Source organism: Reyranella sp., assembly GCF_017305915.1.
Taxonomy (GTDB): domain Bacteria; phylum Pseudomonadota; class Alphaproteobacteria; order Reyranellales; family Reyranellaceae; genus Reyranella.
The window spans coordinates 54195-108134 of record NZ_JAFKJN010000018.1 but is presented as its reverse complement, the minus strand read 5'-3'; the positions used below and the strand labels follow the sequence as shown (position 1 = coordinate 108134).

Here is a 53940-nt window from a genome sequence, read left to right as displayed (position 1 = left end):
TCGCCAGCATCTCGTCCTGGAAGGCGCGCGAATCGGGATAGCCGAGGAAGGTGGCGATCGCGGCCAGCCCGGCCTCGTCCTCGGGCAGGCTGTGGGTCTGCTGGTCGGCGACCATCTGCAGACGGTGCTCGACCCGGCGCAGGAAGCCGTAGTCGGCGATCAGCTCGGCGGTGGCGCGCGGCTCGACATGGCCGGCGGCGGCGAGCGCGCGCAGGGTCTCGCAGGTGCCGCGCAGCCGCAGCGCCGGCTCGCGGCCGCCGAAGATCAGTTGCTGGGTCTGGGCGAAGAACTCGATCTCGCGGATGCCGCCGCGGCCGAGCTTCACATTGTGGCCGGCGACCTTGACCGTGCCGCCGCCGCGATGGGCGTCGATCTGGCGCTTGATCGAATGGATGTCGTGGATCGCCGCGAAGTCGAGATGGCGCCGCCAGATATAGGGTCGAAGGGCGGCGAGGAACTCCGCCCCGACGGCCGTGTTGCCGGCCACCGGATGCGCCTTGATCATCGCCGCGCGTTCCCAGTTCTGACCGACGCTCTCGTAGTAGAGCTCGGCCGCCTGTACCGACATGGCGAGCGGCGTCGAGCCGGGGTCGGGGCGCAGGCGCAGGTCGGTGCGGAAGATGTAGCCGTCGCCCGACACCTCCGACATCTGTTGCACCAGCATGCGCGAGACGCGCACGAAATGGCGCGATAGTTGCTCATTGTCCGCCAGTGCCGGCGCCTCGCGGTCGTACAGCAGGATCAGATCGATGTCGCTCGAGTAGTTGAGCTCGCCGGCACCGAGCTTGCCCATGCCGAGCACGGTGAAGGCCGCCGCCTGCGGCTCGCCGCCCAGCGCCAGATGCCCCTCGCGCTCGAGCTGCAGCAGGATCGCCGCGGTCAGTGCGTCGATCGAGGCCGAGGCGAAGCGGCTCAGCGTGCCGGTGATGCGCTCGAGCGGCCAGGCGCCGGCGATGTCGGCGACGGCGACGCCGAGCGCCACGCTGCGCTTCAGCCGGCGCAGGCGTGCGGCGATGGTCTCCGGCACGGCACCGCCGCGCGCTTCGGCCAGCACCGTCGCGACGTCGGCCTCGAGCCGCTCGATCGCAGCATCGGGACCGTCGCGCCACAGATCGGCCATGAAACTCGGGTTCTGTAGTGCCGTCTCGGTGAGATACGGACTATTGCCGAACAGCGCGTCGAGCAATGCCTCGGCGGCGGTGCTGTCCGGCATCGCTGCGGCTTCGCGCCAGCGCGTCCAGGCGACAGCCAGCCGCTCGGCATCATGGGGGCGGGGCAGGCGGTCGGTCGAAAACCAAGACATGGGAAGGGGCGGCCGGTACATTGGTCAGCGCAGGCGCCCTCGGTCAACGCGGAAGTAAAGAACTTTGGTCATCAAGACGTTCCGGTTTTGCGCACGCGCCGTGACGGCAGCTATCGGGGTCGCGGCGGTGCTGATGACCGCCGTCGTGCTGCGCCTGCTGTCCGGCCCGGTCGACCTCGAGCTGCTGCGGCCGAACTTCCCCAACGAATTCGACACGCCCGACGGGCGGGTGCGGGTCAGTGCCCTGCACATCTACGCCGACTGGGGTGGGCTCAAGGAGCCGATGCGCCTGATCTTCACCGGCCTGCATGTGACCGATGCCCGCGACAGGGAGATCGCCTCGGCACCCCGTGTCGCCCTGTCGTTCGATCCGCGCAGCGCGGTGCGCGGCCGGCTGCTGCCGACCTCGGTCGTGGTCGACCAGCCGACCCTCGAGGCCGACATGACGCGCGAGGGCGGCATGCTGCAGCGCGTGCTGGCCCGGAGCGACTCGGGCTCGTCGGGCGAGTTCGTCGACCTGCTGATCGAGCAGCTGCTGTCGGAGCCCAACTACCATTCGGTGATCGGCCAGCTCGACACGGTCGAGGTGACCAACGCCCGCATCTCGCTGCGCGACGTGCCGTCGGGCGTAACCTGGGTCGCGCCCGACGTCCAGGCGCGGCTGAAGCGCGACGCCGCGGGCGTCGCCATCTCGGCCAATGCCCACTTCAGAGTCGGCACGCATGAGCCCTTCCGGGTTTCGCTGTCGGGCACCTACGCGCGCGACCGCAGTCGCATCTCGTTCGAGGCCGGTCTCGACGGCATGAAGCCGTCGATGCTGGCCGACCTGTCGCCCGACACCGCCATCCTGCGCGGGCTCGACATCGCGCTGTCGGGCCGGCTGCAGGTCGAGGCCACTGGTCAGGGCGAGGTCAAGACGGTCACCATGGAAGTCACCGCAGGCGCCGGCACCATCACCCTGCCGGGCATCCTGACGGCCAGCCACAAGGTGCGCTCGGTCAATGCGCTCGCCCATGTCGACGCGGCGTCCCACACCGCCCGCATCGACCATATCGACGTCGATCTGGGCGTCGCCAAGACCACCGTCACCGGCACTGGCTTGCGCACCGAGCAGGGCCAGACCTTCATTGGCCGCGCCGAGGTCAAGCAGATCCCGGTCGACCGGCTGGGCGACTACTGGCCGGCCGACCTCGCGCCGGGCGGCCGGGCGTGGGCGATGGCCAACCTGAGCGGCGGCTCGCTCGACGTCGCGACCGAGTTCGCGCTGAGCACGCCGGGCAACGACCTCGAGCAGCTGAGCGTCGATCGCAACGTCGCCTTCCTCGAGTATCGCGGCATGACGGTGCACTACATGCCGCACATGCCCGAGCTTCAAAACGTTTCGGGCAAGGCGCGCTTCGAGGCCGGCACGTTGCATTTCGACGTCGCCGGCGGCACTGCCGTCGGGCTTGCAGTGACCGGGGCCATCATCGACATGACCGGCCTCGACGGCCCGGGGCCGCACTACGCGTCGCTGCGCCTGCCGATCAAGGGGACGGCGCCGTCGGTCGTGGCGCTGCTGGCGCGGCCCAAGCTCGGCCTGCCGCGCGACATGCTCTACGACCCCAAGCGGGTGGCCGGCGATGTCGCGGTCGACCTCAGCCTCAGGTTCCCGCTGATCAATGCGCTGACCGTGGCCGAGATCGACATCAAGGCCGAAGCCGCGGTGTCGGGCTTCGCCCTCAAGAACGCGATCGGCGACGTCGACCTCGGCGAGGCGGTGGGCCGCGTCGTCTACGCCAACTCGCAGCTCAACGTGACCGGTATCGGCAAGCTCGACGGCAACGCCGTCGACATCGTGTGGCGCGAGCAGTTCAGCCCGCGCGCGCCGTACCGGCAGCGCTACGAGCTCAAGGGCACGGTCCCGGCGGCGCTGATCGCCAAGGCGGGCTTCCCGTCGCCCGAGCCCTACATCGCCGGGCCGGTCGGCGTCACCAGCCTGACCTACCAGGTCGCCGACAACGGCACGAGCGAGCTGCTCGGCAAGTTCGATCTCAAGGGCGCCACGATGACGACGCCGTTCGGCTGGACCAAGACGGCGGGCAGCGACGGGCAGCTCACCTTCGCCATGAAGATGGCAGCCGGCGGCAAGCTTGCGACGGCCGATTTCGAGGGGCGTGCGCCCAGCCTCACCGCCAAAGGCCAGGTGCGGTTCGGCGACAACAACAGCGTCCAGCAGGTCGCCGTCAGTCAGCTTCAGGTCGGGGCGACCGACATCGCGGGCGAATGGCGGCGCACCGCGAACGGCGTCGACGTCGCCTTGCACGGCCAGTCGCTGGAATATTCCCGCCTGCGCGCGATCCTGAAGACGCGCGAGGAGCTGGCCAAGGCGACGCCCGGCGGTGCAGCGGCGACGGCGCGCGAGAGCACCCGCCTCGCCATCCAGCTCGGCCGCTTCGGGCTGGAGCAGGGCAGCCTGGGATCGGTCGGCGGCCGGGTCGAGCTGTCGGGCGACCGGATCGCGTCGGCCGATATCGGCTTCGGCGCCGGCAAGGGGGGCACGTTCCGCGTCGCGCGCGAGGGGCAGGGACGCAGCCTCAGCTTCTATGTCGCCGACTTCGGCCAGCTCCTGAAGGAGACCGGCTGGCTCGACGGCTTCGTCGGCGGCGACCTCGACCTGCGCGGCCGCTTCGACGACGCCCATCCGCAGATGCCGCTCGCCGGCCGGCTGAAGCTCGGCCCCTACCGGCTGGAGAAGGTGACGCCGCGCACCGGCGTCGGCACGCTCAATTCCACCATCGACGCGCTGGGCCGCGCCGGCAATCCGCTGCAGCAGTTCGACGGCCTCGAGGCCTCGATCGGCAAGGTCGCCGACCGCATCGAGCTCAAGGACGGCCACACCTCGGGCAAGTCGATCGGGCTCACGACCGCGGGCATCATTGACCTGGCGAAGGACGAGGCCAGCCTGCGCGGCATCGTCGTGCCGGGCTTCGCCCTCAACAACGTGCTGTCGAACGTGCCGCTGCTCGGGCCGTTGCTGACCGGCGGCAAGGACGGCGGCGTGTTCGCGATCGCCTATCGTCTCGACGGGCCGCTCGACGACCTCAGGACCGACGTCAACATGATGTCGGCCATGACTCCGGGCGCGCTGCGCGAGCTCTTCAACGGCGCCGGCGGAACGCCGCCGATGCGCACCGAGACGCCGGCCGACCGCGCGCCCTAGGGACGACCGTTTCCGGACGGCGCGCGACGCGCTGATCCGCAGAAGATCAGGCGGCGCGCACCAGCACGTGGCGCTTGCGGCCGGCCGACAGCTTGAGCGTGCCGTCGGCGCCGAGGTCGCTGTGCTTGATCACGGCCGTGTCGGACGCGATCGGCTGGTCGTTCAGCCGCCCGCCGCCGCCCTTGATCAGCTTGCGCGCCTCGGTGCGGCTGGCGGCGAGGCCGGCCTGGTGGAACAGCTCGAAGGCGGCGATGCCTTCGGCGAGCTGCGCCTGCGGGATGCTGACCGTGGGCAGGCTGTCGGCCTTGCCGCCTTCCTCGAAGGTCCGCTTCGCCGTCTGCTCGGCTTCGGTCGCGGCCTTGTCGCCGTGGGCGAGCCGGGTGATCTCGGTGGCGAGGATCTTCTTGGCCTCGTTGATCTCCTGGCCCTCGAGCGCCTCGAGGCGGGCGATCTCGTCGAGCGGCAGCTCGGTGAACGTCCGCAGGAAGCGGCCGACATCCTCGTCCTCGACGTTGCGCCAGTACTGCCAGAAATCGTAGGGCGACACGCGTTCGGCGTTCAGCCACACCGCGCCGGCCGCGGTCTTGCCCATCTTGGCGCCGGACGAGGTCGCGATCAGCGGCGTGGTCAGCGCGAACAGCTCGGCACCCGCCATGCGGCGGCCGAGGTCGGCGCCCATCACGATGTTGCCCCACTGGTCCGAGCCGCCCATCTGCAGGATGCAGTCGTGGCGCTTCTTCAGCTCGACGTAGTCGTAGGACTGCAGGATCATGTAGTTGAACTCGAGGAAGGTCAGCGGCTGGTCGCGCTCCAGCCGCAGCCGCACCGAGTCCATGGTCAGCATGCGGTTGACCGAGAAGTGCCGGCCGACGTCGCGCAGCAGCGGGATGTAGAGCAGCTTGTCGAGCCACTCGGCATTGTTGGCCATCAGCGCGTCGGTCGGGCCGTCGCCGAACGTGACGTACCTGTCGAACACCCGACGGATGCCGGCCATGTTGGCGGCGATCACCGCGTCGGTCAGGAGCTGGCGGCTCTCGTCGCGGCCCGACGGGTCGCCGATCTTGGTGGTGCCGCCGCCCATCAGCACGACCGGCTTGTTGCCGGTCTTCTGCCACCAGCGCAGCATCATGATCTGCAGCAGCGAGCCGATATGCAGCGAATCGGCGGTGCAGTCGAAGCCGATATAGGCGGTGCGGATGCCGGTCGAGAGCAGCTCGTCGAGGCGCGCGGCATCGCTGCACTGATGCACCATGCCGCGCTCGTGCACGATCCGCATGAAGTCAGACTTGAACGCCGCCATCTCCCAAGACCCTTATCCGCGAAGGGTCGCGGGTGTAACACGGCGGCTGTTTGGCCTCAACGGAGCGGGCAGGTGGCGAATCTCATCGTCGAGCGGGTCGAAACGGCCCGCAGCGGGCAGAATCCCTATGTGATCAGCCGGCTGAAGTCGGGCTGGCTGGTGATCGGCGACGTCCAGCCGCTGCCCGGCTACTGCGTGCTCTTGGCCGACCCGGTGGTCGAGAGCCTGAACGCGCTCGACGAGGCTGGCCGCAGCCAATATTCGCTCGACATGATCGGCGCCGGCGACGCGCTGCTCGCCGTCACCGACGCCGAGCGCATCAACTACGAGACGCTGTGCAACGCCGAGCCCGCGCTGCACAGCCATCTGGTGCCGCGTTACGCCTGGGAGCCCGAGGACAAGCGCCGCCGCGTGCCGTGGATCGCCTACGACTGGAAGACGGCGCGCCGCTTCGATCCCGCGCAGGACGGATTGTTCATCGCGCGCATGCGCGACGCCCTGAAATAGGCCGCAGACTGTCCGAAAGCCGCCGCGGGTGTTACACACTCGCGTCATGGCTTCTTTCCTACGTACCCTCGGCCTGATGAGCGGCACTTCGGTCGATGGTGTGGACGTGGCCCTGGTGGAGACCGACGGTGAGCGCATCGCCTCGTTCGGTCCGACCCTGACCGTTTCCTATCCCGACGACGTCCGTCGCACGATCCGTGCGGCCTTCGGTGCCGAGCAGCCGGACGCGCGAACCGAAGCGGCCGAGCGCGCCGTGACCGAGGCGCATGTCGCGGCGGTCAAGCAGTGGTCGTCGGTCCACGGCGTCGCCCTGTCGACGATCGATGTCGTGGGCTTCCACGGCCAGACCATCACCCATCGGCCGGAGAAGCGCTTCACCTGGCAGATCGGCGACGGCGCCAGCCTCGCGCGGGCGCTCGGCGTGCGCGCGATCGGCGACATGCGCAGCGCCGATGTGCTGGCGGGCGGGCAGGGTGCGCCGCTGGTGCCGGTGTTCCATGCCGCACTGGTGCGCGAGCTTCTGCGGCCCATCGCGGTGGTGAACATTGGCGGCGTCGCCAATGTCACCTGGATCGGCGAAGACGGTTCGTTGCTCGCCTTCGACACCGGCCCGGGCAACGGGCCGATCGACGACTGGTGCGTGCGCCGCGCCGGCCAGCGCTTCGACAGCGAAGGGGCGCTGGCGGCTGCCGGCAAGGTCGACCGCACGCGGCTGGAGCGCTGGGGCGAGCACCTCTACTTCGCGCGCAAGCCGCCCAAGTCGCTCGATCGCGGCGACTTCAATGACGCCTGGGCCGACGGGCTGTCGGCGGCCGATGGTGCGGCGACCCTGACCCGCGCGACGGCGCGCGCGATCGCCCTGGCGGCACGCCACTTCCCGGCGCCGGCGCGGCGATGGATCGTGACCGGCGGCGGCGCCCGCAATCCGACCCTGCTGGCGGCGCTTGCCGAGGAGACGGGGACGCCGGTGGTGCCGGCCTCGGCCCTGGGCTGGGACGGCGACGCGCTGGAAGCGCAGGCCTTCGCGTTCCTGGCGGTACGCTCGCTGCGCCGCCTGCCGCTCACCTTCCCGACGACGACCGGCGCGCCCACGCCGCTCTGCGGCGGGCGCCTGCACCTGCCGGCGTAGCGCTTAAGGTTCCTTGTTCGAGGTCGCGCGGCCTGGCGGGTTGATCAGGCACTTGGCGACGTACTTGTCGACCTCGACCGCAAGCTTGTCGAGCGAGTCGTGGAAGAAGTGGTTGGCGCCCTTGATGGTGCGCGATTCCACCGTGATGCCCTTCTGCAGCGACAGCCGCGCCACCAGCTTCTGGATGTCGGCGAGCGGCACGACCTCGTCCTTCTCCGCGCCGACGATCAGGCCGGACGACGGGCAGGGCGCGAGGAAGCCGAAATCGTACGAATTGGCCGGCGGTGCCACCGAGATGAAGCAGTCGATCTCCGGCCGCCGCATCAGCAGCTGCATGCCGATCCAGGCGCCGAACGAGTAGCCGGCGATCCAGCACGACTTGGCATCGGCGTTCATCGCCTGCAGCCAGTCGAGCGCTGCGGCCGCGTCGCTGAGCTCGCCCATGCCGTTGTCGAAGCGGCCCTGGCTGCGCCCCACGCCACGGGTGTTGAAGCGCAGCACCGAGAAGCCGCGATTCACGAACACGTGGAACAGCGAGAAGACGACCTTGTGGTTCATCGTCCCGCCATATTGCGGATGGGGATGGAGGATCAGCGCAATTGGCGCGTGTTCTTCTTTGCTCTGGTGATAGCGGCCCTCGAGGCGACCCTCGGGACCGGTAAACATCACGTCAGGCATCTTCACTCCGGTTATTCGTCATTATTGGCCGCCGGCGCGGGTGAACGGCAGCAAAATGCGAAGAAATCTTGATACTTGACCTGCCAGCTCGGGTTTACTAAATCCGAGCTAATAGGTTGGTTTTTCCCAGAACCCTATCCGGGGGGCTGGAATATCGTAGCAACGCCTTGGTTTTCAAGACCTTTAGGCGGAGGAGGATGCTGTGAAGCTCAGCACCAAAGGCCGTTATGCCGTGATGGCAATGGTCGACCTGGCCCGTCATGCCCAGACCAAGCCGGTCTCCCTGTCCGACATCGCCGCCCGTCAGGAGATTTCCCTGTCCTATCTGGAGCAGCTATTCGCCCGTCTGCGCCGCGCCGAGCTGGTGAAAAGCGTGCGCGGGCCGGGCGGCGGCTACCGCCTGGCACGCGGCTCGGCGGAGACCCGGGTGTCGGAGATCATCCTGGCTGTCGACGAGCCGATCAAGGCGACGCGCTGCACCGAGATGGGCCAGGCCGGCTGCCGGGCCGATCGCAGCAAGTGCCTCACCCACGACCTGTGGGAGGAGCTCGGCAACCAGATCCATGTGTTCCTGAGCTCGGTCACCCTGTACGACGTGCTGGAGCGCAAGCTCGCGCCGCGCATCGTCGAAGCGCCACCGACACCGGCCAATTCCGACACGATGGCCGCGGCCAGCTGAGGCGGCTGCGTCATGGCCGCCGCGTACACGTACCTCGACCACAACGCCACCAGCCCGCTGCGGCCGGTGGCGCTCGATGCCGTGGTCGAGGCGCTGCAGGCGGGCGGCAATCCGTCTTCCGTCCATCGCCCCGGCCGGGCCGCCCGGGCGCGCCTCGACAAGGCACGCAAGCAGGTGGCGGGCCTCGTCGGCGCGCTGCCGAGCGAGGTCGTCTTCACCTCGGGCGGCACCGAAGCCAACAACATGGCGCTGCGTGGCCACGGGCGTGTGCTGGTGTCGGCGATCGAGCACGAGAGCGTGCTCAGGGCGGTGCCTGATGCGGAACGCCTTCCGGTCGACGGCAACGGCCTGCTCGATCTCGCGACGCTCGAGCGCCTGCTCGCGGCCAGGCCGGCACTGGTGTCGGTGATGCTTGCCAACAACGAGACCGGCGTGATCCAGCCGGTCGCCGAGGTCGTGCGACTCGCGCGCGCAGCCGGCGCGCTGGTGCACTGCGACGCCGTGCAGGCCGCCGGCAAGGTGCCGGTCGATCTGCGTGGCCTGGGCGTCGACTATCTCAGCCTGTCCGCGCACAAGCTTGGCGGCCCGACGGGTGTCGGTGCGCTGGTCGTGCGCGCGGGTGCGCCGCTGGCGACCGATCGGGTCGGCGGCGGGCAGGAGGCCTGGCGTCGCGCCGGCACGGAGAACGTCGCCGGCATCGCGGGCTTCGGCGCGGCCGCGGAGGCGTCGCGCGACGGGCTCACCCCGGCCTTGCGCGATCGCCTCGAGGCCAGCCTGCCGGGCAAGGTCCATGGCGCCGGCGCGCCGCGGCTGCCCAATACGAGCTGCCTCTCCATGCCGGGCGTGAAGGCCGAGACGCAGGTCATGGCCCTCGATCTCGCGGGCGTGGCGGTCAGCGCCGGCTCGGCCTGCTCCTCGGGCAAGGTGAGCCGGTCGGCGGTCCTGGCCGCGATGGGAGTGGATATTGCCGACGCCGAAACGGCCATCCGCATAAGTTGCGGCTGGAACACGGTTTTTGAGGATATCGAACGCTTGATCGCGGCCTGGCAGGCGCTATATACCCGAGTAACGTACTCGGATTTTTCCGGAGCCCGGGCAGCCTAGGAATTTCAAGGGGTTAGCATGAACGCGTTTTCCCAGATCCGGCGCAACGACCAGCCGATCTACCTGGACTACCAGGCGACCACGCCGATGGACCCGCGCGTGCTCGAAGTCATGCTGCCATACTTCACCTACAAATTCGGCAACCCGCACTCGCGCAGCCACTCCTATGGCTGGGAGGCCGAGGCGGGCGTGGAGAAGGCGCGCGGCCAGCTCGCCAAGCTGATCGGCGCCGACGAGAAGGAAGTGATCTTCACCTCAGGCGCCACCGAGTCGAACAATCTCGCCATCCGCGGCGTCGCCGAGTTCTACAAGGACCGCAAGAATCACATCGTCACCACCGTGACGGAGCACAAGTGCGTGCTCGACACCTGCCGCCATCTCGAGCAGAGCGGCTTCGAGGTCACCTACCTGCCGGTGCAGAAGAACGGCCTGATCGACCTCGAGGCACTGCGCAACGCGATCACCGACAAGACGGTGGTGGTGTCGATCATGGCGGTGAACAACGAGATCGGCGTCATCCAGCCGCTGGAGGAGATCGGCAGGATCTGCCGCGAGAAGAAGGTGTTCTTCCACACCGATGCGGCGCAGGCCGCCGGCAAGATCCCGCTCGACGTCGAGGCGATGAACATCGACCTGATGAGCATCTCCGGCCACAAGATCTACGGGCCCAAGGGCATCGGCGCGCTCTACGTGCGCCGCAAGCCGCGTGTCCGCCTGGTGCCGCTGATCGTCGGCGGCGGCCAGGAGCGCGGCTTCCGCTCCGGCACCCTGCCGACGCCGCTGTGCGTCGGCCTGGGCGAGGCCGCCGAGATCTGCCTGAAGGAGATGGACGGCGAGGCCAAGCGGCTGAAGAAGCTGCAGGAGCGCATGCTCAAGGGCCTCAACGCCAAGCTGACCGAGATCGTGGTCAACGGCGACCTCGAGCATCGCATCCCGGGCAACCTCAACATCAGCTTCGCCTACGTCGAGGGTGAGTCGCTGATGATGGGCATCAAGGGCCTGTCGGTGTCGTCCGGCTCGGCGTGCACCTCTGCGTCGCTCGAGCCCAGCTACGTGCTGCGCGCGCTCGGCGTCGAGGAGGAGATGGCCCACACCTCGCTGCGCATCGGCCTCGGCCGCTTCACCACCGAGCACGAGGTCGACACCGCGGTCGACGAGCTGGTGCGCCACGTCAACAAGCTGCGCGCAATGAGCCCGCTCTGGGAAATGGCCCAGGAAGGCATCGATATCAAGTCAATCGAATGGGCGGCCCACTAACGGCCGGTGTTGGGGAATTGAGGAGAGTGTCATGACCTACAGCGCAAAGCTGATCGACCACTACGAGAACCCGCGCAACATCGGGTCGCTCGACAAGAGCTCCGAGGATGTCGGCACCGGCCTGGTCGGTGCGCCGGCCTGCGGCGACGTCATGAAGCTGCAGATCAAGGTCGGCGCCGACGGCCTGATCGAGGACGCCAAGTTCAAGACCTTCGGCTGCGGCTCGGCGATCGCGTCGTCCTCGCTCGTCACCGAATGGGTGAAGGGCAAGACGATCGACGAGGCCGAGACGATCAAGAACACCGACATCGCCAAGCACCTGGCGCTGCCGCCGGTGAAGATCCATTGCTCGGTCCTGGCCGAGGACGCGATCAAGGCGGCGATCGCCGACTATCGCACCAAGATCGCCAAGAAGGACGAGACCAGGGACGCCGCGGAGTAACAGCGGAAATGAGCACGCCTATCACTACCGATGCCCCCAAGCCGACCGCGACGCGGCCCCGTCGGCCGCGTCCGCAGCTCATGACGGTGTCGCCGGCGGCGGCGGAGCGCGCCAAGGCGCTGATCGACGGCCGCGGCAAGCCGACCGCCGGCATCCGCATCGGCGTGCGCACCAAGGGCTGCTCGGGTCTCAGCTACACGCTCGAATTCGCCGACAGGCAGGAGCCGATGGACGAGGTGGTCGAGAGCCAGGGCCTCAAGCTCCTGATCGATCCCAAGGCGTCGCTGTTCCTGATCGGCACCGAGATGGACTACGAGGAAGAGAAGCTCAAGCAGGGCTTCGTCTTCAAGAATCCCAACGAGAAGGGCCGCTGCGGCTGCGGCGAATCCTTCCACGTCTGAAGTCGTTTCGTCATGGATCACTTCGCGCGGCTGGGACTGCCGGCGGCGCTCGACACGGATGCCGCGGCGCTCGACAAGGCGTACTTCGCCCGCCAGCGCCAATGGCATCCCGACCGCTTCGTCGGCAAGCCCGCGCCTGAGCGGGCGAAGGCCTCGGTCGAAGCCGCGGCGCTGAACGACGCCTACCGCACGCTGAAGGATCCGCTCGACCGCGCCGTCTATCTGGCCGAGCTGAATGGCGTCGAGCTGCCGGGCGACGGCAAGACGATCGACGATCCGGAGCTGCTCATGGAAGCCATGGAAGCCCGCGAGGAATTGCACGAAGCGAGCAGCATCGCCGAGGTCGACGCACTCGCCGCGAAGACGCGCGATGAGCTGCAGAAGTCGCTGGCGGCGCTCGGCAGTTTGTTCTTGGCAAACGACAAGCCCGCCATCAGAAAGACGCTCCTTCGCCTGCGCTACCTCGACAAGTTCGCCGAGGAAGCACGGGCGCGACGAACCAATTTGGGCAGCAACCTGGGTAAGTCATGACCCTGCTGGAGATCCACGAACCGGGCGAAACGCCCTTGCCGCACGCCGGCGAAGGATCGTTGGCCGTGGGCATCGATCTCGGCACCACCAACTCGGTGGTCGCGATCGCGCGCGAGGGCAAGCCGGCAGCGCTGCACGACGAGGCCGGCAAGGCGCTGGTGCCGTCGGTCGTGGCCTATCCGTCGGGCGGTGGCGTGATCGTCGGCGACGACGCACGCGCGCTGACGGCGCAGGAGCCGAAGAACGTCGTCGCGTCGGTGAAGCGCCTGATGGGCCGCGGCGCGGCCGATCTTCATGCGGTTGCGGGCGTGCTGCCCTACGAGATCGAGCCGGGCACCGGCGAGACCGACATGGTCAAGCTGCGCATCGGCGGCAAGGCGCGTTCTCCGGTCGAGATCTCCGCCGAAATCCTCAAGGCTCTCAAGCTGCGCGCCGAAGCCGCGCTGGAGAAGCCGGTCGAGCGCGCGGTCATCACCGTGCCGGCCTACTTCGACGATGCCGCGCGCACGGCGACCCGCGATGCCGCGCGCGTCGCCGGCCTCGAGGTGCTGCGGCTCGTCAACGAGCCGACGGCGGCGGCGCTGGCCTACGGTCTCGACAAGGGCTCGGAGGGCCTCTACGCGGTCTACGACCTGGGCGGCGGCACCTTCGACTTCTCGCTGCTGCGGCTGGAGAAGGGCGTGTTCCAGGTGCTCGCCACGGGCGGCGACACGGCGCTGGGCGGCGACGACTTCGACCGCGCCATCGCCGAGCGCATGCTCGAGGAGCGCAAGACGGACGGGCTCGCCGACACGATCGACGAGGGCGCGGTGAAGACTGCGCTGGCGCTGGCCCGCCACATGAAGGAGCAGCTCTCCGACCGCGACCAGGCCTCCGGCCGGCTGGAGCTCGCCGGCGTGCCGTCGTTCCATGCGCTGACCCGGGCCGGGTTCGACGCCATGGTCGCGGCCTACGTGAAGCGCACCATCGACATCGCGCGCCGCGTGCTCGACGACGCCGCGATGAAGGTCGGGGACATCCACGGCGTGGTGCTGGTCGGCGGCTCGACCCGCGTGCCGCTGGTGCGCTCGGCCGTCGCCGACATGATCGGCAGGGCGCCGCTCACCGACATCGATCCCGACGAGGTCGTGGCGCTGGGCGCCGCCCTGCAGGCCGAGGCACTGACCGGCGGTTCCGATACGCTGCTGCTCGACGTGACGCCGCTGTCGCTCGGCCTCGAGACGATGGGCGGCATCGTCGAGAAGATCGTGCCGCGCAACACGCCGATCCCCGTGCAGCTCGCGCAGGACTTCACGACCTACCAGGACGGCCAGAGCGCGATGGCGATCCATGTCGTGCAGGGCGAGCGTGAGATGGTCGACGATTGCCGGAGCCTCGCGCGCTTCGAATTGCTCGGCATCCCGCCGATGACCGCCGGTGCGGCGCGCATCCGCGTCACCTTCGCGGTCGATGCCGACGGCCTGCTGACCGTGTCGGCGGAAGAGAAGACGACCGGCGTCGCGCAGCGCGTCGAGGTGAAGCCGTCCTATGGCCTCAGCCACGATGACATGGCCGACATGCTCTACGACAGCCTCGATCATGCCGAGGAGGACATGACCAGGCGCCTGCTGACCGAGGCGCGGGTCGAGGCGAAGCGTAACCTGCTGGCGCTTGACGCGGCCCTCGCCAAGGACGGCGAGCTGCTGTCGGCTGAGGAGCGCGGCGGGCTGGACGCCGCGCGGGCGCGTCTCGAGACGGCCATCGCCGGCGAGGATCGAGACGAGATCAATGCCGCCGCCGAAGCGCTGGAGACACAATCGAAGCCGTTCGCCGAGATGCGCATGGATCGCGGTATCCGCGAGGCGCTGTCGGGCATGGCGGTGAGCGACCTGGAAGGCCGGGTCGGCGATTAGTAATTCCTCCCCTTGCCGGGGTCCGGCAAGGGGAGGTGCCCGCGTAAGACGAGGGCACCTCCCCTTCGCGGGCTCCGCGAAGGGGAGGAGGAATGAGATTGAGGTTTGGTAGATGCCGAAGATGACGTTCATCCTGAAGGACGGCTCGCGCAAGGAGGTGGAAGCTCCGCTCGGCCTCAGCGTGCTGGAGATCGCCCATCGCAACCACGTCGACATCGAGGGCGCCTGCGAAGGCTCGCTCGCCTGCTCGACCTGCCACGTCGTCGTCGAGAACGCCTGGTTCGAGAAGCTCGCGCCGGCCAGCGAGGATGAGGAGGACATGCTCGATCTGGCCTTCGGCCTGACCCACACCTCGCGGCTCGGCTGCCAGATCCGCATGTCCAACGAGCTCGACGGCCTGGTGGTGAAGCTGCCGGCCGCGACCCGCAACATGATGGTCGACAAGTAGGAGGGGGAGATGGCCCAAAAGCTGCGCTGGACGGACATCCACGACATCGCCATCGAGCTCGAGGAAGCCCATCCCGACTCAGACAACGTGAATCTGCGCTTCACCGACCTACACAAGTGGGTGATGGCCCTTCCCGGATTCGAGGACGATCCGAACAAATCCAACGAGAAGATCCTCGAAGCCATCCAGGCCGCCTGGATCGAAGAAAGAGGATGAGCGACCAAATGCCCCAATAAGGACAAAAACCGAATCGTATGGTCTTTGTCGCAAAGGGGTTTTCATGAGGGGCAAATCACTGAGATTGGTCCTGCTGCCGGTACTGTTGGCAGGGGGCGTCGGCGCTTGCGCCAACAACGGCGTTCAGCCCGGCTACGTCAGCACGGCTTCGGCCTATGGCGGCGGGACGCCGACCGGTGAGGCGGGCCGCGTGGTCGCCATCAACGACACCAGCATCCGCGGCGGTGGCGGCTCGGGCAACGGCCCGATGGTTGGCGGCCTGCTGGGCGGGCTGGGCGGCCTCGCCATCGGCGCCTCGGGCGGGCGCGGCATCGGCGGCGGCCTGATCGGCGGCGTGCTGGGCGCCGCTGCCGGCGCGATCGGCGGCGCCATCTTCGACCGCCAGACCCCCGGCCGCGGCATCGAGGTCACGGTCCAGAAGGACAACGGCCAGACCGTCACCATCGCCCAGAAGGACGACGGCGACGTCCAGCTCGGCGACCGCGTCCAGATCGTCCAGGACCGCAGCGGCGTCGCCAAGGCGGTGCGCGACAGCGGCCGCCAGCAGGACTACCGGCAGGCCAACTACGGCAACTACGGCGCGTCGCCGCAGTCGGGTGGCTATCAGTCGGGTGGCTCCCAATACGGTGGCTACCAGTCCGGCGGCTCCCAGGACTACGGCTCGGGCCCGCAGCCGGCCGACTACGGCCAGCCGCAGCGCTACTCCCGGCCGCAGTCGAGCTCCCGTTCCGGCTACCAGGGTGGCGGGTACGGCGGCTACGCGCAGTCGGGCGGCTCCCAGGACTATCGCCAAAGTGGTCCCCAGCCCCAGAACGATCCCCGCTACGGGACGCTGGAATAGCCTGCTAAAATCCTCCGGCTTTACTTGAGGCGGAGGACTTAAGATGTTCGGCAAGTGGCTTTTGGCGCTGTTGGCGCCCCTTGCGTTGGCGGTCACGTTGACGGCCTGCCAGCAGGGCGGCGTCCAGCCCGGCATCCAGCAGGCGTCCGCCGCCGGCGGCTTCCGCGGCGAGGCCGGCCGTGTGATGTCGATCCGCGACGTCGACCTCCAGCAGACCCGGCGCGGCGTCAGCGACGGCACCCTGATCGGTGGCGGCGTCGGCGGCGTGGGCGGCGCGATCGCGGGCGCCGCGATCGGCGGCACGGCCGGCAGCGCGGTGCTGGGCGGCGTGCTCGGTGCGGTCGGCGGCGCGATCGCCGGCACCGCGATCGACCGCAGCAGCCCGACCCGCGGCATCGCGGTCACCATCCGCAAGGACGACGGCTCCGAGGTCACCATCGCCCAGCGCGACGACGGCGACGTGCAGATGGGCGACCGGGTGATCATCGTCTACGACAACGAGGGCGTTGCCCGCGCCGTGCGAGATACCGGCCGGCGTCGCGACTACTAGAGCGATTTCCGGGCAGATGGAACCGCTCGCGGTTCTATCTGCCCGGAAATGCGCGCACGGGGGTTGTTGTTGCAGCAGGCATATTCCGTTCGGCTGATTCCAGCAGAACGGAATATGCTCTAGGGCCGCGGCGGCCCCACGCTGGCGGCGAAAGGCGGCGGGGCCTATATACCCGCCGCCATGGCCCGCAACTCCCTCGGTCTCGATAGGGCGCCCGGCGACACCCGCGTGGTGGTCGCGATGTCGGGCGGCGTCGATTCGTCGGTCACGGCGGCGCTCCTGAAGGAGCAGGGCTACGACGTCGTGGGCGTCACCCTGCAGCTCTACGATCATGGGGTCGCCGTCGGGAAGGCGGGGGCCTGCTGCGCCGGCCAGGACATCCAGGACGCGCGCCAGGTCGCCGACCGGCTCGGCATCCCGCACTACGTGCTGGACTACGAGAGCCGTTTCCGCGCCGAAGTGATGGACAGCTTCGCCGACTCCTACCTGCGCGGCGAGACGCCGGTGCCCTGCATCGCCTGCAACCGCACGGTCAAGTTCCGCGACCTGATGAAGACGGCGCGCGAGCTCGGCGCCGAGGCGCTGGCGACCGGCCATTACGTGCGCCGCGTGATGGGGGAGGCCGGCCCCGAGCTGCATCGCGGCACCGATCCCAATCGCGACCAGAGCTACTTCCTGTTCGGCACGACGGCCGAGCAGCTCGACTACCTGCGCTTCCCGCTGGGCGACCTGCCCAAGAGCGAGACGCGCGCCCTGGCCGAGCGCTTCGAGCTCGCGGTCGCCGACAAGCCCGACAGCCAGGACATCTGCTTCGTGCCGAACGGCGACTATGCCGGCGTCGTGCAGAAGCTGCGCCCCGAGGCCAACGACCCGGGTGAGATCGTCGACATGGCGGGCAAGGTCGTCGGCCGCCACGACGGCATCGTCCGCTTCACCGTCGGCCAGCGCCGCGGCCTGGCGCTGGGCGAGCGCAGCGGCACCGACAACGATCCGCTTTACGTCGTGAAACTCGAGCCCGAGACCCGCCGCGTCGTCGTCGGTCCGCGCCGCGCGCTCGGCCGCCGCGAGATCGCGCTCTACGACATCAACTGGCTCGGTCCCGATTTCGACGGCGCCTTGCCGGTGCAGGTGAGGGTGCGGTCATCGCAGGCCTTGCGCCCCGCCGAGGTCGAGCGGGCGAACGGCGCGCTCGTCGTCCGCTTCGCCGAGCCCGAGATCGGCGTCTCGCCGGGCCAGGCCTGCGTGATCCATGATCGCGCTACCGGCAGCCGCGTCCTCGGCGGCGGTTTCATCCGGCGCTTCCCATGATGAAGCTCGACCATCTCAACCTGCCGGTCAGCAACCTCGAACGGTCGCGCGACTGGTGGGTGGAGACGCTCGGCCTCAAGGTCGAGTTCGAGGTGCCGAACACCCGAACGGTGGCGCTGAACGACGGCGAGGGCTTCGCGATCTTCCTGCAGGAGAAGCCGAACGTTGCGTTCAACGGCGTCGCGCTGTGGTTCCAGGTCGACGATGTCGACGCCACGCACGCCGCCTGGACCGCGCGCGGCGTGCGCTTCAACCACGGCCCGCAGAAGAACTTCTGGGGCTACGGCCCCGAGCTCGCCGATCCCGACGGGTATCTGATCCGCCTCTGGGACGAGCGGTCGATGGCTGAGAAAATAGCCTGATGCACCTGCGCAGCAAGGAAGAGCTCGGGCTTCCGAGATGGGTCCCTGTTGTCGAGGAATCATTCGACGATCCGCCGATCGTGATGTGGCAGGCCCGACTGAAGCTTTCCTTGATGTGCCTGGGCACTGGTCAGGCAAAGGAATAGACCGATGCACTGGATCATCCAGAATAAAATGCGGGATGAGGCTGGAGTTCGTGCCCTAGCCGAAAGTCTGCCCCGCTGGGGCATCTCGCACAGCTTCCATGACCTTGGAGATGACTGGAAACTGGTTCCGGAACCGAACCCGCTCGGGAACGTGATCGTGATCGGTGCGTATGCGATCCGGCACGAGGCCAAACGGAAAGGCTGGGTTCCGGGCGTGTTCGATCTGGAGCACCTCAACCATCTCGACTATGTCCGCCACTGGGGCGACGACATGCTGAACGCCCGAGCAGCGATGTGGCGCTTCGCCGACGTTCCACAGTCGTCGCTGCCCGATCAGTTCTTTTGCCGTCCCGCACAGGACAACAAATTCTGGAAAGCCGGTCCTACCACTCGGGTCGAGTTTATGGAGTGGCACGCGCAGATCAGAAAACTCTGGGATGATCCGGAAGCACATTCGTCGATCCAGCCCGATACCGGGACAGTTATTGGTCCTCTGAGAGAGATCGCGCAGGAACATCGGTTCTGGATCGTTGATGGTCGGGTCGTCACCAACTCCCTGTACAGGCGCGGAGATCGGGTCCTCTATGAAGACCATAGCGACCCCGAAGTGGTCGCGTTCGCGGTGAAAATCGCTGCTCATCCATGGCAACCGCAACGGGCCTATGTATTGGACGTCAGCGTGGCTCCGAATAGGGAGTTGCACGTGATCGAGGCCAACAATCTGGGATCTGCCGGGCTGTACGCCGCGGATGTCCAGAAACTGGTCGCCGCGATCGAGGAGATGAAGTTCTGACTTCGGGTTTTTCGGATGATCGATTTCAGCCTTGTTCATCCCCGGGACGCACCCGATGGCGGGCTGGGAATCGCCCCGCAAGTGCCTCCTAGCGCATTGACAGCCGACCGCCAGCACCCCTATTACCGCGCACCCATGGCTGGGTAGCTCAGCTGGTTAGAGCACGGCACTCATAATGCCGGGGTCGGCGGTTCAAGTCCGCCCCCAGCTACCAAATTCCAGGCCCCGGTTTCGACCGGGGCCTTTCATTTGCGCCCCTTTCTTTTGCCGGGGGCCTGCGCCATTTAGGGATCATGGCCGACGGACATCACCATCAGACCGACGTGGTCATCGTGGGCGCGGGGCCGGTCGGGCTGTTCACCGTGTTCGAATGCGGCATGGTCCGCCTGCACTGCCACGTGGTCGACGTGCTCGACGATGCCGGCGGGCAGTGCACCGCGCTCTATCCGGAAAAGCCGATCTACGACATTCCGGGCTTCCCGCGCATCGAGGCCGCCGAGCTGGTGGTGCGGCTGAAGGCGCAGGCCGCGCCCTTCAAGCCGGTCTATCACCTCGGCGAGCAGGTCCAGGCGCTCGAGGCGCTGAGCGGCGGCTTCTGGAAGCTCACCACCTCGAAGGGCACGGTGATCCACGCGCGGGCGGTGATCATCGCCGCCGGCGTCGGCGCCTTCGGCCCGAACCGGCCGCCGCTCGACGGTATCGAGGCGTTCGAGGGCAAGAGCGTCTTCTATTACGTCACCCAGCGCGAGGCCTTCCGCGGCAAGCGCGTCGTCATCGCCGGCGGCGGCGATTCGGCGGTCGACTGGGCGCTGTCGTTGTCGGAGATCGCCGCACACGTCTCGGTCATCCATCGCCGCGACAAGTTCCGCGCCGCGCCCGAGAGCGAGGCACGGCTGAAGGCGCTCGCCAAGGCAGGGAAGGTCGAAATGGTGGTGCCGTACCAGCTCCACGGTCTCGACGGTGCCGATGGCCAGCTCAGCGCGGTGAACGTCACGACTCTCGAAGGCGCCGAAAGGAAAATTCCGGCCGACGTGTTGCTGCCGTTCTTCGGCCTGTCGATGTCGCTCGGCCCGATCGCCGAGTGGGGGCTGGCGCTCGAGCGCAACCAGGTGAGTGTCGATCCCGCCACAACAGCGACAAACAAGCCTGGAATTTTCGCGGTCGGCGATGTCGTCACTTATGCGGGAAAGTTGAAACTGATCCTGACGGGATTTTCCGAGGCGGCAATCGCCGCCCGCTCGGCGTATGCGCTCGTCCATCCCGAGACGCCGCTGCACTTCGAATACTCGACCACCGCAGGAGTGCCGGGCGTCTGAGCGCTTGTGGATAAGGCCTCGCGCGAGAGTCCCATTACGGGCATTGGAACGCTAATCGACTCGCCAAAATCAGGGGTCGATTCGCGTTCCAATGCCCAAAATAGGTGTTCGGCGCGCGGTGGTGCAGTGTGACGCGCATGATGATGCCCGCCTTGCGTCATACGAGCCTGTGCCCGAGCTACCGCGGGGCCCGACGGACAGAAAAACATCCTATCGGGGGAGGGAGGGTCGCGGATTCCGGGACTCGCAGGCCTCCGATGACGATGCCACCGGCATTTTACCCGTCCCAGGCATGGAACGGTTTGGGACGGGGGGACTCCCCGCTAATTGACCGGCCGGCTCTGCGGCAGGCGGTCCTTCTTGCCGTAGACCGGCGGCGACAGGCCATCGGCGTCGCGGCCGGCCCAGTCGCGCTGACTGACGGTCGCGAGCCGCTTGCGCTGGCCCTCGATCAGGCCGGCGGTGGCGGCCTCGACGTCGATGGTCAGGACCTTGCCGTCCTTCACCACCTGCCTGCCGTCGACATAGACGTGGCGGATCGCGCGCTCGCTCGCCGAGTAGATCAGGCTGCGGACGGGCTCGTGGCTCGGCTGCATGTAGGGATGGCTCATGTCGACGAGCGAGAAGTCGGCCTTGGTGCCCGGCGCCAGCCGGCCGAGGTCGGGCCGGCGCAGGATCTTGGCGCCGCCGATCGTCGCCGCCTCGAAGGCGTGGCGCGTGGTGCCCATCTTGTAGTTGCCGGTGAAGACGCGCGCGGCGTAGCAGACCAGCCGGATCTCATCGACCATGTTGTGCGGGAAGGTGTCGGTGCCGATGCCGACCGTGATGCCGGCGTTCATGTAGCGGCCGATCGAGTTCATCACCATGCCGCGCCGGGCGAACACGGTCGGGCAGTGCGCGACAGCGGCGCCCGAGTCGCGCAGCCGCTCGAAGTCGTTGCCGTGCGGGTGATGGATCTGCGGATGGTCGTTGAGGAAGATGCCGTGGCCGATCACCAGGTCGGGCCCGAGCACGCCGATATCCTCGAGCCATTCGATCGGCGTCTTGCCGTGCCGGCGGACCATTTCATAGAACTCGACCACCGCCTGGCAGGCATGGGTCTGCATCGGGATGCCGCGCTTCCTGGCCTCCTGCAGGGCCTCGCGAAAGAAGCCCTCGCGGCAGGTGTCGATCTGCGCCGGGCCCGCCATGCCGCCGATGCGGCCGCTGGGATGCTTCAGCGCCTCGTCGATGGTCTTCATCGAGTTCTCGAAGGCCTTTTCGCCGGCCTTCTCGTCCCAGGCATAGTCGACGGTGTGGCCGTTCTTGGTGAACCACACGCCCTGGCGCATCATCGGGCACACGACCGCCCGGATGCCGGTCTTGGCGAGTTGGTCTACCCAGCCGTCGCGCGCCATCGACAGGTCGGTGATGGTGGTGACGCCGCTCTTCAGCAGCTCCGACATCGCGACCTGCGTCGACGGGCCGGCATCCTCCGGATTGAGGCCATAGACCGTCAGATATTCATAGAGCGAGCTCTGGCCGAGCTTGTCCGAGCCGTATTCCTCGGTCAGGCCCTTGTTGGCCGGCTCCGAAAACGGATGGGAGTGCACGTTGACGAAGCCGGGGATCGCCATGAAACCCTTGCCGTCGATCGTGCCGTCGACCGGTCCGGCGTAACCCGGCCCGACATGGACGACCTCGTTGGCCTTGAACACCAGGTCGGCGCCGTCGAGATAGACATGGCGCTGCTCCGAATCGTCCCAGGCGACGACATGATCGAGGTTTGCGATGCGAGTGGTCGCGGTGCGACTGGTCGTGCTGCTCATCGGTCCTTACCCTTTGTGCGCCATGCTGGCATGATCGGGCCATGACCGCAAAACTCAGCGAGGACGCCAGGGGCGTCTACATCATCGCCGCCACGCCGTTCACCGACGACGGCGCGCTCGACCTGCAAAGCGTCGATACGCTCACCGATTTCTACATCCGGAGCGGTGTGCATGGCTTCACCCTGCTGGGCATGATGGGCGAGGCGCACAAGCTCACCGCCGACGAGTCGATCGAGGTGGTGAAGCGCGTGATCGGCCGCGCCGGCGACCGCCAGGTGATCGTGGGCGTGAGCCATGCCGGCCTGGAGAACGTGCGGCGGTTGTCGCACGAGGTGATGGTGGCGGGCGCCGCGGGCGTGATGGTGGCGCCGCCGGCCGGGCTCAAAGGCGACGACGGCGTCTACAATTACTATGCGCAGGCCTTTGCTGCGCTCGGGCCGCACATTCCGGTGGTCTACCAGGACTATCCGCAGGCCACCGGCGTCTACCTGTCGCCTGCGGTGTTCGAGCGGCTGGTCGACGACTTCAAGCAGCTCGTGATGCTGAAGCACGAGGACGCGCCGGGCCTCGCCAAGCTGACGCGCGTCCGCGACGGTGAGAAGAAGCCCGGCCGCCGGCGAGTCTCGATTTTGGTCGGCAACGGCGGGCTGTACCTGCCGCAGGAGCTGCGGCGCGGCGCCGACGGCGCCATGACCGGCTTCGCCTGGCCGGACATGCTGGTGCAGGTCTGCGAGCTGTTCGCCGCGGGCAAGGCGGAGGCGGCGGAGGACCTGTTCGACCTCTACCTGCCGCTGGTGCGTCACGAGGTGCAGCCGGCGATCGGCCTTGCTTTGCGCAAGGAGGTCCTGTTCAAGCGCGGCGCGATCAAGAGCCCGAAGCAGCGCGCGCCGGGCTCGTCGTTGACCACGACAGACCGGGCGGAACTCGAGGCGATGATGGCACGGCTGGAGCGCCGGCTCGCAGCCTCGGGCCGGGCGCACAAGCTGGCGGCGGAGTGAGCGGACGATGGCTGATTACGATTTGATCGTTCGCAACGCGAAGATCGTCACCGAGGATCGCCAGACCGAGGGAGACATCGGCGTCAAGGACGGCCGCATCGCCGCCCTCTCGCCGGGCCTGAAAGGGACCGCCGCGCGCGAGATCGACGCCGGCAACAAGTTCGTCCTGCCGGGCGGCATCGACAGTCACGCCCACATCGAGCAGAAGTCGGGTTTCGGCATCATGTGCGCCGACGACTTCTACAGCGGCACGGTGTCGGCGGCGTTCGGCGGCACCACGACGGTGATCCCGTTCGCCGCGCAGCATCGCGGCATGTCGCTGCGCCAGGTCGTGAAGGACTATCACGCGGCGGCGACGCCCAAGGCGGTGATCGACTACGCCTTCCACCTGATCGTGACCGATCCCTCGCCGCAGGCGCTGGGCCAGGACCTTCCGGCGCTGATCAGGGACGGCTACACCTCGTTCAAGATCTACATGACCTACGATGCCATGAAGGTCAGCGACTACCAGATGCTCGACATCCTGGCGCTGGCGCGGCGCGAGGGTGCGCTGGTCATGGTGCATGCCGAGAACCACGACATGATCCAGTGGCTGGCGCACCACCTGATCGAGCAGGGCCACGGCGCGCCCAAGTTCCACGCCATCGCCCATGCCCGCGTCGCCGAGGCCGAGGCGACCAATCGGGCGATCTCGCTGGCGCGGCTGGTCGATGCGCCGATGCTGATCGTGCACATGTCGGAGATCGAGGCGATCGAGACGCTGCGCCAGGCGCAGAAGAAGGGGCTGAAGATCTTCGGCGAGACTTGCCCGCAATACATCGCGCTCACCGCCGACGACATGGACAAGCCCGGCGTCGAAGGCGCGATGTGGTGCTGCAGCCCGCCGCCGCGTGACAGCGCGGCGCAGGAGGCGGTGTGGGCGGCGCTGAAGGACGGCACCTTCCAGACCTTCTCGTCGGATCACGCGCCCTATCAGTTCAACGAAGGGGGCAAGATCCCCAAGGGCGACAAGACCACCTTCAAGGAGATGGCCAACGGCGTGCCGGGCCTGGAGATCCGCCTGCCGCTGCTGTTCAGCGAAGGCGTGCAGAAGGGTCGCATCAGCCTGCAGCAGTTCGTGGCGCTGACCTCGACCAACCACGCGCGGCTCTACGGTCTCTATCCGCGCAAGGGCACGATCGCGGTGGGTTCGGACGCCGACTTCGCGATCTGGGACGCCGACAAGGACGTCACCATCCGCTGGAAGGACCTGCACGACAATGTCGGCTACACGCCCTACGAGGGCCGCGAGATCAGGGGCTGGCCGGTCGTGGTGGTGAGCCGCGGCCGCGTCGTGGTCGAGAACGGCAAGCTCAACGCCGAGCGCGGCTCCGGCCAGTTCCTGCCCTGCGACTCGCCCGACTCGTCCAAGCCCAAGGGCATGACCGCGCCGGAACTGCAGGCGATGAGCCGCTTCGGTCTGAAGCCGCTGTTCTAGGTGTTATTGTCGTCCTGAGCGTAGCGAAGGACCCCATGGCGTTGGTAACTGGAATGAGATCCTTCGCTACGCTCAGGATGACAGAGGAAGAGGAGAAATTGCCGTGTCCCGTCGTTTGAAAGTCTCGTCCGCCCAGCTTGGGCCCATCCATCGCGCCGACAGCAGGGCGAGCGTGGTCAAGCGCATGGTCGAGATGCTGAAGGAAGCCGATTCGCGCGGCTCGAAGTTCGTGGTCTTCCCGGAGCTCGCGCTCACGACCTTCTTCCCGCGCTACTGGATGGACGACCAGAACGAGGTCGACAGGTTCTTCGAGAACCAGATGCCGAGCCCGGAGACGATGCCGCTGTTCGAGCTGGCGCGGCAGAAGGGCATCGGCTTCTACCTGGGCTATGCCGAGCGCACCGAGGAGGACGGCGGCGAGCACCGCTTCAACACCTCGATCCTGGTCGGGCCCGACGGCCGCATGATCGGCAAGTACCGCAAGGTCCATCTGCCGGGTCATGCCGAGCACCGCTCGAACGTGCCGTACCAGCATCTCGAGAAGAAGTATTTCGAGGTCGGCAATCTCGGCTTCAAGGTCTGGAAGATGTTCAAGGACGAGGTCCGGGTCGGCCAATGCATCTGCAACGACCGGCGCTGGCCCGAGACCTTCCGCGTCATGGGGCTGAAAGGCGCCGAGATGGTCGTGCTGGGCTACAACACGCCGACTGACAACGTCTATGCGCCGCACGAGCCGCCGTACCTGCGCGTGTTCCACCACAATCTCTCGATCCAGGCCGCCGCCTACCAGAACGGCATCTGGGTCGTGGCGACCGCCAAGGCGGGCAAGGAGGACGGCTACTGGCTGCACGGCGGCTCAGCGATCGTGGCGCCGACCGGCGAGATCGTCGCCAAGGGCACGACCGAGGAGGACGAGGTCATCTCCTACGACTGCGACCTCGCGCTGGGCGAATATATCCGCAGCACCACCTTCAATTTCGCCAAGCACCGCCGGCCCGAGCACTACAAGCTGATCTCCGAGCGCACCGGCGTGGAAATCGAGACGGCGAACTGAGGGACCGAAACATGGAATACGCCGTCAACGACGTGAACCACCGCGATCGCTACAAGATCCTCACCGCTTTCGTGCTGCCGCGGCCGATCGCCTGGGTGACCTCGCTCGGGCCGGGCGGCGTGGTCAATGCCGCGCCGTTCAGCTTCTTCAACGTCTTCGCCGAAGATCCGCCGCTCGTCATGTTCGCGATCAACAAGCGGCCGGACGGGCGGCTCAAGGACACCTGGCTGAACATCGAGCGCACCGGCGAGTTCGTGATCAACCTGACCGACGAGCCGCTGGCGCGGGCGATGCACGATTCGAGCGGCGACTTCCCACCGAACGTCGGCGAGCCCGATTATCTCGGCCTGAAGCTCGCGCCGTCGGTCGACATCGAGCCGCCGCGTCTCGCCGACGCGCCGTGGTCGATGGAGTGCAGGACCTGGCAGGTGATCAGCGTCAAGGACGACCGCCAGCTGGTGATCGGCGAGGGCTTGCGCTTCCACATCCGCGACGAGCTGTGGGACCCCAAGGCGATGCGCGTCCACATGGATCGCTATCACCCGGTCGGCCGCATGTTCGCCGACCGCTACTGCCGCACCGACGACCGCCTGGAGTTCCCGGCGGCGCCGGTCGTGGAGGCGAAGGCGGCGGAGTAGGGCTCAGATCAGCTGCTGGCGCAGGTCGGCGGCGGCGGCCTGCAGCAGCGCGATGTGCTTCTGCGGCGGATCGTCGAGCGTGCCGGTGATCTGCAGCGCGCCGACATTGCGGCCGTCGTAGCGCCTGAGCGGCACGGCGAGCCCGCAGTCGCCGACCTTCATGTCCTGGTGCGTCTCGCCGTAACCTTTGTCGCGCGCGTCCAGGATGGTCTTGCGGATCGCCTTGAGATTGGTCGGCGTGTACTTGGTGAAGGCCTTGGGCTGCAACTCCGCCAGCCAGCGATCGAGCACACCGTCGTCGAGGGTGCCGAGCACGGCGCGGCCGGCGGCGGTGCAGAAGGCGGGATGGCGGACGCCGACGCCGGGCGACAGGTCCATCGGATAGCGCGGCAGCGCGTGGGCGACCGTGACCATGTCATGGCCGTCGAGCACGGCGACCCAGGTAGAGCGGCCGGCGATGTGGGCGATGCGATCGCACACCGGTTGGACGACGGTCGAGATCTTGTTCGAGCCGAGATAGTCGCCGGCGAGCCCCAGCACGCGCGGTGTCAGTCGGAAGACGCGACCGTCAGTGTCGGCGAGTCGCAGCGTGATCAGCGTGTGCAGCATGCGGCGCACGCTCGCCTTCGGCAGACTGGTCGCGCGCGCCACATCGCTGAGGCTGAGTTGTCGCCGCTCCTGGCCGAAGGCGCTGATGACGCTCAAGCCTCGCGCCAGCGCCTCGACATAGTTGGGCCCACCGTTCGCTAGGCGTCGCTCGGCGTCGGCTTCGCGCAACCGCGGCATTGAATCCTCCACTGTTTGCGATAGCGTGCACCAAACTCCGCAAAATGAACAGATGTACGTTGTGCGAACGTTTGGGAGTTCCTGATGACGTCGGCCCGCGATAATGACGAGCTCACAGGCGTGGGACCGGGGAGTCTGATGGGCGACCTGATGCGGCAGTATTGGATTCCGGCCTGCCTGTCGTCGGAGCTCCAGGCCGGCGCAGCGCCCATGCGATTACTGCTTTTGGGCGAGCAGTTGATCGCATTTCGCGACAACCGCGACCGGGTAGGGATCATGGATCACCGCTGTCCGCATCGCTGCGCGTCGCTGTTCTTCGGCCGCGCCGAGGGCGACGGCGTGCGCTGCGTCTATCACGGCTGGAAGTTCGACGCGGAGGGCCGCTGCCTCGAGATGCCCAACCTGCCGCCGGAGCAGCAGTTCGCCGACCGCGTTCATGCCGTGGCCTACAAGGTGGTGGAGCGCGGCGGCCTGGTCTGGACCTACATGGGGTCGCGCGCCGAGGCGCCGCCGCTGCCCGACATCGAAGGCCTCGCGCTGCCCGACCACGAGCGCATCACCCGCGTCCACCAGCGCGAATGCAACTGGCTTCAGGCGCTCGAGGGCGACATCGACACCTCGCACTTCAGCTTCCTGCATCTCGGCACGCTGCAACCGAACGAGATCGCGGCCGACAGCCTGCACCGCTTCAACCTGACCGACCGCGCGCCGCGCTATCACGCCAAGGACACCGAGTGGGGCACGATGTACACGGCCTACCGGCCGGCGGAGAACGGACAGGTCTACCACCGATTCTCGCACTTCATCTTCCCGTTCATCACCTTGCCGCCCGACGGCAGCTTCGCCGATCACATCCAGGCCGGCGTGTGGGTGCCGATGGACGACACCCACACCATGGTCTTCACCTTCTTCTGGACCGAGCGCACCGCGGCGTTGCGCCATCTCAAGGACGGCCAGCCGATCCCGGGCTCGGTGTCGCCGATGGAGTACCTTCCCAACGGTAGCGGCTGGCACGGCCGCTGGCGGCTCAAGGCCAATCTCGACAACGATTACCTGATCGACCGTGCCATCCAGGAAGGCGGCACCTACACCGGCATCCAGGGGCTGGTGGCGCAGGACCAGGCGGTGACCGAAAGCATGGGCGCGATCGTCGACCGCGGCCGCGAGCACCTGGCGCCGAGCGACCGCATGATCACCCAGACCCGCCGCCGGCTGCTCAACGCCGCGCGGGCGCTGCGCGAGGAGGGGACGGCGCCGCCGGGCGTCGACCATCCCGAGGTCTTCCGGCGCGCGCGCGCCGGTGCTTTGCTCGCTCCCGAGGGACAGGACTGGCACGAGGCCTATGTCGAGAACCTCGAACGGATCGTCGGCCCGCCGTGGCCGCGGGCCGCGGAGTGAAGCCATGCGACGCAGAACCGTCCTCGCGGCCGGCGCCGCCAGCCTTTTCACCATTCCCGCCTTTGCCGCGCCGTGGCCCCAGCGTCCGGTCAAGCTGGTGACGCCTTATGCGCCGGGCGGCCCGCTCGACCTCACGGCGCGACTGACGGCCGACAAGCTGGCGGCCAGGTTCGGCCAGAGCTTCGTGGTGGAGAACAAGCCTGGCGCCAACGGCGCGATCGGTGTCCAGGCGGTGATGGCCGCGCCGGCTGACGGCTACACGCTGCTGGTCCACGGCAGCGCCGGCACCACCATCTATCAGGCCGTGATGCGCCACCCCGCGTTCGACACGCTACGCGACCTGACGCCGATCACGCTCGTCGTCTATTTCGACCTGCTGCTGTGCGCCAGCCCGGAGATGCCCTTCAAGACGGTCAAGGACTTCATCGCCTACGCCAAGGCCAATCCCGGCAAGCTCAGCTACGGCAGCGCCGGCGTCGGCGCGATGAACCACGTCGGCGCCGAATGGTTCAAGATGATGGCCGACATCGACATCGTGCACGTGCCGTATCGCGGCGACGCCCCGGTTGCAACCGACGTGGCGAGTGGCACCCTCGGGGTTTCCTTCGTGAGCTCGAACGTCGCCATCCCGCTGATCAAGGCCGGCAAGCTGCGCGCGCTCGCGGTGCCCAGTCACCGGCGCGTCGCGGTGCTGCCCGACGTGCCGACCATGGCCGAGGCAGGCTTTCCCGAGTTCAACCTGCAGCCCTACGCTGGCCTGTTCGGCCCGGCGCAACTCGACAAGGAGATCGTGGCCACGATGTCGGCATCGATGAAGGAGATCCTCGCCCGGTCCGACATGGCCGAGCGGCTGACCGGCCTCGGCATGACGCCCGCCTTCACCACGCCAGCCGAGTTCAGGGAGATGATCCGCAAGAGCATCGAGCTGTGGAAGGGCGTCGCGGCCAAGGCGAAGCTGGTCGTCGAGTGAAGCGACTGGCCTTCATCCGCCGGGCCTACCCGGGCGCGGCAGATGTTCGATGTCGCCTACGAGGACGGCCAGCTTCCGCCGGACGAGGCGGTGGCGCTGGTCATGAAGCACCAGGCCGACGCGATCTTCTTCACCTCGACCTTCAGGTTCGACGCCCGGTTCATCGAGGCGCTGCCCGACAGCGTCAAGGTGGCCGCCTCGGCCTCGAGCTTCCTCGACCATGCCGATGTCGCCGCCGCGCGGGCGCGCGGGCTGGTCCTCACCTATGCGCCGGACATCGCCACCGGCTGCGTCGCCGATCTTGCCTTCGGCCTGGTGATCGGCGCGGCGCGCGGCTTCGGCCGGATCGGCCGCGCCTTTGCTCATCGCTGCCGCGGCTTCGGCTTGCGCGTGGTCTATCACGACCGGCGCCGCGCCGCCGACCAGATCGAGCACGGCGCGGTATTCTATCCCGACCTCGAGGAGATGCTGCCGCTCTGCGACTTCGTCAGCCTGCACACGCCGCTCAAGGTCTCGACCCGCCACATCCTCGATCGCGAGACCTTGGCGCTGCTGCCGCGCGGCGCCATCGTGGTCAACGGCGCGCGCGGCGGGCTGATCGACGAGGCGGCGCTGATCGACTTGCTGGAGTCCGGCCATCTCGGCGGCGCGGGCCTCGACGTGTTCGAGCAGGAGCCGACCTTCAATCCGCGGCTGGCCGGGCTCGACAACGTCTTCCTCACGCCGCACATCACAGTGCGACGCGCGAGACGCGGCTGGCGCTGGGCTATGCGTGCCTGGAGGACATCGACGCGGTTCTCGACGGGCGGCCGCCGCTGCGCCCGGCGGGCGAGGGCATCGACCATCTCAACCTGCGCCGGCGCGTGCCGGCGGCGTAGAGGCTACCAGTGCAGCCGGCTGCGCCCGATCGCCATGGAGACCGCCGCCTGGCTGGGCTCGACCACGGGCAGGCCGACATGGCGCTGCAGGCGGTCGCGATAGCGCGCCATGCCGGCGCAGCCCATGATCAGCACGTCGGCGCCGTCCTCGTCGCGCAGCTCGGCGGCGACCTCGGCCATGCGGCTGAAGGCGCGTGCCTCGTCGGCGAGCTCGACCACGCCGAGACCGATCGCGCGGTCGCCGGCCATGCGGTCGGCGACGCCCATCTGGCCGACATAGCGCAGGTGGCGCGGGATCGACTTCTTCAGGATCGAGATCACGCCGAAGCGCTGGCCGAGCGTCATCGCGGTCAGGATGCCGCACTCGGCGATGCCGAGCACCGGCTTGGTCGTGATCTCGCGCGCAGCATGCAGGCCGGGATCGGAGTAGCAGGCGATCACGAAGGCGGAGCAGTCGTTGTCGCGGCTCCTCACCGCGGCGCTGATCGGCGCCACCACGCTCTCGACATGCGCCTGCGTCTCGATGCCCGGTGGGCCCTCCTTGAGGGTCACGCATTCGATCGCCGGGCCGCCCGTCATGCGCAGCGGCTCCATGGCGCGGTCGATGCCGTCGGTGACGGCTTGCGTCGAATTGGGATTGATGACGAGGATGCGTTCCATGGCCGCAAACAATGGCCTCTAAATTGCTATTCAACAACCGCTGATCTAACGTTCGCGGCTGGGGGATCGATGAGGGAGTTGAAAAGATGAAATCACGGTTTGCCGCCCTCGCCGCGGCGGTTCTGCTGTGCGCGTCGCCGGCGCTCGCTCAGGACAAGCAGCCGCCGCTGCGCACCGGTGTCGACGGCACCTTCGCGCCGCATGCCTTCCCGAAGATGGGCGGCGGCACGCAAGGCTTCCAGATCGACGTCTTCACCGAGGTCGCCAGGCGTATGAAGCGCGAGATCACCATCGATTCGGTGAGCTTCTCGACCCTGATCCCGGGCATGCAGTCGGGTCGCTACGACTTCATCGCCGCGCCGACGACGGTGACCAAGGAGCGCGCCGAGCAGATGCTGTTCACCTCGGGCTATCTGTGGACCGCGTTCCAGTTCGGCATCAAGAAGGGCACGCCGCCGATCAAGGGGTGGGAAGACCTCAAGGGCAAGGCGGTGTCGGTCAACAAGGGCACGCCCTACGAGACGCTGAGCAAGCAGAAGGGCCAGGAGATCGGCTTCGAGGTCCAGGCCTACGACACGCAACCCGACGCGACGCAAGCGGTGCTCTCGGGCCGCGCCTACGCCACGCTCGGCGGCAACACGGTGATCGTCTACACCGCGTCGAAGAACCCGCAGTTCGTCGCCGACCTCGAGCTCAAGGAGACGCGCGCCCATTGGGCGGCGCCGACCCGCAAGGACAACGTGGTCCTTCGCAATCAGCTCCAGGATGCGCTCGACTGCATGAAGAAGGACGGCACGATGGCCAAGTACTACGAGACCTGGTTCACCAAGAAGCCGGCGGCCGACGATCTCGCCGTGGTGATCACGCCGGGCTACGGCGTGCCGGGCATGCCGGGCTACGATCCGACCCCGCACGAGCTCAAGTGCGGCAGTTGATGCCACCGATCGTCTCCGCAAAGGCCATCCACAAGCATTTCGGCACCCTTCACGTCCTGAAGGGTGTCGATCTCGACGTCGCCGAGCGCGAGCTGGTGTTCGTGATCGGCCCGTCGGGCTCGGGCAAGTCGACCCTGCTGCGCTGCCTCAACCGGCTCGAGGAGCCGACCTCGGGCAGTATCGTGGTCGACAGCATCGACATGCTGTCGCCGCGCACCGACATCAACCATGCCCGCCAGCGCATCGGCATGGTGTTCCAGTCGTTCAACCTCTATCCGCACATGACGGCGCTGGGGAACGTGACGCTGGCCTTGCGCAAGGTCGCGGGCAAGTCGCGGGCCGAGGCCGACGTCCTCGGCCGCGCCGCGCTGGAGCGGGTGGGCCTTGCCGACCGCGCCCATCACCGGCCGGCCGAATTGTCGGGCGGCCAGCAGCAGCGGGTAGCCATCGCGCGCTCGATCGCGCTGGAGCCGCGGGTCATGCTGTTCGACGAGCCGACCTCGGCGCTCGATCCCGAGCTGGTCGGCTCGGTGCTGGCGGTCATGCGATCCCTGCGCGAGAGCGGCATGACCATGATCGTGGTCAGCCACGAGATGGGCTTCGCCCGTGCCGCCGCCGACCGCGTGGTCTTCATGGATCACGGCCTGATCGTCGAGCAGGGGCCGCCGGCGCAGATCTTCGAGAGCCCCGGCCAGGAGCGCACGCGCACCTTCATCGGGCAGATCCAGCGTCACTGATCCAATGAGCCGCTGGGACAGGTTCCTCGACACCTTCTTCAATCTGAAGGTCATGGCCAAGTACCTGCCCGACATCCTGTCGGGCGTGGTGCTGACCATCGAGTTGGCGCTCGCGGTCGTGATCACGGGCTTGCTGGCCGGCTTGATCCTGGCGCTGATCCGCAGCGTGGGCATCCGGCCGATCAACTGGCTGATCATCTTCGTCGTCGACGTCTTCCGCTCGCTGCCGCCGCTGGTGGTGATCGTGCTGGTCTATTTCGGACTGCCGTCGGCCGGCTTCGCGCCTTCGGCCTTCGTCTCGACCTGGATGTCGCTGGCGCTGGTGCTGATGGCCTTCGCCGAGGAGATCTTCTGGGCCGGCATCACCTCGACGCCCAAGGGTCAGTGGGAGGCCTCGCGCTCGACCGGCCTCAGCTTCAGCCAGACGCTGCTCTCCGTGATCCTGCCGCAGGCGCTGCGGCTGACGATCGCGCCGCTCACCAACCGCACCATCGCCATCACCAAGGGCACGGCGCTCGGCACCGTGGTGGCGCTGCACGAGATCCTCGGCATGGCGAGCTCCGCGGTGTCGAACTCCTACAATCCGTCGCCGCTGATGATGGGCGCGGCGGCCTACATCGTCCTGTTCCTGCCGGTCGTGGTGGCGGCGCGCTGGATCGAGAGCAGGTTCGCATGGAAGAGATAGTCCAGGCCTTCTTCAATCGCGAGATCGCGACGGAAGCGCTGCCGATCGTGCTGCAGGGCCTGCTGAACACCGTGCTGCTGTCTCTGCTCGTCGTGCCGCTCGGCCTGCTCGGCGGCCTGATCCTGGCGCTGCTGGCGCACAGCCGCAGCCCGTTCATCCGCTGGCCCTTGATGGCCTGGGTCGACTTCTTCCGCGCCTTCCCGCCGCTGGTGCTGCTGATCCTGCTGTTCGCCGGCCTGCCGTTCGCCGGGCTGGAGCTCGGCGGCTTCGCCTGCGTGGCGATCGCCTTCTTCCTCAACACCGGCGCCTATTACGGCGAGATCCTGCGCGCCGGCATCGAATCGATTCCGCGCGGCCAGGTCGAGGCCGCACGCTCGACCGGCCTCAGCGGCCTGCAGGCCATGATCTACATCGTGCTGCCGCAGGCGGTACGCAACGTGCTCCCGGACCTGCTCAGCAACACGCTGGAGGTCGTGAAACTCACCGCGCTCGGCAGCGTGGTCGCGGTCCCCGAGCTCCTGTTCCAGGCCCGCCAGGCGCAGAGCGTCACCTACAACGCCACGCCGATCGTCATGGCGGCGGTGATCTATTTCCTCGTCCTGTGGCCGGTAGTGCGCTTGCTGAGCCGTCTGGAGAATCGCGCGCTGGCCGTCCGCGGCTAGTCTTGGTCTAAAGCCAGCTCGCGTCGAGGCCGCTTGCCGAGCAGGTCGGCGATCGCCTGGCGCATCTGCTCGAAGCGGTAGGGCTTGCGCAGCACCGGGAAGTCCGGCGACTCGCCGGCCGAGCCGGCATAGCCGGTCACCAGCAGGATCGGCAGGTTTGGCTTGTCGGCGCGGATCGTCTGCGCGAGCTCGACACCGTTCATGCTACCCGGCATGACGATATCGCTCACCACCAGGTCGAACGGCTCGCGCCCGATCGCACCCAGCGCCGCGCGCACATCGGCGGCCAGCCGCACCGTATAGCCAAGCTGGCTCAGCATCTCGCGCGCGACCTCGGCCACCTCGGCATTGTCCTCGACCAGCAGCGCCATCCCGCCGGGCGCCGACTCGGCGCGCTCCGCCGGCGCGGCCTCGGCGACCGCCTGGGTTCGCGGCAGGTAGAGCGTCACCACCGTGCCCTTGCCGGGCGGGCTGTCGATCACCGCGGTGCCTCCCGACTGGTGGGTGAAGCCATGGACCTGGCTCAGGCCGAGGCCGGTGCCCTTGTCGGCCTGCTTGGTGGTGAAGAAGGGGTCGAACACCTTGCCCAGGATCTCCGGCGCGATGCCGTGCCCGGTGTCGGCGACGCAAACCGCGACGAACTCGCCGGTGAGCTTCTCCGGCGTCTCGTCGCCGTCGAGCACGACGTTGCGCGCCGACAGCGCGATCGCGCCGTCGCCGGCGACCGCATCGCGGGCATTGAGCACCAGGTTGAGGACCGCCAGCTCGAACTCGTTGGCATCGACGGTCACCGGCCAGGTGTCGGACGTTGCCGAGATGGTGAGCGCGATCTGCGACCCGACCGTGCCGTCGAGCAGCGTGCGCAGCGCCGTGAGGTGCTCGTCGACCTTGATCGCCGTCGGATTGATCGGCTGGCGGCGCGCGAAGCTCAGCAGCTGGCGGGTGAGGGAGGCGCCGCGCTGGGCGGCGATCTCGATCGCCTGCACGGCCTCCTGCGCGCGGGTGTCGCCCTGCGCGCGGGCCCTGAGCCGCGGGATGAAGCCGCTCACGATCATCAGGAGGTTGTTGAAGTCGTGCGCCACGCCGCCGGTGAGCTGGCCCAGCGCCTCCATCTTCTGGCGGTGGGCGGCGTCGGCCTCGGCCTTGCGCAGCGCCGCCTGCGCCTCCTTCTCGGCGGTGACGTCGCGGCCGGCGACATAGATCAGGCCCTGGTCGGCGGTCATCGTCCAGGAGATCCAGCGCCAGCTACCGTCCTTGTGGCGGAAGCGGTTCTCCATGCGCACCGTCGGCACGCCCGCCGCCAGCCGCGCCCGTCCGGCGCGCGACCGCTCGATGTCGTCGGGGTGGCGCAGCTCGTCGACATGCAGGTGGCGGACCTCGTCCTCGCGCCAGCCGAGCAGGCGTGTCCAGGCCGGGTTGAGGGCGATGAAGTAGCCCCCGAAGGTCGAGATGCCGAGCAGGTCCTCCGACACGCTCCAGATGCGGTCGCGCTCGCGGGTGCGCTCGGCGAGGTCGCCGGTGGTGCGCACCAGCTGGCCGTGCTGGCGGACGAACTGGCCGAGGAAATAGAGCAGCAGGACGGCCGAGGAGGCGGCCCAGCTCAGCCGGCAGGCGTACCAGCCGAGGGTGTAGCGCGCGCCGCCCGCCGCCGCGAGCAGGTTGCCCAACGCAATTGTCACCAAAGCGAGGCTGAGCCACAGGAACAGGTCGTTGCGCGGGCCGAGCCGCAGCAGGATCAGAACGACGGAGGCGGTGTACAGCACCACCCCGCCATAGTTGAAGCCGACATTGAGCGGGGTCCATGAATTGCCGACGATCAATGGCGGCAGGCGTTCGGTTTGGCTCGCATAGACGACGATCAGCACGGCGACGAGCGCGGTGGCCAGGGCATTGCCGATATAGGCCAGCGTGCGCACCTGCGCGGGCGCGATCGTGCCCTTGTAGCCGAGCTCGAGCAGCACCGCGGTGAAGGACATCAAGGCGAAGCCGAAGATCCAGCTGTTGTAGATCCAGGAGATGGTCTGCGGCCCGCCGACCAGCAGGCGGCCCGGGGCGATGGCATCCGGATAGGCCATCGGGTAGGCGAGCGCCATCAGCGCCGAGTAGAGATAGGCGACGGCCAGCAGCAGGACCGACGGCCGCAGGGTCTGGCGCAGCACGACCAGCAGCAGGAACGAGGTCGCGAGCTCGGCAACGCAGACGCCGGCGGCGAAGGCGGCGTTGAAGCCCGGCATCTGCGGCCCGGCAAGGTGCGCGTAGGGCAGCAGACCGAGCGTTGCGGCAACGAACAAGCCGATGAGGGCCAGCGTCACGCGGAACGTGACCATGTGGGAAGTGTCGGCCGGGAAGTGCGGCGTTGCCATAGACGTCGGATTGTGACGAGGGGCGCCGCGCTTTGTCGACCGCTTTTCGGAACAGGCCGCCGCTTGGTTGTTTGCCGCCCGTGATGCTCCTAGCATTCGTGCAAATTCATGGAAAAGGGACGCCATGGCGCTGCCTCAGGACATCCGCCCGGTCAACAACGAGCTCGCGGACTCGATCACGCGCTCGGCGGAGGTTCCCTGGATCGAGACCAAGCCCGGCCAGGCCTGGACCAAGGTGCTGTGGGTCGGCCCCGAATCGGGCCGCTGGGCGGTGCTGCTGAAGTGGAAGAAGGGCTACGTCGCGCCGCCGCACAAGCATCTCAGCGCCGCCTTCGCCTTCCTCCTGTCGGGCAAGCTGCAGGTGCGCGACACGGACTACACCGCGGGCGACTTCCTGCACGAGACCAACGGCATGGTGCACGGCGCAACCACAGCGCTGGAGGACACCGAGTACCTGTTCTTCTGCGACGGGCCGGTGCTGTTCTTCGACAAGGACAGCTTCACCGGCTATCGCGGCTGGGAAGAGGTGCTGCGCCTGCAGCAGCAGGCCCAACAGCAGCAGGCGGCGGCGGAATGAGCGCGCCCCCGGACTTGATGAGGCTCGCGGACGTCGTCCGCAACAGTCCGGCGCTGAGCCAGCGGGCGAAGCTCGCGCCGGTGTACCTGATGGTGAAGTCGGACGATGCGGGTACGGTCCTCGGTTTCGCCGATATCGTCACGGTGAATTCCAGCCAGTCGGGGGCGTCCTTCGGCCTGGTCGCCAGCAGCGAGACCTGGACGAAATTCGCCATGGCCGTTCCGCCGGTGGGCTATCAGAGCCTGGTCGGCATGATTCGCATGGGCCATCTGCGCGTCGACGGCGACGTGCTGGTGTTCGGCCGCAATCTTCTTTTTCTCGAACAGGTCTTTGCCGGCCTGCGTCCGGCGGCGCCGGTCGAGAGTCCGGCCGCCGTCGGCGCACCGGCGATCGAGCCGATCGTCGGCCGATACCTGCGGCTGGATTTCAACGGCCGGCCGCATCGGATCTATTTCGAGGAGGCCGGGCAGGGGATCCCGCTGGTCTGCCTGCACACCGCGGGCGCGGACGGGCGGCAATACCGGGCCTTGCTGAACGACTCGGAAATCACCAGGCGCTTCCGCGTCATCGCCTTCGACCTGCCGTGGCACGGCAAGTCCTCGCCGCCGCCCGGCTTCGAGCGCGAGGTCTATCAGCTCACGACCGATCTCTATGTCGACACCGTGATGGCGGTCTGCCGCGCGCTGCAGCTCGAGCGGCCGGTGGTGATCGGCTGCTCGATCGGCGGCCGGGCGGTCCTGCATCTGGCGCTGCGCCACGGCGACTATTTTCGGGCGGCCATCGGATTGCAGTCGGCAACCCATGCCGACCCCGGCGCCGACACGCGGCTGCGCGATCTGCGGCTGCTGTACCGGCCCGACGTCCATGGCCAGGAGGCGGCGGCAGGCTCGGTCGCCTGCCTGATCGCGCCGACCTCGCCCAGGGCCGACGCGTGGGAGACGCTGTGGCACTACATGCAGGGCGGGCCGGGCATTTTCCTCGGCGACCTGCATTACTATTTCACCGACGGCGACCTGCGGAACGGTCTGCTCGACAGGCTCGACACCGAGCGGTGCCCGCTGCACCTGCTGACCGGCGAGTACGATCTTTCGGCGACGCCGGAGCTGACCGCCGAGCTCGCCAGGCTGGTCAAGGCGACCTCCTTCCAGGTGATGGAGGGGCTCGGCCACTTCCCGATGTCGGAAAACCCGGCGCAGTTTCGCAAGTACCTGCTGCCGGTGCTCGACCGGATCTAGGGCACGCGGTTCGCGGCCGATCACGTCGCTGCCGGCGACGCCGAGCAGGCCGATCAGCGTCTCGGCGCTCGAGAGCCGGGCGGCGCGAAGCCCACCAGCACCGCGCCCGAGATGATCGCCGCGCGCCGGATCGGTGCCGCCTCGAACGGATCGATCGTAGCCAGGAGGGGTCACGAATGCGGAAAGAGGGGTGGTCAGGTCAGGCATATTGCGCACGCCATGCTATCCTCGCCTCAAAGGGAGGAAAGTCGATGAAGGTGTTCGTGCGGGCCCTGATCGCGATCGGGCTGGCGCTGCTGGTCCAGCCGGTGGTCGCTCAAACCAACTGGCCGGAGAAGCCGATCAAGCTGGTGGTCGGCTTCACGCCGGGCAGCGCCACCGACGTCACCGGCCGCATGTTCGCCCAGAGGTTCAGCGAGGCCTGGGGCCAGCCGGTGGTGGTCGACAACGTCGCCGGTAATTCCGGCGCCATCGGCACCGACAAGGTCGCGAAGGCGCCGCCGGACGGCTACGCGCTGATGTGGGCCGGCAATGCCGCCATCACCGTGCTGCCGTCTATGCAGCAGCTGCCGTTCGATCCGGTGAAGGACTTCGAGCACATCACCACCACCCTGGTGATGCCGAGCGTCATCTTCGTAAACAACGACCTGCCGGTGAAGTCGCTGGCCGACCTGATCGCCTATGCCAAGGCCAACCCCGGCAAGCTCTCCTACGGCACACCCGGCGTCGGCACGCCGCAGCACGTGGCCGGCGAGCTGTTCTGCCGTCTGGCCGGCATCAAGATGGAGCACATTCCCTATCGCGGCGCCAATCTCACCGACACGATGAGTGGCGTCGTGCCGGTCGGCATCCAGAATGCCGGTGCCGCGATGCCGTTCGTGCGCGACAACCGGGTCCGTGGCCTTGCGGTGACCGCGCTCAAGCGTTCGCCTAACGCATCGGACCTGCCGACCCTGGTCGAGGCGGGCTTCCCTGGCTTCGAGGCGACCTCGTGGTTCGCGCTGCTGGCGCCGAAGGGCACGCCGAAGCCGATCCTCAATAAAGTGCGGGCCGAGGCCCTGAAGGTGCTGGCCGACCCGGAAATGGTGAAGAAATTCGCCGTCATGGGCCTCGAGCCTGTCGGCAGCACGGGCGAGGAGACGAAGGCGGCGATCGCCAACGACATCCCGAAATGGGGCAAGGTGATCGAGGACGCGGGTATCAAGGCGGGGCAGTGACCGGCTGCCGGACCGCGTGCTCTGACGCGCAATTGTCCGACCGTGATGCGCGATCAAGTCGCAACATTTTGAGACCGGGCGCGTTTACGAACAGATTCGCCGTAGTCGCTCCGGGACTGCAGGAAACTCGATGCTTGGCGACACTCCTCACGATCGTGCCAACCGCCCACTCGCCGTGCTGATCGTCGAGGACGACGCGGCGCTATGCGAGGCGATCGGCTTTTGCGTCGAACAGGCGGGCTACGAGGTCGTCGACTGCGCACAGTCGGTCGACGCTGCGCTCGCCACACTGGGGCGGCGGACCGTCGATGCCGCGTTGCTCGACATCAACCTGCAGGGTGAGCTGGTCTATCCGGTGGCCAACGCCCTGACCGAGCGCGGCGTGCCGTTCGTGTTCGTGACGGGACAGAACCCGTCCGAGATTCCCGAGCAATATCGTCATTGCCCGGTGGTGCCGAAGCCCTACTACGATGCCGCCCTGTGCGCGGCCCTGGCCAGCATGCTGCCGGGGAAGCAGCCGAACTGACGTCTAGCCATCGCCAAGATCGAGCTCGCCACTGGCCACGCGGGCGCGGATGCGCTCAACCATCAGGAGCACGGGGTCTTTGCCCTCGCGCCAGGCGGCGACCGCATCGTCGATGGGCACGGTACCGCCCAGAGTGAGACGACGGCCGTGTTCGCAAAGCCACAGCTCCCATGCCTCGTCGACGGGCTCGACCAGCACGTCGATGGCACGACCTCTGTGCTCAAGACTGAATTGACGGGACACGGAAGAGAAAACGGGACGCCAATCGGCTCGGTTGCTCCTCCACGCGAATATCGGGAGCCTGTGGCTTCGATGCATCACTTCATCATCTTGAAACGGTCTCGCTGCGCCTGTGCGCATTCGCTCATGACCGTGAGCGCGCGCTCGACCGAGCTTCTGCTCGGCAGCGAGCTTTCGTTCAGGCGATGGGAACGCCGATCAACCAGGGATGCAACCAGAACATCGCCGCGTACGCTGCGCTGCCAACGACCAGCGAAACCGCATCGCCGGCAGTGACGCCGGATGATGGTGCGCCGGCATCGCCGCGGCGCTTGACGGCGATGCGGTCATAGACGGCCCAGGCGAGGAAAGCGCTGAACAGGATCAGCGAGCCGAGATCGCCGTTGACCAGCAGATGCGCCAGCGCCCACGCCTTGATGGCGACCAGCATCGGATGACGCAGCACGCCCTTGATCTTGCCGGCCGGCGAATAGGCGGCAGCGAGCGCCACGAAGGCAAACCACATCAGGACGAGCGCAACTGGATGCAGCACCTGCGGCGGGTCCCACACCGCAATGTATCCGCCGCTGCGATAGCGGCCGAAGCCCCAGACGATCAGCACGAGGCCCGCCGCCGAGACCAGCGAATACAAGCCCTTGTAGGGACCTCCGCCGAGCCGTCCGATCGCGGTCGCGCGGGCGTCGCGCAGCGTCGTGAAGGTGTGCACGCCAAGAAAGAGCACGAGCCCTGCGATCAGGATCGACATCGGAAACTCCCGCAAAGTTTCGCAACTTTATCGTGTTGGCGACGTTTTGTTCCATACCGGCTTGAGGGGGTCGGAGGGGTATGCGGTTCTCCAACTACGCCTTGGTGTTGTCGATTGCGGCGACGCAATTGGCAGGCACAACCGTCTCCGCTCAACAGGTCGCGGCGACGTCGGCGCAGCCCGACTGCCTGTCCGAAGAACCCGACTCCCTGCAGATCAGCTGGACACAACCGTGTGATGACGGCGACTGGCTGCTCGATACCCGGTCGGGCTGCCGGATGTGGGATTGGCATCCCGATCCCAAGGATCGCGCGGTCTGGAGCGGCAGCTGCCCGGGCGGCAAGAAGGAAGGCCGTGGCGTCGTGCAATGGACCGAGCACGGCCAGGCGATCGATCGCTTCGAAGGCACCTTCCGCGGCGGCAAGCGCGAGGGCTTCGGCCGCTATATCTGGACGCCCGAGGCGAGCTTCGAGGGCCACTACGCCAACGACGTGCCCAACGGCTCCGGCACGGCGACGCTGCTCGGCGAGAGCTTCTCCGGCACCTGGAAGAACGGCTGCTTCAGCAAGGACAGCAAGGTCGTGGCGATCGGTGTCGAGCGCAGCACCTGCACCGGCGCGGGTGTTGCCGCGCAGGTCCAGCGCAAGGGCGAGCCCGCTTTCTAGAGCAACAACAACCCCCGTGCGCGCATTTCCGAGCAGATGGAACCGCGAGCGGTTCCATCTGCTCGGAAATCGCTCTAGCGCCTACTTCACGCCATAACGGGCGAGTTCCTCGACGATGCCGGGAACTTGGGCGCGCGCTGCGGCAAGGTCGGCTTCCCCGCCGGCGACGTCGCCCTTGCGGCGGCGGGCGAAGCCGCGGCCGGCCATGGAGTAGGGGCGGCCGGGCTCGATCGCCAGCGCCGCATCGTAGTCGGCGACCGCCGCATCGAGCATGCCGAGCTTGAGATAGGCGAAGCCGCGACTGTCGTAGGCATACTGGTTGCGCGGATTGAGCCGCAGCGCTTCGTTGCAGTCCTTGAGCGCATCCTGCAGGCGGTTGGTGATCGCGAACAGGTAGCAGCGCGAGTTGTAGACATCCGAACTGGGGGCGAGCCGCAGCGACTGGTTGTAGTCCTTCAGCGCCGCATCGTTCTGACCCAACCGGCGATGCATCAGGCCGCGCGTGAAGTAGATCCTCGCCATCGCGTCCGCGGGCTCGCGGTTGGCGGCGATCACCGCGCTGCAGGCCTGGATCTTCTGCTCGGGCGTGCTGCCCTTGGCGCAGAGGTCGAACTGCTGCTCATAGGTCTGCCCCCACACCGGCGCGGCGAGGAGCGCCAGCAGCAGGCTGCCGGCGGCCGATATCTTGCTCATGCTCCCCCTTTCGCTGCAGCTCAGCGGTTATTGCGCCGCGCCCAGCTCTCCAGATAGTCAGTGCAGTAGGCGAGATCGACGACGTCGACGTAGCGCCGGCCGATGTCGCGCAGGTTGTCGCGATGCGGCTGCTCCTCGATGTCGCCGACGCAGTCCTCCGGCACCAGCGTGCGGTAGCGCAGGCTGAAGCTGTCGAGCGCGGTGCCGCGGATGCAGCCCGAGGTGTTGCAGCCGGTGACGATCACCGTGTCGACCCGCTCCTTGGCGAAGTAGTTGGCGACGCCGGTCTCGAAGAAGATCGACGGGCCCTTCTTGGTCACCTGCAGGTCGTAGGCGGGCTCGTAGATGCGCGGATCGAGCTTCGTGCTGGGATGGCTGTGCAGGAAGGTCTCGCGCACCGCGGTGATCTTCCAGTAGGGCATCTCGCGCTCGTTGAGATAGGCGGTGTTGCACACCGCCACCGGTACGCCGTGCCGGCGCGCGACCGTGAGCAGCTTCGCGGTGTTCTCGAGCGCGCGCATGACCAGCGGTGCGCCGCCCAGCGGGTACTGCGGATCGGTGAAGCCGAGCTGGAAGTCGACGACCACGATGCCCGGCTTCTCGCCGGTACCGACCGGGATGGCGCCGTAGCTGCGCCGCTCGTAGTCGTCGTTCATATCAGCCTCAATCGTTGCCGACGATGAAGGTTACGCTGCCGAGCTTGCGGTCGTCGGCCCACAGCTCGAGGGTCCATGGGCCGGGCACGACCTCCCAGGCTTGGCTGAACTTGTAGCCGGCCAGCCGGTCGGTGCCGACGGTCACGGTCTCGTCGGCCTCGTCGACGCGGGTGACGACGCCGGTCAGCGGGTTGCGCATGCCGGGCGCAGGGACCAGCCACTTGGTGCGGACTGTCGCCTCCTGGCCGGACGGCATGCCGGTGATGCGATAGCGCACACCGAACTGGACGCCGATCCGCGCGGGCACGCGCCGCGACGATTCGTAGAACACCACCGAATCGAGGACCGAGGTGTGGCCGCTCGCCGTGCCGGGCGTTGCCACCTGGTCGATCTTGCGGGCCTCGAGCAGTCCCGCCTCGACGATGGTGATGCGATCGATACGGGCCGGCTGGGCCGCCGCGCTGCTCGCGAGGCATAGCCCCACGCTGAGCAATACCATCCATGCTGACTTCATACGCCATCCAGAATCCGTCTCAGACCGACTTTTCGTCGGTCTTGCCGAACGTGTCGACCTTGCCGTCGGTGAAGCAGACGTAATAGCGGTCGGTCATGCTCCAGGGAACCCGGCTCCAGAAATCCTTGGCGACGAGGTAGGTGGCGCATTCGCGGCCGGCGGTGCTGGTGGTCGTTTCGGCCGGTCCCATCAGTGTCGCGACCTGGCTACGGTCCATGCCGGCATGGATCTGGGCCACGGCGTCGACATGGATACAACCGGCGACGGCCAGGACGATCGGGGCGACGACGATGGCAAGTGCGATTGGAGCGCGCTTCATCGATGATCTCCGAGGTAATGGCCAGACGATAAGCCAGGCTTGGCCGCGCCGCCAACAATAGTCCGGCCGCGACGGCTGGCGAAACCGATCACGATACGGTAGGTCGGAGCATGCACTCCGATCCGCGTTTCCTGCCCCCCGGGCTGCGGGCGTCGCTCAGCCGCGCCGTCGCGCGCGACCTCCAGGAGACTGGCATCTCCGAGGTCGCCATGACGGTGTTCGGCGACCCCGACGTCGTGCCGCTGTGGTTCGGCGAAGGCGACCTGGTGACGCCGGATTTCGTCAAGCAGGCGGCCGAGCGGGGGCTGAAGGCGGGCGAGACCTTCTACACCTGGCAGCGCGGCCTGCCCGAGCTGCGCGCGGCTTTGTCGGCCTATACCGAGCGGCTGTACGGCATCAAGTGCGGCGCCGAGCGCATCTCGGTGACGACCGGCGGCATGCAGGCGATCCTGCTGAGCTGCCAGCTGCTGCTCGATCCGGGCGACAACATCGTGATCGTCTCGCCGATCTGGCCGAACATCAGCTCGGCGACGAAGCTGGTGCGCGGAGAGCCCCGCTACGTGGCGCTCGACCGCAGCGAGGACGGCGTGTTCTCGCTCGACCTCCAGAAGATCTTCGACGCGGTCGACGACTGCACGCGAGCGATCTTCGTCAACTCGCCGGGCAATCCGACCGGCTGGACCATGACCTCCGATCAGCAGCGCGCCTTGCTCGACTTCACCCGCCAGCGCGGCATCTGGATCATGGCCGACGAGGTCTATGCCCGGCTGATCTACGATCATGCCGTCGCGCCGTCGTTCCTCGACCACGCGACGGCGGACGACGCGCTGCTGGTGCTGAACAGCTTCTCCAAGCCGTGGGCGATGACCGGCTGGCGCATCGGCTGGCTGACCCATCCGGCGGCGCTGGGCGACCAGATGGCCAAGCTGGTGCAGATCAACACCTCGGGCATCCCCGCGTTCCTGCAGCGCGGGGCGATCGCGGCGATCGAGCAGGGCGAGGACTTCATCAGGCGGATGGTGGAGCGCTGCCGCGCCGGCCGCGAGCTGGTGTTCCAGCGCCTGTCGGCCAATCCGCGCGTGACCATCGCGCGGCCCGAGGCGGCCTTCTACAACTTCTTCTCGGTCGACGGCGTCAGCGACACCATGGCGTTCTGCAAGAAGCTCGCGAAGGAATACAAGGTCGGCCTCGCGCCGGGCGAGGCCTTCGCCGCAGGCGGGCAGGGCAACATCCGGCTCTGCTTTGCCTCGGGTGCAGAGCGGCTGAGCAAGGGCCTCGATCGCATCGAAGCGGCGATCAAGGCGCTATGATGCGGCGATGGTCCAGTCTCCTTCCATTGAGGTCCGGCACCTGCGCAAGGTGTACGGCGAGATCGTCGCCGTAGACGATCTGACCTTTGGCGCCGCGCCGGGCGCCGTGCTCGGCCTGCTGGGCGGCAACGGCGCCGGCAAGACCACGACCATCGCCATGCTGCTCGGCCTGCTCGAGCCGACGGCGGGCGAGCTCTTCGTGCTCGGCATCGACATGAAGCGCCGTCGCTACGCCGCGCTGCCGCGCATGAACTTCTCGTCGCCCTATGTCGACCTGCCGCATCGCCTGACGGTGCGCCAGAACCTCGCCTTCTACGGCCGCCTCTACGGCGTGAGGAACCTCGACGCGCGGATCGAGGAGATCGCCGGTCACATGCAGATCGCGCCGTTCCTCGAACGCCCGGCGGGCAAGCTGTCGGCCGGCCAGAAGACGCGCGTGGCGCTGGCCAAGGCGCTGATCAACCGACCGAGCGTGCTGCTGCTCGACGAGCCGACGGCGTCGCTCGATCCCGACACCGCCGACTGGGTGCGCGGCTACCTCAAGGACTACCAGGCCGAGACCCACGCCACGATCCTGCTCGCCTCGCACAACATGGGCGAGGTCGAGCGGCTGTGCGACGACGTCATCCTGCTGCAGGCCGGCCGCGTCTTCGATCGCGGCTCCCCGCGCGAGCTGATCGAGCGCTTCGGCCGCGAGGACATGGAGGAGGTCTTCCTCGACATGGCGCGCGGCCGCGGCCGCGGGCTCGACGCTCTCAAGAAAGGCGCGACGCCATGAGCGGCTCCCTGAACCGCATCTGGGCGCTGGTGCTGCGCCACATCAACATCTGGCGCAGCTCGGTGATGCGGCTGGTCGATTCGATCTATTGGCCGGCGGTGCAGATGGTGATGTGGGGCTTCATGACCCAGTACCTGATGCCGCAGGCCTCGTTCGTGGCGCAGGCGGCGGGCGTGCTGCTGTCGGGCCTGCTGCTGTGGGAGGTCGTGGTGCGCGGCAACCTTTCTTTGTCGATCGCCTTCCTCGAGGAGATGTGGTCGCGCAATCTCGGCCATCTGTTCGTGAGCCCGATCCGCTCCTGGGAGATGGCGACCGGCATCATCGTCGCCGCGCTGCTGCGCACCTTGCTGGGGCTGGTGCCGGTGTCGCTGCTGGCCTGGGCCTTCTTCGGCTACAACATCTACACGCTCGGCCTGCCGTTGATCGCCTTCTTCGCCATCCTGCAGATGTTCTCCTGGTCGATCGGTCTCGCCATGTCCGGCATGATCATGCGGGTCGGCCAGAGCGCCGAAAGCTTCGCCTGGGCCGCCGTCTTCATCCTGATGCCGGTGAGCGGCGTCTACTATCCGGTCAGCGTTCTCCCGAAGTGGCTGCAGGTGATCTCCTATGGCCTGCCGCCGGCCTACGTGTTCGAAGGCATGCGCGCCATCCTGATGGAGAAGACGGTGCACTGGGACAATCTCGGCATCGCGCTCGCCCTGTCGATCGTCTACCTCGTGATCGGCTTCCAGATCTTCCAGTGGTTCTTCCGGCTGTCGCGAAGGGCGGGCACGCTCCTTGGACAGGGCGAGTGAGGATCGTCGCCTGGAATTGCAACATGGCCCTCGACCGCAAGGTCGAGGGATTGCTGGCCCTGAAACCTGACATAGCTGTCATCAGCGAATGCGCCGAGCCGGCGCGGCTCAAGGCCCGAGGCATCCAGTGGCTGGAGAGCGAGCCGGTCTGGATCGGCACCAACCCGCACAAGGGGCTCGCCGTCTTCGCCTTCAACGGCTACGAGGCGCGGCTCTGCGAGCGGTACCACCCGTCGCTGCGTTACGTCGCGCCGGTGCATGTGACCGGCGCCCTGCCGTTCAACCTGCTGGCGGTGTGGGCGCAGAACGCCAGCGGCGGCGTCCATCGCAAGCACCAGCTCGGGCCATTGCGGCGGGCGATGGTGCGCTACGAGGCTTTCCTCGGCGACGGCACCGCGCTGGTCGCGGGCGATCTCAACAGCAACACGATCTGGGACAAGCCGGGCTGGCGCATCAACCACTCGACCAAGGTGCGGCTGCTCGACGAGCGCTTCGGCCTGGTCAGCGCCTGGCACGCGCTGCGCGGCGAGAAGCACGGCGAGGAGAGCGTGCCGACCCTCTACTGGCGCGACCGCACCAAGGATGGTCCGACCTATCACATCGACTATGTTTTCCTGCCGCAGCACCTGGTCGGCGGGAGCCGCATCGAGATCGGCAGCTTCGAGGCATGGTGCGGTGCCGGCCTCAGCGACCATGTTCCGGTGGTCGTCGACCTCGATCCGTCAGCGAGGCCCATTCCCAGATCGCGACCACGATCAGGATCACTGTCGTGCCCGAGGCCAGATGGAGCGGCGTCGCAATGCCGTATGTGCAACCCAGCAGCCCCAGCAGGCCGAGCCCGATCAGGTGCGACAACGGGAAGTAGGGCGCCGTCAGCTTCTTGAACCAGCCCGTTCCCAGGAGGTAGATCGCCGGGCCGCCGACGATGATCAGCATGGTCTTGAAGTCGGTGTGGCCGTCGTGCCCGTGCGGATGGGCGAGCGCCAGCTCGTCGGCCACTGCCGAGACGATGATGCCGCCGATGATCAGGATGTGCAGGTAAGTGTAGCCGCTGCGCCCCAGCCGCCCGGGATCGGAAGACTGGGCGATATGGTGGCTGGCGCGCTCGGCGCCGACGTTGAAGTAGACGGCCCACATCGCGACGCAGCCGCCGAACGCTGCCCCGAAGGCGGCGATCGTCAGGCCATGCCATTCCATGTCGGCGAAAGTGGCGCCGGTGACCACCAGCGATTCGCCCAAAGCGATGATGACGAACCCCGCGCAGCGTTCGGCGAGATGGGCGCCGTCGATCTTCCATTCCTGAGGCGTCGACCGGCCCAGCCCGGGCACCCACATGCCGACCGCCGGCGACAGGTACTCGATGGCGATCGCCGCCGTCCACAGCGCGAGACGCTGCCAGCCGTCGCTGAGGCCGCCGGCGATCCAGAAGATCGCGGAGACCGAAAGCCATACGGTGATGCGCTGGAAGTTGCGGTAGTTGCGATGGTCGTGGCGCTTGACCGCCCACAGCATGAACAGGCAGCGGCCGACCTGCATGAAGACGAAGGTCACGGCGAATTCCAGGCCGCGCGCGCCGAACGCCTTGGGGATCGACGATGACATCGCCAGGCCCGCGGCCATCAGCACGAACAGCATCAGCCGCACCGGGCGCTGCTCGGGGTCGAGCCAGTTGGTGATCCAGGAGGTGTAGATCCACACCCACCACACCGCCATCATTAGCAGGCCGGTCTCGATCGCCCCGAGCAGCGTCAGATGGGCGAGCAGGCCGTGCGATAGCTGGGTGATGGCGAAGACGAACACCAGGTCGAAGAACAGCTCGCTGTAGGTGACCCGGGCATGGTCGTGGTCGCCGCGCGGGCGCAGCAGGTTCCTGCGGGCGGAGATCATGGCGCGTTCAGCACGGCGGTGCAGGCCGCCGGCAGCTTCGGGCGATAGGGCGGCAGTACCGTGCCGGGCGGCGGCAGCTTCACCGGCGGCCGCGTGAACCAGATGTGCAGGGGCTCGCCGCAGCCGTCGTCGCTGTAGTAGCCGGCCTGCGGCTGGCACTGCGGGTTCCCCGGCGGGCAGTGCAGGCGGATGTGGAAGTGCTCGTCATGGCCTGCCCACACCACCAGCTTGTTCAGCCAGGCGCGGTTGCCGCCGACGGTCTGGCACAGCCGCTCCTTGATGAACTTGTTCACGAAGATGCGGTCGACATGCGGCAGCTCGGCCGCGATCTGCAGCAGCTGGACGTGCTGCGGCGAGAAGACCTCATCGTCGATGCCGCTGTCGTCGGCGCGCACCAGCGAGCGCAGCCGCGGGTTCTCGCGGTCCTGCGGCGCACGGCGCGGCCCGGGCTGGCGCTCGAACCAGATGTCGGCGTCGAGCCCGTTCTGGTGGCTGGCATGGCCGGTCGGCGCCGGGCCGCCGCGCGGCTGGCCGACGTCGCCTATATAGAGATGCGCCTGGCCGGCGGTCCGGACCTTGGCGCCCAGCGCCGTGATGGTGTCGATCATGACCGGCTGGCCCCAATAGCGGTTGCGGCTGATCCGGATCGCCTCGTAGCCCGGCCCGTCGAGCGGTAGCTGGTGGGCTCCCTGCAGGCAGCCTGCGCTGTAGAAGCCGATCGACTGCGTCGGACCGGGCGCGGGCGTGCCGACCGTGGACCAGTCCGCGCCGCCGCAAAGGACGCCTGCGAGCAGCGGAACGACGAAGCGAAACATGCAGAGACGCTACCCTGTCATCCCGAGCGCAGCGAGGGATCTTTCCGCCGCCCGAAAAGATCCCTCACTTCGTTCGGGATGACAGTGGTGTGCTGCGGCGACAGTGGTAAGACTTTGCCATGGCCGACTACGCCAACATTACGCTCGCGCGCGACGGCGCGGTGGCGCGGCTGACCCTCAACCGGCCGGACCGCCGCAACGCGCTGACGCACGCCATGATGCTGGAGCTCGAGGACGCCTTCGGCTGCATCCGCGACGACCAGGGCTGTCGCGCGCTGGTCATCCGCGGCGCCGGCGGCCATTTCTGCGCCGGCGGCGACCTCGACGCGATGGCCGACATGCCGCCCCGGCCGGCCAACGGCTCACTCGATCCGCTGGTGCCGGCCTATCGCCAGTTCGGCAAGGCGCTGCAGGCGCTGAACGTGCTGCCGCAGCCGACGATCGCCATCGTCGAGGGCTCGGCGGTGGGCGGCGGCTTCGGCATGGCCTGCTGCTCTGACGTGGTGATCCTGCACGAGTCGGCACGCTTCGGCATGCCCGAGCCCAAGGTCGGATTCATCCCGTCGCAGATCATCCCGTTCGTGGTGCGCCGGGTCGGCGAGGGGCCGGCGCGCGATCTTGCGGTCACCGGCCGGGTGATCGACGCGGCGGAGGCGAAGCGCCTCGGCATCGGCAGCCATCTCTGTGCCGGCACGGCCGACATCAACCGCACGCTCAAGGCGGTGCTGGACGACATTCTGCGGCTCGAGCCGCAGGCGGTGGCGACGGTGAAGCGGCTGGTGCTGTCCTGCGCCACGGCCGAAGACGGCGCCGTGCTCGACGACGCGGCGGAGAGCCTGGTCGGCTTGCTGCGCCGGCCGCAGGCGAGCGAAGGCATCAAGGCCTTCATGGCCAAGACGGCCCCTCCATGGGCTAAGGGATAGACAATGCGCAATTACAAGCACATCGAAGTCAGGCCGATCGCGGGCGCGCTGGGCGCCGAGATCGGCGGCGTCGACATGGCCCGCGACCTCGACGCCGAGGTGGTGTCCGAGGTGCGCCAGGCGCTGCTCGACCATCTGGTGATCTTCCTGCGCGAGCAGAAGGCGACGCCATTGCAGCAGCTCGCTTTCGCCAAGAAATTCGGCGAGCCGATCGAGTATCCGCAGCTCAAGGGCCTGCCCGAATCGCAGTTCATCACGCCGGTGGTGAAGCTCGAGCACGAGCGCAACAATTTCGGCGGCATCTGGCACTCCGACACGACCTACCTGCCGACTCCGCCGATGGGCAGCATGCTGCTGGCGCGCGAGATCCCGCCCTACGGCGGCGACACGATGTTCGCCAACCAGTATCTCGCCTACGAGGAGCTGTCGGACGGCCTGAAGCAGACGCTCGACGGCCTGATCGGCGTCAGCTCATCGGCCAAGGCCGACGTCAGCAAGACGCGCGAGGACGCGCTGAAGCAGGCCGGCGACCGCGCGACGCCCAAGGTGCTCGAAGCCGAGCATCCGCTGGTCCGCACCCATCCCGAGACCGGCCGCAAGGCGCTCTACACCTCGGTGGCGCACACCGCGCACATCAAGGGCTGGACCGAGACGGAAAGCCTGGCGCTGCTCGAATTCCTGTGGGCGCACCAGGTGAAGCCCGAGTTCACCTGCCGCTTCTCGTGGCGGGTCGGCTCGCTGGCTTTCTGGGACAATCGCTGCGCCATGCACAACCCGATCAACGACTATCACGGCTTCCGCCGCATCATGCACCGCATCACGCTGGCGGGCGACAAGCCGCGCTGAAGAGGTGGCTAACGACCAACCGCATCCCATCCCGCACCGGCCGGCGCAGGGACGACACTGACGGAAATACGACAAGGTCGCCGGTCTCCGCCAATCCCCGGATCCGGCCTCGCGACAGCCGCAGCTCGTTCGCGAGGAGGCGATCCAAACGAAGCCCAACCGGCTTAGGGACGCGGCACAGAATCTCCAACTGTCGCGGTGGCATCGTGCTTGCCGACAGCACGGCCTCGATGACCAGGGCGTCGTCGAATTCTTCGACGCGCGCTGCACTGCGCCTGAGGCCCTCGACGTCGAACGCCAGTCGACGCGCCAGCACGGCTTCGCTGGCGTGCAGCGCCGTCAGGAAGCCTTGCTCGATCGTCCGCACCGGTCGACGCTCCAGGATCGGGCGGTTCCAGGTACTGCCGCAGCCCGTGCATTTGTAGATCAGCCAGGCGTCGATACGCTTGCCGTTCGCGTTGACCCTGATCTTGTCACTGCTGCGGAAGCGTCTTGCCTCGCCGCATCGGCTGCAGGTCAGCCACGGCTGGGGCGCTGTTTGAGCAATGATGGTCCATTGAACCCGTAAGACATCCGACATGCCGGCTTGCTCTTCCCATTGGGAAGCTCAGCAGGACGGCGGCAGGGCGAACCCCTTCGGACGCGGCGTAGCAAGGACATGGAGAGAAATGAAATGGCGGCGAGACAGTCATGCCAAACCGGTCTCGAGCCGCCACCATGAAGAGCTTGCACGCAAAAACGACGCGGCGACGCGTCTCGCGTTGCCGCGCTGGTGGAACTGACGAGACCGGCGATTACTTGGGCAAGGTCGCTCAACCGATGGCTATCGACGCCGCTGTATCTAGCCCAGGTAGCCCGGGCTGGAAAGATGCGGCCGGCTAGTTTTTGGCCGGCCGATGGTGCACCCAATATTCGTAGGCGGAACCTCGCAGGTCGAAGGTTCGCTCGCACACCGCGCCGAGGCGTTCGACGACCAGTTTCGAGGCGAGATTGTCGGGCCGGATGAAGCTCGCCGCCCGCTTCAACGAAGCGTGCTCGAACAGCCAGTCTCGGGCCGCCTTGGTTGCTTCGGTGGCAAAGCCCCGGCCCCAGAACGGCTGGTCGAGCGAGTAGGCGATCTCGGGTTCCGGCCAGTCGAGCGGATGGAAGATGCCGACGCTGCCGACGAACACCTCACCGTCGATCTTTTCGCAAGCCCACATCCCGTAGCCGCGCAGTGCCCATGAGCCGAGCGACATGAGCATCGTTCGCCAGACCTCGGCCGGCGTAGACGTGCGCCCCATGACCATGTGGCGCATCACTTCCGGGTTCGCCTGCATCGCCGAATAGGCGCCCAGGTCGCTGGAGCGGAAGGCGCGAAGCCGCAAGCGCTCGGTCGTGACCGTCGGAACCTCGACCATCGTCATCTTTCCATCGTAGCGCTGACCCGGGGAAAGAGCACCGGAGTCACACGAAACTGCCGCCCGGCCGGTAGGGCATCGGCACTTTTCGGCCAGGTGACCGGCTCGCCAAGGCTGTTCAGGACCTGTTCGGCCGCAAAAGGAATGAACGGCCACGCGACCTGGGCCGCGATGCGCACCAGGCCGATGCCGGTGTTGACGATGGTCGCGGCGCGGTCGCGGTCGTGGCCGATGACCGACCACGGGGCGGCCTCGCTGAGATAGGCATTGGCGAGCTTCCAGATCGCGCGCGTCTCCTCGGCGGCCTTGCGGAAGGCGAGGGCTTCGTGATGGCTGCGTAGGCGCGTGAGGTGGGCGTCGAGGTCTGATTCGAGCTTGCGTTCGATTGGGCCGGGCCCACCACGCGGCGGTACCGTCGAGTCGAAGCGGCTGGCGGCGAAGGACAGGCAGCGGTTGACCAGGTTGCCGAAGATGTCGGCGAGGTCCTTGTTCACGCCGTCGACGAAGCGCTCGACCGTGAAGTCGGTGTCGCCGTTTTCGGGCGCGTTGGCGGCGAGCCACCAGCGCCAAGTGTCGGCCGGGCACCAGTTCAGCGCGGTGTCGGTGAAGATGCCGCGCCGCTGGCTGGTCGAGAACTTGCCGCCTTCGTAGGTCAGCCAGTTGAAGCCCTTGATCGTGTCGACCAGCTTGAACGGCAGGCCGGCGCCCAGCAGTGTCGCCGGGAAGCTGATGGCGTGGAAGGGCACGTTGTCCTTGGCGAGGAACTGCAGGTAGGTGACGTCGTCGGCCTGCCACCAGTCGCGCCAGTCCGGGCGGCTTTCGAGGGCGGCGGCGATGTAGCCGATCGGCGCATCGAACCAGACATAGAAGACCTTGTCCTCGAAGCCCGGCTTCGGCACCGGCACGCCCCAGTCGAGGTCGCGGGTGATGCACCGGTCGCGCAAGCCCTCCTGCAGCCACTTGTTGGCGATCGATCGCACCAAGGGCGGCCAGTCGTGGCGCGTCGCCAGCCAATCGCGCAGCCGGCCCTCCAGGGCCGTGAGCTTCAGGAACAGGTGGCGGGTCTCGCGGAATTCGATGTCGGTCGCGCCGGAGATCGCCGAGCGTGGCTCGATGAGGTCCTCGGGATCGAGCAGATGGGTGCAGGCCTCGCACTGGTCGCCGCGGGCAGCGGAGCTGCCGCAGTGGGGACAGGTGCCGACGATGTATCGGTCCGGCAGGAAGCGCCGGTCGGTCGGCGAGTAGGCCTGGCGGATCGTGCGTTCCTCGATGAAGCCTGCCTTGTCGAGCGCCAGGAAGATCTCCTGGGTCAGTCGACGGTTGGC

58 protein-coding genes and 1 tRNA gene (2 of these 59 running past the window's edge) are annotated in these 53940 nt (G+C 67.6%); 41 read left to right on the top strand and 18 right to left on the bottom strand.

What is annotated here, in order from left to right; translation table 11 throughout:
* Positions 1-1303 carry the 5' portion of a bifunctional [glutamine synthetase] adenylyltransferase/[glutamine synthetase]-adenylyl-L-tyrosine phosphorylase gene (locus J0J01_RS17680; protein ID WP_296382912.1) on the bottom strand. Its footprint begins 1637 nt before the window's first position, so 1303 of the gene's 2940 nt are visible here — the first part of the coding sequence; it begins with the start codon at positions 1301-1303; its stop codon lies beyond the left edge, outside the window.
* 100 nt (positions 1304-1403) lie between these two features.
* On the opposite strand from J0J01_RS17680, the gene J0J01_RS17675 reads away from it, so the two are divergent.
* On the top strand, positions 1404-4505 hold the full coding sequence (locus J0J01_RS17675; RefSeq protein WP_296382909.1) for a DUF3971 domain-containing protein: 3102 nt from the start codon (positions 1404-1406) through the stop codon (positions 4503-4505).
* Between the two features lie 46 nt (positions 4506-4551).
* Here the strand turns inward: J0J01_RS17675 and tyrS are convergent, their stop codons facing one another.
* On the bottom strand, positions 4552-5805 hold the full coding sequence (gene tyrS, locus J0J01_RS17670; protein WP_296382907.1) for a tyrosine--tRNA ligase: 1254 nt from the start codon (positions 5803-5805) through the stop codon (positions 4552-4554).
* Positions 5806-5877: 72 nt separating this feature from the next.
* Between tyrS and J0J01_RS17665 the strand changes: the two genes are divergently transcribed.
* Together J0J01_RS17665 and J0J01_RS17660 are read left to right on the top strand one after the other, a co-directional pair.
* On the top strand, positions 5878-6312 hold the full coding sequence (locus J0J01_RS17665; protein ID WP_296382906.1) for a hypothetical protein: 435 nt from the start codon (positions 5878-5880) through the stop codon (positions 6310-6312).
* Positions 6313-6358: 46 nt separating this feature from the next.
* Positions 6359-7441, top strand: a complete 1083-nt coding sequence (locus tag J0J01_RS17660) for an anhydro-N-acetylmuramic acid kinase (RefSeq protein ID WP_296382905.1) — start codon at positions 6359-6361, stop codon at positions 7439-7441.
* Between the two features lie 3 nt (positions 7442-7444).
* On the opposite strand, the gene J0J01_RS17655 is transcribed toward J0J01_RS17660, so the two are convergent.
* Positions 7445-8119: an alpha/beta hydrolase gene (locus tag J0J01_RS17655; RefSeq protein ID WP_296382901.1), complete on the bottom strand. Its 675-nt coding sequence runs from the start codon at positions 8117-8119 to the stop codon at positions 7445-7447.
* A 202-nt stretch (positions 8120-8321) separates the two neighbouring features.
* Here J0J01_RS17655 and J0J01_RS17650 point away from each other — a divergent pair, with 202 nt between their 5' ends.
* The 17 genes from J0J01_RS17650 to J0J01_RS17570 all read left to right on the top strand — a co-directional run bounded on the left by J0J01_RS17650 (position 8322) and on the right by J0J01_RS17570 (position 20426).
* On the top strand, positions 8322-8798 hold the full coding sequence (locus J0J01_RS17650; RefSeq protein WP_296382899.1) for an Rrf2 family transcriptional regulator: 477 nt from the start codon (positions 8322-8324) through the stop codon (positions 8796-8798).
* 12 nt (positions 8799-8810) lie between these two features.
* A complete protein-coding gene (locus J0J01_RS17645; protein ID WP_296382897.1) occupies positions 8811-9902 on the top strand; it encodes a cysteine desulfurase family protein in 1092 nt (363 codons plus the stop codon).
* Between the two features lie 18 nt (positions 9903-9920).
* Positions 9921-11159 (top strand): IscS subfamily cysteine desulfurase, encoded by a 1239-nt coding sequence (locus J0J01_RS17640; protein ID WP_296382895.1) that lies wholly within the window; start codon positions 9921-9923, stop codon positions 11157-11159.
* Positions 11160-11190: 31 nt separating this feature from the next.
* Positions 11191-11601 carry a Fe-S cluster assembly scaffold IscU gene (iscU, locus tag J0J01_RS17635; RefSeq protein WP_296382893.1) on the top strand — a complete coding sequence of 137 codons (411 nt, stop codon included), beginning with the start codon at positions 11191-11193 and terminating at the stop codon, positions 11599-11601.
* A gap of 8 nt (positions 11602-11609) precedes the next feature.
* Positions 11610-12002, top strand: a complete 393-nt coding sequence (locus tag J0J01_RS17630) for an iron-sulfur cluster assembly accessory protein (protein ID WP_296382891.1) — start codon at positions 11610-11612, stop codon at positions 12000-12002.
* Positions 12003-12014: 12 nt separating this feature from the next.
* Positions 12015-12533, top strand: a complete 519-nt coding sequence (hscB, locus tag J0J01_RS17625) for a Fe-S protein assembly co-chaperone HscB (RefSeq protein WP_296382889.1) — start codon at positions 12015-12017, stop codon at positions 12531-12533.
* On the top strand, positions 12530-14425 hold the full coding sequence (gene hscA / locus J0J01_RS17620) for a Fe-S protein assembly chaperone HscA (protein WP_296382888.1): 1896 nt from the start codon (positions 12530-12532) through the stop codon (positions 14423-14425). The genes hscB and hscA overlap by 4 nt, the downstream gene beginning before the upstream one ends.
* A 112-nt stretch (positions 14426-14537) precedes the next feature.
* Positions 14538-14873: a ferredoxin family 2Fe-2S iron-sulfur cluster binding protein gene (locus J0J01_RS17615; protein ID WP_296382887.1), complete on the top strand. Its 336-nt coding sequence runs from the start codon at positions 14538-14540 to the stop codon at positions 14871-14873.
* A gap of 9 nt (positions 14874-14882) precedes the next feature.
* Entirely contained in the window at positions 14883-15089 is a 207-nt protein-coding gene (gene iscX / locus J0J01_RS17610) for a Fe-S cluster assembly protein IscX (RefSeq protein WP_296382885.1), read from the top strand.
* Between the two features lie 64 nt (positions 15090-15153).
* On the top strand, positions 15154-15951 hold the full coding sequence (locus J0J01_RS17605) for a hypothetical protein (RefSeq protein WP_296382884.1): 798 nt from the start codon (positions 15154-15156) through the stop codon (positions 15949-15951).
* A gap of 43 nt (positions 15952-15994) precedes the next feature.
* Positions 15995-16501: a hypothetical protein gene (locus J0J01_RS17600; protein ID WP_296382882.1), complete on the top strand. Its 507-nt coding sequence runs from the start codon at positions 15995-15997 to the stop codon at positions 16499-16501.
* Between the two features lie 180 nt (positions 16502-16681).
* Complete coding sequence (gene mnmA, locus J0J01_RS17595) at positions 16682-17809, top strand: tRNA 2-thiouridine(34) synthase MnmA (protein WP_296382880.1); 1128 nt, start codon at positions 16682-16684, stop codon at positions 17807-17809.
* Complete coding sequence (locus J0J01_RS17590) at positions 17806-18171, top strand: VOC family protein (protein ID WP_296382878.1); 366 nt, start codon at positions 17806-17808, stop codon at positions 18169-18171. Before mnmA ends, J0J01_RS17590 begins: the two co-directional genes overlap by 4 nt.
* Positions 18171-18317 (top strand): hypothetical protein, encoded by a 147-nt coding sequence (locus J0J01_RS17585; RefSeq protein ID WP_296382876.1) that lies wholly within the window; start codon positions 18171-18173, stop codon positions 18315-18317. The genes J0J01_RS17590 and J0J01_RS17585 overlap by 1 nt, the downstream gene beginning before the upstream one ends.
* Before the next feature lie 4 nt (positions 18318-18321).
* Positions 18322-19110: an ATP-grasp domain-containing protein gene (locus tag J0J01_RS17580; protein ID WP_296382874.1), complete on the top strand. Its 789-nt coding sequence runs from the start codon at positions 18322-18324 to the stop codon at positions 19108-19110.
* Positions 19111-19247: 137 nt separating this feature from the next.
* Positions 19248-19324 (top strand) — tRNA-Met (locus tag J0J01_RS17575).
* 79 nt (positions 19325-19403) lie between these two features.
* Complete coding sequence (locus J0J01_RS17570) at positions 19404-20426, top strand: NAD(P)/FAD-dependent oxidoreductase (RefSeq protein ID WP_296382872.1); 1023 nt, start codon at positions 19404-19406, stop codon at positions 20424-20426.
* A 323-nt stretch (positions 20427-20749) separates the two neighbouring features.
* On the opposite strand, the gene J0J01_RS17565 is transcribed toward J0J01_RS17570, so the two are convergent.
* On the bottom strand, positions 20750-22234 hold the full coding sequence (locus tag J0J01_RS17565) for an amidohydrolase family protein (protein WP_296382870.1): 1485 nt from the start codon (positions 22232-22234) through the stop codon (positions 20750-20752).
* 41 nt (positions 22235-22275) lie between these two features.
* Here J0J01_RS17565 and J0J01_RS17560 point away from each other — a divergent pair, with 41 nt between their 5' ends.
* The 4 genes from J0J01_RS17560 to J0J01_RS17545 all read left to right on the top strand — a co-directional run bounded on the left by J0J01_RS17560 (position 22276) and on the right by J0J01_RS17545 (position 26401).
* Entirely contained in the window at positions 22276-23232 is a 957-nt protein-coding gene (locus J0J01_RS17560) for a dihydrodipicolinate synthase family protein (RefSeq protein ID WP_296382869.1), read from the top strand.
* 7 nt (positions 23233-23239) lie between these two features.
* A complete protein-coding gene (gene hydA / locus J0J01_RS17555) occupies positions 23240-24709 on the top strand; it encodes a dihydropyrimidinase (protein ID WP_296382867.1) in 1470 nt (489 codons plus the stop codon).
* A gap of 103 nt (positions 24710-24812) precedes the next feature.
* Positions 24813-25763, top strand: a complete 951-nt coding sequence (locus tag J0J01_RS17550; protein ID WP_296382865.1) for an N-carbamoyl-D-amino-acid hydrolase — start codon at positions 24813-24815, stop codon at positions 25761-25763.
* Between the two features lie 11 nt (positions 25764-25774).
* The gene (locus J0J01_RS17545; protein ID WP_296382863.1) at positions 25775-26401 is read left to right on the top strand and encodes a flavin reductase family protein; all 627 of its coding nucleotides are present in this window, start codon (positions 25775-25777) and stop codon (positions 26399-26401) included.
* Between the two features lie 3 nt (positions 26402-26404).
* Here the strand turns inward: J0J01_RS17545 and J0J01_RS17540 are convergent, their stop codons facing one another.
* Complete coding sequence (locus J0J01_RS17540; RefSeq protein ID WP_296382861.1) at positions 26405-27187, bottom strand: IclR family transcriptional regulator C-terminal domain-containing protein; 783 nt, start codon at positions 27185-27187, stop codon at positions 26405-26407.
* An 84-nt stretch (positions 27188-27271) separates the two neighbouring features.
* Between J0J01_RS17540 and J0J01_RS17535 the strand changes: the two genes are divergently transcribed.
* Genes J0J01_RS17535 through J0J01_RS17525 form a run of 3 tightly spaced genes read left to right on the top strand, consistent with a single transcriptional unit; the run spans position 27272 to position 30536 of the window.
* Entirely contained in the window at positions 27272-28585 is a 1314-nt protein-coding gene (locus J0J01_RS17535) for a Rieske 2Fe-2S domain-containing protein (RefSeq protein WP_296382860.1), read from the top strand.
* 4 nt (positions 28586-28589) lie between these two features.
* On the top strand, positions 28590-29555 hold the full coding sequence (locus J0J01_RS17530; RefSeq protein ID WP_296382858.1) for a tripartite tricarboxylate transporter substrate binding protein: 966 nt from the start codon (positions 28590-28592) through the stop codon (positions 29553-29555).
* Between the two features lie 42 nt (positions 29556-29597).
* The gene (locus J0J01_RS17525; RefSeq protein WP_296382856.1) at positions 29598-30536 is read left to right on the top strand and encodes an NAD(P)-dependent oxidoreductase; all 939 of its coding nucleotides are present in this window, start codon (positions 29598-29600) and stop codon (positions 30534-30536) included.
* On the opposite strand, the gene J0J01_RS17520 is transcribed toward J0J01_RS17525, so the two are convergent.
* Positions 30437-31093: an aspartate/glutamate racemase family protein gene (locus tag J0J01_RS17520; RefSeq protein WP_296382854.1), complete on the bottom strand. Its 657-nt coding sequence runs from the start codon at positions 31091-31093 to the stop codon at positions 30437-30439. The two genes, J0J01_RS17525 and J0J01_RS17520, sit on opposite strands and share 100 nt — an antisense overlap.
* A gap of 86 nt (positions 31094-31179) precedes the next feature.
* On the opposite strand from J0J01_RS17520, the gene J0J01_RS17515 reads away from it, so the two are divergent.
* Genes J0J01_RS17515 through J0J01_RS17500 form a run of 4 tightly spaced genes read left to right on the top strand, consistent with a single transcriptional unit; the run spans position 31180 to position 34112 of the window.
* A complete protein-coding gene (locus tag J0J01_RS17515) occupies positions 31180-32028 on the top strand; it encodes a transporter substrate-binding domain-containing protein (protein ID WP_296382853.1) in 849 nt (282 codons plus the stop codon).
* A complete protein-coding gene (locus J0J01_RS17510) occupies positions 32028-32765 on the top strand; it encodes an amino acid ABC transporter ATP-binding protein (protein ID WP_296382851.1) in 738 nt (245 codons plus the stop codon). The genes J0J01_RS17515 and J0J01_RS17510 overlap by 1 nt, the downstream gene beginning before the upstream one ends.
* A gap of 4 nt (positions 32766-32769) precedes the next feature.
* Positions 32770-33450: an amino acid ABC transporter permease gene (locus J0J01_RS17505; protein ID WP_296382849.1), complete on the top strand. Its 681-nt coding sequence runs from the start codon at positions 32770-32772 to the stop codon at positions 33448-33450.
* Positions 33438-34112, top strand: coding sequence for an amino acid ABC transporter permease (locus J0J01_RS17500; protein WP_296382847.1), 675 nt, complete (start codon positions 33438-33440; stop codon positions 34110-34112). Before J0J01_RS17505 ends, J0J01_RS17500 begins: the two co-directional genes overlap by 13 nt.
* Here J0J01_RS17500 and J0J01_RS17495 read toward each other — a convergent pair.
* Positions 34109-36439, bottom strand: a complete 2331-nt coding sequence (locus J0J01_RS17495; RefSeq protein ID WP_296382845.1) for an MASE4 domain-containing protein — start codon at positions 36437-36439, stop codon at positions 34109-34111. The two genes, J0J01_RS17500 and J0J01_RS17495, sit on opposite strands and share 4 nt — an antisense overlap.
* A gap of 160 nt (positions 36440-36599) precedes the next feature.
* Between J0J01_RS17495 and J0J01_RS17490 the strand changes: the two genes are divergently transcribed.
* The 4 genes from J0J01_RS17490 (at position 36600) to J0J01_RS17475 (ending at position 40030) form a co-directional block, all read left to right on the top strand.
* On the top strand, positions 36600-37052 hold the full coding sequence (locus tag J0J01_RS17490) for a cupin domain-containing protein (RefSeq protein ID WP_296382843.1): 453 nt from the start codon (positions 36600-36602) through the stop codon (positions 37050-37052).
* A complete protein-coding gene (locus J0J01_RS17485) occupies positions 37049-38287 on the top strand; it encodes an alpha/beta hydrolase (protein ID WP_296382841.1) in 1239 nt (412 codons plus the stop codon). The genes J0J01_RS17490 and J0J01_RS17485 overlap by 4 nt, the downstream gene beginning before the upstream one ends.
* 251 nt (positions 38288-38538) lie before the next feature.
* Positions 38539-39504, top strand: a complete 966-nt coding sequence (locus J0J01_RS17480; RefSeq protein WP_296382839.1) for a tripartite tricarboxylate transporter substrate binding protein — start codon at positions 38539-38541, stop codon at positions 39502-39504.
* A 130-nt stretch (positions 39505-39634) separates the two neighbouring features.
* Positions 39635-40030 carry a response regulator gene (locus J0J01_RS17475; RefSeq protein WP_296382837.1) on the top strand — a complete coding sequence of 132 codons (396 nt, stop codon included), beginning with the start codon at positions 39635-39637 and terminating at the stop codon, positions 40028-40030.
* Between the two features lie 3 nt (positions 40031-40033).
* Here the strand turns inward: J0J01_RS17475 and J0J01_RS17470 are convergent, their stop codons facing one another.
* Together J0J01_RS17470 and J0J01_RS17465 are read right to left on the bottom strand one after the other, a co-directional pair.
* Entirely contained in the window at positions 40034-40273 is a 240-nt protein-coding gene (locus J0J01_RS17470) for a hypothetical protein (RefSeq protein WP_296382835.1), read from the bottom strand.
* 175 nt (positions 40274-40448) lie between these two features.
* Entirely contained in the window at positions 40449-41015 is a 567-nt protein-coding gene (locus J0J01_RS17465) for an NnrU family protein (protein WP_296382834.1), read from the bottom strand.
* A gap of 128 nt (positions 41016-41143) precedes the next feature.
* Here J0J01_RS17465 and J0J01_RS17460 point away from each other — a divergent pair, with 128 nt between their 5' ends.
* A complete protein-coding gene (locus J0J01_RS17460) occupies positions 41144-41680 on the top strand; it encodes a hypothetical protein (RefSeq protein WP_296382832.1) in 537 nt (178 codons plus the stop codon).
* Between the two features lie 81 nt (positions 41681-41761).
* On the opposite strand, the gene J0J01_RS17455 is transcribed toward J0J01_RS17460, so the two are convergent.
* The 4 genes from J0J01_RS17455 to bamE are packed head-to-tail and all read right to left on the bottom strand — an operon-like array spanning position 41762 to position 43862.
* Positions 41762-42373, bottom strand: coding sequence for a tetratricopeptide repeat protein (locus tag J0J01_RS17455; protein ID WP_296382830.1), 612 nt, complete (start codon positions 42371-42373; stop codon positions 41762-41764).
* A gap of 20 nt (positions 42374-42393) precedes the next feature.
* Complete coding sequence (locus J0J01_RS17450) at positions 42394-43029, bottom strand: isochorismatase family protein (protein WP_296382828.1); 636 nt, start codon at positions 43027-43029, stop codon at positions 42394-42396.
* Between the two features lie 7 nt (positions 43030-43036).
* On the bottom strand, positions 43037-43528 hold the full coding sequence (locus J0J01_RS17445) for a DUF3859 domain-containing protein (RefSeq protein WP_296382827.1): 492 nt from the start codon (positions 43526-43528) through the stop codon (positions 43037-43039).
* 34 nt (positions 43529-43562) lie between these two features.
* The gene (bamE, locus tag J0J01_RS17440) at positions 43563-43862 is read right to left on the bottom strand and encodes an outer membrane protein assembly factor BamE (protein WP_296382824.1); all 300 of its coding nucleotides are present in this window, start codon (positions 43860-43862) and stop codon (positions 43563-43565) included.
* A 110-nt stretch (positions 43863-43972) separates the two neighbouring features.
* On the opposite strand from bamE, the gene J0J01_RS17435 reads away from it, so the two are divergent.
* Genes J0J01_RS17435 through J0J01_RS17425 form a run of 3 tightly spaced genes read left to right on the top strand, consistent with a single transcriptional unit; the run spans position 43973 to position 46744 of the window.
* The gene (locus tag J0J01_RS17435; RefSeq protein ID WP_296382823.1) at positions 43973-45172 is read left to right on the top strand and encodes a pyridoxal phosphate-dependent aminotransferase; all 1200 of its coding nucleotides are present in this window, start codon (positions 43973-43975) and stop codon (positions 45170-45172) included.
* A 7-nt stretch (positions 45173-45179) separates the two neighbouring features.
* Positions 45180-45950, top strand: coding sequence for an ABC transporter ATP-binding protein (locus J0J01_RS17430; RefSeq protein ID WP_296382821.1), 771 nt, complete (start codon positions 45180-45182; stop codon positions 45948-45950).
* Positions 45947-46744, top strand: coding sequence for an ABC transporter permease (locus tag J0J01_RS17425; protein ID WP_296382819.1), 798 nt, complete (start codon positions 45947-45949; stop codon positions 46742-46744). Before J0J01_RS17430 ends, J0J01_RS17425 begins: the two co-directional genes overlap by 4 nt.
* Positions 46745-47428: 684 nt before the next feature.
* On the opposite strand, the gene J0J01_RS17420 is transcribed toward J0J01_RS17425, so the two are convergent.
* Both J0J01_RS17420 and mepA read right to left on the bottom strand, forming a co-directional pair.
* The gene (locus J0J01_RS17420) at positions 47429-48631 is read right to left on the bottom strand and encodes a low temperature requirement protein A (RefSeq protein ID WP_296382817.1); all 1203 of its coding nucleotides are present in this window, start codon (positions 48629-48631) and stop codon (positions 47429-47431) included.
* Positions 48628-49446, bottom strand: coding sequence for a penicillin-insensitive murein endopeptidase (mepA, locus tag J0J01_RS17415; protein WP_296382815.1), 819 nt, complete (start codon positions 49444-49446; stop codon positions 48628-48630). The genes J0J01_RS17420 and mepA overlap by 4 nt, the downstream gene beginning before the upstream one ends.
* Positions 49447-49565: 119 nt before the next feature.
* Here mepA and J0J01_RS17410 point away from each other — a divergent pair, with 119 nt between their 5' ends.
* A complete protein-coding gene (locus tag J0J01_RS17410; protein ID WP_296382814.1) occupies positions 49566-50369 on the top strand; it encodes an enoyl-CoA hydratase/isomerase family protein in 804 nt (267 codons plus the stop codon).
* 3 nt (positions 50370-50372) lie between these two features.
* Positions 50373-51215 carry a TauD/TfdA family dioxygenase gene (locus J0J01_RS17405; protein ID WP_296382811.1) on the top strand — a complete coding sequence of 281 codons (843 nt, stop codon included), beginning with the start codon at positions 50373-50375 and terminating at the stop codon, positions 51213-51215.
* On the opposite strand, the gene J0J01_RS17400 is transcribed toward J0J01_RS17405, so the two are convergent.
* The 3 genes from J0J01_RS17400 to metG form a co-directional block, all read right to left on the bottom strand.
* Positions 51187-51795 carry a DUF1062 domain-containing protein gene (locus J0J01_RS17400; RefSeq protein ID WP_296382808.1) on the bottom strand — a complete coding sequence of 203 codons (609 nt, stop codon included), beginning with the start codon at positions 51793-51795 and terminating at the stop codon, positions 51187-51189. The two genes, J0J01_RS17405 and J0J01_RS17400, sit on opposite strands and share 29 nt — an antisense overlap.
* A 298-nt stretch (positions 51796-52093) precedes the next feature.
* Positions 52094-52621: a GNAT family N-acetyltransferase gene (locus J0J01_RS17395; RefSeq protein ID WP_296382807.1), complete on the bottom strand. Its 528-nt coding sequence runs from the start codon at positions 52619-52621 to the stop codon at positions 52094-52096.
* Positions 52618-53940 carry the 3' portion of a methionine--tRNA ligase gene (metG, locus tag J0J01_RS17390; protein ID WP_296382805.1) on the bottom strand. The gene runs 294 nt beyond the window's last position, so 1323 of the gene's 1617 nt are visible here — the last part of the coding sequence; the start codon falls outside the window, past its right edge — the gene reads right to left on this strand; its stop codon occupies positions 52618-52620. The genes J0J01_RS17395 and metG overlap by 4 nt, the downstream gene beginning before the upstream one ends.

Excerpts from the sequence above, each read along its gene's own strand:
- J0J01_RS17410 (WP_296382814.1), top strand. The coding sequence starts at position 49,566 with ATGGCCGACTACGCCAACATTACGCTCGCGCGCGACGGCGCGGTGGCG.
- J0J01_RS17485 (WP_296382841.1), top strand. The coding sequence starts at position 37,049 with ATGAGCGCGCCCCCGGACTTGATGAGGCTCGCGGACGTCGTCCGCAAC.
- J0J01_RS17540 (WP_296382861.1), bottom strand. The coding sequence starts at position 27,187 with ATGCCGCGGTTGCGCGAAGCCGACGCCGAGCGACGCCTAGCGAACGGT.
- J0J01_RS17630 (WP_296382891.1), top strand. The coding sequence starts at position 11,610 with ATGAGCACGCCTATCACTACCGATGCCCCCAAGCCGACCGCGACGCGG.
- J0J01_RS17495 (WP_296382845.1), bottom strand. The coding sequence starts at position 36,439 with ATGGTCACGTTCCGCGTGACGCTGGCCCTCATCGGCTTGTTCGTTGCC.
- J0J01_RS17655 (WP_296382901.1), bottom strand. The coding sequence starts at position 8,119 with ATGCCTGACGTGATGTTTACCGGTCCCGAGGGTCGCCTCGAGGGCCGC.
- J0J01_RS17545 (WP_296382863.1), top strand. The coding sequence starts at position 25,775 with ATGGAATACGCCGTCAACGACGTGAACCACCGCGATCGCTACAAGATC.
- J0J01_RS17490 (WP_296382843.1), top strand. The coding sequence starts at position 36,600 with ATGGCGCTGCCTCAGGACATCCGCCCGGTCAACAACGAGCTCGCGGAC.
- J0J01_RS17525 (WP_296382856.1), top strand. The coding sequence starts at position 29,598 with ATGTTCGATGTCGCCTACGAGGACGGCCAGCTTCCGCCGGACGAGGCG.
- J0J01_RS17565 (WP_296382870.1), bottom strand. The coding sequence starts at position 22,234 with ATGAGCAGCACGACCAGTCGCACCGCGACCACTCGCATCGCAAACCTC.
- J0J01_RS17645 (WP_296382897.1), top strand. The coding sequence starts at position 8,811 with ATGGCCGCCGCGTACACGTACCTCGACCACAACGCCACCAGCCCGCTG.
- J0J01_RS17580 (WP_296382874.1), top strand. The coding sequence starts at position 18,322 with ATGCACTGGATCATCCAGAATAAAATGCGGGATGAGGCTGGAGTTCGT.
- J0J01_RS17435 (WP_296382823.1), top strand. The coding sequence starts at position 43,973 with ATGCACTCCGATCCGCGTTTCCTGCCCCCCGGGCTGCGGGCGTCGCTC.
- mepA (WP_296382815.1), bottom strand. The coding sequence starts at position 49,446 with ATGTTTCGCTTCGTCGTTCCGCTGCTCGCAGGCGTCCTTTGCGGCGGC.
- J0J01_RS17475 (WP_296382837.1), top strand. The coding sequence starts at position 39,635 with ATGCTTGGCGACACTCCTCACGATCGTGCCAACCGCCCACTCGCCGTG.
- J0J01_RS17640 (WP_296382895.1), top strand. The coding sequence starts at position 9,921 with ATGAACGCGTTTTCCCAGATCCGGCGCAACGACCAGCCGATCTACCTG.
- J0J01_RS17535 (WP_296382860.1), top strand. The coding sequence starts at position 27,272 with ATGACGTCGGCCCGCGATAATGACGAGCTCACAGGCGTGGGACCGGGG.
- iscX (WP_296382885.1), top strand. The coding sequence starts at position 14,883 with ATGGCCCAAAAGCTGCGCTGGACGGACATCCACGACATCGCCATCGAG.
- J0J01_RS17500 (WP_296382847.1), top strand. The coding sequence starts at position 33,438 with ATGGAAGAGATAGTCCAGGCCTTCTTCAATCGCGAGATCGCGACGGAA.
- J0J01_RS17400 (WP_296382808.1), bottom strand. The coding sequence starts at position 51,795 with ATGTCGGATGTCTTACGGGTTCAATGGACCATCATTGCTCAAACAGCG.
- J0J01_RS17570 (WP_296382872.1), top strand. The coding sequence starts at position 19,404 with ATGGCCGACGGACATCACCATCAGACCGACGTGGTCATCGTGGGCGCG.
- J0J01_RS17505 (WP_296382849.1), top strand. The coding sequence starts at position 32,770 with ATGAGCCGCTGGGACAGGTTCCTCGACACCTTCTTCAATCTGAAGGTC.
- J0J01_RS17560 (WP_296382869.1), top strand. The coding sequence starts at position 22,276 with ATGACCGCAAAACTCAGCGAGGACGCCAGGGGCGTCTACATCATCGCC.
- J0J01_RS17590 (WP_296382878.1), top strand. The coding sequence starts at position 17,806 with ATGATGAAGCTCGACCATCTCAACCTGCCGGTCAGCAACCTCGAACGG.
- J0J01_RS17660 (WP_296382905.1), top strand. The coding sequence starts at position 6,359 with ATGGCTTCTTTCCTACGTACCCTCGGCCTGATGAGCGGCACTTCGGTC.
- J0J01_RS17455 (WP_296382830.1), bottom strand. The coding sequence starts at position 42,373 with ATGAGCAAGATATCGGCCGCCGGCAGCCTGCTGCTGGCGCTCCTCGCC.
- J0J01_RS17515 (WP_296382853.1), top strand. The coding sequence starts at position 31,180 with ATGAAATCACGGTTTGCCGCCCTCGCCGCGGCGGTTCTGCTGTGCGCG.
- J0J01_RS17405 (WP_296382811.1), top strand. The coding sequence starts at position 50,373 with ATGCGCAATTACAAGCACATCGAAGTCAGGCCGATCGCGGGCGCGCTG.
- J0J01_RS17425 (WP_296382819.1), top strand. The coding sequence starts at position 45,947 with ATGAGCGGCTCCCTGAACCGCATCTGGGCGCTGGTGCTGCGCCACATC.
- J0J01_RS17430 (WP_296382821.1), top strand. The coding sequence starts at position 45,180 with ATGGTCCAGTCTCCTTCCATTGAGGTCCGGCACCTGCGCAAGGTGTAC.
- hydA (WP_296382867.1), top strand. The coding sequence starts at position 23,240 with ATGGCTGATTACGATTTGATCGTTCGCAACGCGAAGATCGTCACCGAG.
- iscU (WP_296382893.1), top strand. The coding sequence starts at position 11,191 with ATGACCTACAGCGCAAAGCTGATCGACCACTACGAGAACCCGCGCAAC.
- bamE (WP_296382824.1), bottom strand. The coding sequence starts at position 43,862 with ATGAAGCGCGCTCCAATCGCACTTGCCATCGTCGTCGCCCCGATCGTC.
- mnmA (WP_296382880.1), top strand. The coding sequence starts at position 16,682 with ATGGCCCGCAACTCCCTCGGTCTCGATAGGGCGCCCGGCGACACCCGC.
- J0J01_RS17465 (WP_296382834.1), bottom strand. The coding sequence starts at position 41,015 with ATGTCGATCCTGATCGCAGGGCTCGTGCTCTTTCTTGGCGTGCACACC.
- J0J01_RS17420 (WP_296382817.1), bottom strand. The coding sequence starts at position 48,631 with ATGATCTCCGCCCGCAGGAACCTGCTGCGCCCGCGCGGCGACCACGAC.
- J0J01_RS17605 (WP_296382884.1), top strand. The coding sequence starts at position 15,154 with ATGAGGGGCAAATCACTGAGATTGGTCCTGCTGCCGGTACTGTTGGCA.
- J0J01_RS17600 (WP_296382882.1), top strand. The coding sequence starts at position 15,995 with ATGTTCGGCAAGTGGCTTTTGGCGCTGTTGGCGCCCCTTGCGTTGGCG.
- J0J01_RS17520 (WP_296382854.1), bottom strand. The coding sequence starts at position 31,093 with ATGGAACGCATCCTCGTCATCAATCCCAATTCGACGCAAGCCGTCACC.
- hscB (WP_296382889.1), top strand. The coding sequence starts at position 12,015 with ATGGATCACTTCGCGCGGCTGGGACTGCCGGCGGCGCTCGACACGGAT.
- J0J01_RS17450 (WP_296382828.1), bottom strand. The coding sequence starts at position 43,029 with ATGAACGACGACTACGAGCGGCGCAGCTACGGCGCCATCCCGGTCGGT.
- J0J01_RS17395 (WP_296382807.1), bottom strand. The coding sequence starts at position 52,621 with ATGACGATGGTCGAGGTTCCGACGGTCACGACCGAGCGCTTGCGGCTT.
- tyrS (WP_296382907.1), bottom strand. The coding sequence starts at position 5,805 with ATGGCGGCGTTCAAGTCTGACTTCATGCGGATCGTGCACGAGCGCGGC.
- J0J01_RS17530 (WP_296382858.1), top strand. The coding sequence starts at position 28,590 with ATGCGACGCAGAACCGTCCTCGCGGCCGGCGCCGCCAGCCTTTTCACC.
- J0J01_RS17585 (WP_296382876.1), top strand. The coding sequence starts at position 18,171 with ATGCACCTGCGCAGCAAGGAAGAGCTCGGGCTTCCGAGATGGGTCCCT.
- J0J01_RS17445 (WP_296382827.1), bottom strand. The coding sequence starts at position 43,528 with ATGGTATTGCTCAGCGTGGGGCTATGCCTCGCGAGCAGCGCGGCGGCC.
- J0J01_RS17615 (WP_296382887.1), top strand. The coding sequence starts at position 14,538 with ATGCCGAAGATGACGTTCATCCTGAAGGACGGCTCGCGCAAGGAGGTG.
- J0J01_RS17480 (WP_296382839.1), top strand. The coding sequence starts at position 38,539 with ATGAAGGTGTTCGTGCGGGCCCTGATCGCGATCGGGCTGGCGCTGCTG.
- J0J01_RS17510 (WP_296382851.1), top strand. The coding sequence starts at position 32,028 with ATGCCACCGATCGTCTCCGCAAAGGCCATCCACAAGCATTTCGGCACC.
- hscA (WP_296382888.1), top strand. The coding sequence starts at position 12,530 with ATGACCCTGCTGGAGATCCACGAACCGGGCGAAACGCCCTTGCCGCAC.